General features: G+C 33.1%; 26 protein-coding genes, 1 tRNA gene and 2 pseudogenes. 13 read left to right on the top strand and 16 right to left on the bottom strand.

Going from position 1 to position 42,745, the window contains the following annotated elements; genetic code table 11:
- Positions 1 to 987: 987 nt before the first annotated feature.
- From RINTHH_RS04260 to hisS, 4 genes are all read left to right on the top strand, one after another.
- On the top strand, positions 988 to 1,479 hold the full coding sequence (locus tag RINTHH_RS04260) for a hypothetical protein (protein ID WP_196794879.1): 492 nt from the start codon (positions 988 to 990) through the stop codon (positions 1,477 to 1,479).
- A gap of 147 nt (positions 1,480 to 1,626) precedes the next feature.
- Positions 1,627 to 2,238 (top strand): cysteine dioxygenase family protein, encoded by a 612-nt coding sequence (locus RINTHH_RS04255; protein WP_008233283.1) that lies wholly within the window; start codon positions 1,627 to 1,629, stop codon positions 2,236 to 2,238.
- Between the two features lie 49 nt (positions 2,239 to 2,287).
- On the top strand, positions 2,288 to 2,752 hold the full coding sequence (locus RINTHH_RS04250) for an ArsC/Spx/MgsR family protein (RefSeq protein ID WP_008233281.1): 465 nt from the start codon (positions 2,288 to 2,290) through the stop codon (positions 2,750 to 2,752).
- Between the two features lie 1,051 nt (positions 2,753 to 3,803).
- Positions 3,804 to 5,192 carry a histidine--tRNA ligase gene (hisS, locus tag RINTHH_RS04245; RefSeq protein WP_008233279.1) on the top strand — a complete coding sequence of 463 codons (1,389 nt, stop codon included), beginning with the start codon at positions 3,804 to 3,806 and terminating at the stop codon, positions 5,190 to 5,192.
- 137 nt (positions 5,193 to 5,329) lie between these two features.
- Here hisS and uvrB read toward each other — a convergent pair whose 3' ends face one another.
- Positions 5,330 to 7,327, bottom strand: a complete 1,998-nt coding sequence (gene uvrB, locus RINTHH_RS04240; protein WP_044304605.1) for an excinuclease ABC subunit UvrB — start codon at positions 7,325 to 7,327, stop codon at positions 5,330 to 5,332.
- Positions 7,328 to 7,583: 256 nt separating this feature from the next.
- On the opposite strand from uvrB, the gene RINTHH_RS04235 reads away from it, so the two are divergent.
- Positions 7,584 to 8,027, top strand: a complete 444-nt coding sequence (locus RINTHH_RS04235; protein WP_008233276.1) for a hypothetical protein — start codon at positions 7,584 to 7,586, stop codon at positions 8,025 to 8,027.
- A gap of 2,178 nt (positions 8,028 to 10,205) precedes the next feature.
- Here RINTHH_RS04235 and gndA read toward each other — a convergent pair.
- Entirely contained in the window at positions 10,206 to 11,636 is a 1,431-nt protein-coding gene (gndA, locus tag RINTHH_RS04230; protein WP_008233275.1) for an NADP-dependent phosphogluconate dehydrogenase, read from the bottom strand.
- 226 nt (positions 11,637 to 11,862) lie between these two features.
- Between gndA and RINTHH_RS10110 the strand changes: the two genes are divergently transcribed.
- The 3 genes from RINTHH_RS10110 to RINTHH_RS04215 all read left to right on the top strand — a co-directional run bounded on the left by RINTHH_RS10110 (position 11,863) and on the right by RINTHH_RS04215 (position 18,606).
- Positions 11,863 to 12,546, top strand: a complete 684-nt coding sequence (locus RINTHH_RS10110) for a Ycf66 family protein (protein WP_008233273.1) — start codon at positions 11,863 to 11,865, stop codon at positions 12,544 to 12,546.
- Between the two features lie 710 nt (positions 12,547 to 13,256).
- Complete coding sequence (ileS, locus tag RINTHH_RS04220) at positions 13,257 to 16,142, top strand: isoleucine--tRNA ligase (protein ID WP_044304604.1); 2,886 nt, start codon at positions 13,257 to 13,259, stop codon at positions 16,140 to 16,142.
- Between the two features lie 1,678 nt (positions 16,143 to 17,820).
- The gene (locus RINTHH_RS04215) at positions 17,821 to 18,606 is read left to right on the top strand and encodes an SAM hydrolase/SAM-dependent halogenase family protein (RefSeq protein ID WP_008233269.1); all 786 of its coding nucleotides are present in this window, start codon (positions 17,821 to 17,823) and stop codon (positions 18,604 to 18,606) included.
- A gap of 1,399 nt (positions 18,607 to 20,005) precedes the next feature.
- Here the strand turns inward: RINTHH_RS04215 and RINTHH_RS04210 are convergent.
- A complete protein-coding gene (locus RINTHH_RS04210) occupies positions 20,006 to 21,205 on the bottom strand; it encodes a Coenzyme F420 hydrogenase/dehydrogenase, beta subunit C-terminal domain (protein WP_008233267.1) in 1,200 nt (399 codons plus the stop codon).
- A 1,552-nt stretch (positions 21,206 to 22,757) separates the two neighbouring features.
- Between RINTHH_RS04210 and RINTHH_RS04205 the strand changes: the two genes are divergently transcribed.
- Positions 22,758 to 24,449, top strand: a complete 1,692-nt coding sequence (locus RINTHH_RS04205) for an NAD(P)H-quinone oxidoreductase subunit 4 (protein WP_044304603.1) — start codon at positions 22,758 to 22,760, stop codon at positions 24,447 to 24,449.
- A gap of 549 nt (positions 24,450 to 24,998) precedes the next feature.
- Here RINTHH_RS04205 and RINTHH_RS11345 read toward each other — a convergent pair.
- Complete coding sequence (locus tag RINTHH_RS11345) at positions 24,999 to 25,133, bottom strand: hypothetical protein (RefSeq protein ID WP_269208828.1); 135 nt, start codon at positions 25,131 to 25,133, stop codon at positions 24,999 to 25,001.
- A gap of 25 nt (positions 25,134 to 25,158) precedes the next feature.
- Here RINTHH_RS11345 and rnhA point away from each other — a divergent pair, with 25 nt between their 5' ends.
- Entirely contained in the window at positions 25,159 to 26,058 is a 900-nt protein-coding gene (rnhA, locus tag RINTHH_RS04200) for a ribonuclease HI (RefSeq protein ID WP_008233264.1), read from the top strand.
- 461 nt (positions 26,059 to 26,519) lie between these two features.
- On the opposite strand, the gene RINTHH_RS04195 is transcribed toward rnhA, so the two are convergent.
- Positions 26,520 to 26,711, bottom strand: coding sequence for a hypothetical protein (locus RINTHH_RS04195; RefSeq protein ID WP_155943903.1), 192 nt, complete (start codon positions 26,709 to 26,711; stop codon positions 26,520 to 26,522).
- 666 nt (positions 26,712 to 27,377) lie between these two features.
- Here RINTHH_RS04195 and RINTHH_RS04190 point away from each other — a divergent pair.
- Positions 27,378 to 27,608: a hypothetical protein gene (locus tag RINTHH_RS04190; protein ID WP_008233262.1), complete on the top strand. Its 231-nt coding sequence runs from the start codon at positions 27,378 to 27,380 to the stop codon at positions 27,606 to 27,608.
- A 271-nt stretch (positions 27,609 to 27,879) separates the two neighbouring features.
- Here RINTHH_RS04190 and rpmA read toward each other — a convergent pair whose 3' ends face one another.
- From rpmA to RINTHH_RS04160, 6 genes and pseudogenes are all read right to left on the bottom strand, one after another.
- Positions 27,880 to 28,146, bottom strand: coding sequence for a 50S ribosomal protein L27 (gene rpmA, locus RINTHH_RS04185; protein WP_044304600.1), 267 nt, complete (start codon positions 28,144 to 28,146; stop codon positions 27,880 to 27,882).
- Positions 28,147 to 28,182: 36 nt separating this feature from the next.
- Complete coding sequence (rplU, locus tag RINTHH_RS04180; protein ID WP_044304599.1) at positions 28,183 to 28,572, bottom strand: 50S ribosomal protein L21; 390 nt, start codon at positions 28,570 to 28,572, stop codon at positions 28,183 to 28,185.
- Positions 28,573 to 30,071: 1,499 nt separating this feature from the next.
- The gene (gene bchI, locus RINTHH_RS04175) at positions 30,072 to 31,163 is read right to left on the bottom strand and encodes a magnesium chelatase ATPase subunit I (RefSeq protein WP_008233259.1); all 1,092 of its coding nucleotides are present in this window, start codon (positions 31,161 to 31,163) and stop codon (positions 30,072 to 30,074) included.
- Between the two features lie 362 nt (positions 31,164 to 31,525).
- Positions 31,526 to 32,190, bottom strand: a pseudogene (locus tag RINTHH_RS04170) (ABC-2 family transporter protein).
- Between the two features lie 83 nt (positions 32,191 to 32,273).
- Complete coding sequence (locus RINTHH_RS04165; RefSeq protein WP_008233256.1) at positions 32,274 to 32,927, bottom strand: HAD-IA family hydrolase; 654 nt, start codon at positions 32,925 to 32,927, stop codon at positions 32,274 to 32,276.
- Between the two features lie 545 nt (positions 32,928 to 33,472).
- Entirely contained in the window at positions 33,473 to 33,787 is a 315-nt protein-coding gene (locus RINTHH_RS04160; RefSeq protein WP_008233255.1) for a DUF2973 domain-containing protein, read from the bottom strand.
- Positions 33,788 to 34,720: 933 nt separating this feature from the next.
- Here RINTHH_RS04160 and thrS point away from each other — a divergent pair.
- Entirely contained in the window at positions 34,721 to 36,550 is a 1,830-nt protein-coding gene (gene thrS / locus RINTHH_RS04155; protein ID WP_008233254.1) for a threonine--tRNA ligase, read from the top strand.
- 845 nt (positions 36,551 to 37,395) lie between these two features.
- Positions 37,396 to 37,468, top strand: a tRNA-Phe gene (locus RINTHH_RS04150).
- A gap of 860 nt (positions 37,469 to 38,328) precedes the next feature.
- Here RINTHH_RS04150 and RINTHH_RS11675 read toward each other — a convergent pair.
- From RINTHH_RS11675 to RINTHH_RS04130, 5 genes and pseudogenes are all read right to left on the bottom strand, one after another.
- Positions 38,329 to 38,454, bottom strand: a pseudogene (locus RINTHH_RS11675) (pentapeptide repeat-containing protein); the annotation flags it as partial.
- A gap of 168 nt (positions 38,455 to 38,622) precedes the next feature.
- Positions 38,623 to 38,721 (bottom strand): pentapeptide repeat-containing protein, encoded by a 99-nt coding sequence (locus tag RINTHH_RS11670; RefSeq protein ID WP_408005754.1) that lies wholly within the window; start codon positions 38,719 to 38,721, stop codon positions 38,623 to 38,625.
- 845 nt (positions 38,722 to 39,566) lie between these two features.
- A complete protein-coding gene (locus RINTHH_RS04140) occupies positions 39,567 to 40,043 on the bottom strand; it encodes a hypothetical protein (RefSeq protein ID WP_044304596.1) in 477 nt (158 codons plus the stop codon).
- Between the two features lie 167 nt (positions 40,044 to 40,210).
- On the bottom strand, positions 40,211 to 40,435 hold the full coding sequence (locus RINTHH_RS04135) for a hypothetical protein (RefSeq protein WP_008233250.1): 225 nt from the start codon (positions 40,433 to 40,435) through the stop codon (positions 40,211 to 40,213).
- 683 nt (positions 40,436 to 41,118) lie between these two features.
- A complete protein-coding gene (locus RINTHH_RS04130) occupies positions 41,119 to 41,334 on the bottom strand; it encodes a hypothetical protein (RefSeq protein WP_008233249.1) in 216 nt (71 codons plus the stop codon).
- Positions 41,335 to 42,745 lie beyond the last annotated feature (1,411 nt).

The following is a 42,745-nucleotide window of genomic DNA, read 5'->3' as shown; positions in this document are numbered from 1 at the left end:
TTTATATATATACAACTATAGATCTTTTCTATTGTTCTTGCTGAGTTTTATAGTGGAAATTATAGTTACATGTAATCATAAGTATTAGTAGTAATAATCATGACTTTATTTATTGTATAATAAGCTATTTTTTTTTCAAAAAAAAATAGCTTATTATACTCTAATTGAATTAGAAATCTAATATGATTGAAATACAATTATAATTGTTACCTAACTGTAGAAATATTATATTAGTATGAATACTTCATATTTATTAATGTCTATGATGTCATAAGTATTAAATACTCATTTAAAAGAATAGTGTTATTTATCCTTGTTTAGTTAATAGCTATGACAGCACGAATTAATTTAACTACCACAGCTGTATATTTAGTATATTCAAATTTCTATAGTGCTCTTGTTATTTAATGATAGGAATACTTTTATTATAAAATAGATTATAATCAGGACTATTGGTAAAGTTATTAACTAACTATTACTATTAATACATTACATTTATTAATATGGCATTCTTGAACCAAATTTAATATTATCTCAGTCTTAAACTTCTGTAGTTTTGCTAATTACTATATATTCAGATAGAACTCAATTGAGAATAGAATCTTTGTAATTTTTTGACCCCAGTAACTGCTACTTTTATACAAACAATATAAATTCTATCTATTATTTTAGTAAACTCATATACATGTTGTAGTTTTTTCATTAGTATTAAGAAAAATACTGATATTGCTATAGTGGAAATTTATTGTTACTTTGTATTTATTACCTTGATTATTATTGCTAATTCAATCCACATTATTACATTAATATAAATCAAGGGTACAAGGGGTAGATAATTTGCCATTATTTTCTTTGTCAAACTATGATTAGCCTGCCTTTTCTAATTATTCCTCTTTTTAATTATAAGAAGAGGATAGCTGAACTTAAAAGTTATACTTTTGTAATTTTATCTCAACTTGAACTAATCCTTCTTCTTTTACCTCTATTATGATAAATACAGATAAGTTTTCCTGGTTTGATGTAAGTGATAACATCAAAAGTTTACTCATCTTAGCTACAGAAAATTATGGAAATACGATCCAAGCTGATAATTACATAAATCAGGCTCTAGCTAAATCTAAAACTAAGGAAGAATATCTAGATGTTTTAGTAGCAGCATATAGATATTTTTACTACAAGAATAATTATTCTATGGCATTACAATTAACGAATCAATTAATAGATAAAATTAAAGAGGTAGAAAAATTATCTGATAGCTGGGAGGAGCTTAAGCCAGTTTTATTAACCAGACAAGAATCTCCTATAATCAGATTATACTTGAATGCTTATTGGGCCTCTGGATTAGTTTTAGCAAAACTAGGTCAACTAGAACAAGCCCAAATCATATGTTCTCAAATTCGGGAGATAGACCATTACAATCAATTTACGGGAGCTAGGATATTACTAGATATTATCAAAAAGCCAAATGATACTGACTAATACCAAACTACCTAAGCTTCATAATCTGTACTTTTATTTACTTATAGTGAAAGATCATAGGTAATTAACTATTTAACTTTAAAATATCTCAGAGTATTTTTACTTTTAAGCTTATCTATCTTATTCCAACACTATAATTTAATACTCATGAAAACAAGGGATTGGCTAGTAAATGGCAACGGTAATTATGAATTATGTCCATCAGTAAGACCCTGGAGTTTACTGAAAGATAATTACCGCCTTTATCGCTTCTTGACAGAGGTGGAAGATACTATAAACGATGTTGAGGATGAGTATATTAAACTTCCAGAGATCAGAAGGCTGGTAAGAAAATTAATACTCAACTCCTACTGGGTAAATAGTCAAAGATTTAACCCTAAACCTAAGAACGGAATTGCAGTTTCACTACTTTACGAGGAATTAGGGTTTCCATTTACTGTGCAAACAGTAAAATTTTTTCCAGGTGCAATGTCCACAATTCATACTCACGGAACTTGGGGAGTAGTAGGAATTTTAAAAGGACAGGAGAAAAATACCTTTTGGCAGCGGAAAGACTCTGCTAATGGTCAAATCCGGTTGGAAAGAACGGGGGAATTAATCTTATTACCCGGAGATATTATTAGTTTTAACCCGGATGTAATTCATAGTGTTGAAGCATTAGGTGATGAACCTACAATTACCTTCAACATTTATGGTGAAACCAAGATGCAACAACGCTTTGAATTTGATAAAAATACCCATACTATAAAACGTTTCTAAAAAACTGTAGGCAGTAGATACTTGAATACGAAGAGGGCAAAATACTAACATGGCAAGGGTAATTTTTTACGGTAAACCAAATTGTCGGAATAATATCAAACAAAAAACCTTGTTGACAGCTGCTGGCCATGAGGTTATATCATTTAACATTCTAATCGAGCCATGGACAATTGAGCGTTTGTACTCGTTTTTTGACAATCTTCCTGTTACAGAATGGTTTAATAAGGCTGCACCCAGGGTTCAGTCTGGAGAGGTTATTCCTAGAATAATTGATCCTCAAACAGCTTTGTTACTTATGATTCAAGACCCACTACTAATTCGTCGTCCCTTAATAGAAATTGATGATCGCCGAGAAGCTGGGTTTGAAATCGAAAAAATTGATGCATGGATTGGGTTAACATCTACGGATGACTTATTGTGTGAAATTAGCAAAAACCTCAAAGATCATGATTTGCAAGGCTGTCCCCACAAACAGGTAGATATTCAGGAGAAAGTTGATTGCAAGGAAGAGTAGGAAAATATCAGTTGAATTAAGTTAAATATAATCTGCTACGTAAATCCTCTGAATTTTGGATTGTATATTTTTGTATCCTTGCAAATTAGTTCAAACAGTTATGAATGTTTTCATTTATTTTCAAGTTACAGTCTTTTACAGTCTATTGAAGATATCCACAAATTTTTACTACAAAGAAGAGTTACACTTACAGCTCAGAAATACTTGTCATTGACGTTAAAGTAATAGTTATAGAAATTAACATTTTAATATCAAAATTATAGTGAAAATCACATCCAAGTTGAAAAATAAATTCAGCTTAATATGATTAAGATCACCTGTTTACAGGTTAGTCTGATAAAAATTCTACTTAGAATAAAGCAGTATATCCCTGTATATTTACAAATTTAAGTTCGTATTTATGATAATTTACTTTTACTGATTCTCTAAACAGAAAATTTTTAAATCGAGTTTGATTTATTTTTTACATAAATCAAACTAATAAATGAAATAAGTTTAGTATTTATAATGAAATCAGAAAGTGCTAATATAGAATGTTACCAAGGTGATTGTTTTCGTTATTATTTATAATAACGAAAACGAAATCGTTAACAAATTACAAATCCTCTTTTCTCTCTAGGGTGTCAAGCTTTTTTACATGTACATGTGATAAGAGTAACCCTTAAAAGTAGGTCCCTGATAAAGCATAAAAATATGATTTTTCTCTAAATTAATAGGATTAAAACTTATGACTTTAATACTCAAAAGACTAATAGAGAAGCTCAGCAAATATATGAATTTAAGGTAATTTTGAAGTCCAATCACAAAAATAGTTTGATACTTGTAGATCTGAAATAATCAAAACTATCTCTAGTAGTAATAGATCCTTAACCCTTGGCTTATATACTTAGTAGTAATTTAACCAGGCTTAATAAAGATGGCTATCCTCATTGGGAAACTATAGATGTAATAAAGTTTTTCATAATAGTAAAAACTACAAATAGCACCCTCACAAAACCGTGGGTATGATAAGTTATCAGCATCATTTAAATAACCAATAACTATTTTCAATATGGTAAAAGGCGAAAAAATAAATTTTTCTATCCCTAGTGGTTTCCCAGAGTTTCTTCCTAGCGAAAAACGTCTAGAATGCTATTTACTCGAGACTATCCGTAAGGTATTTGAAAGCTATGGTTTTACGCCTATTGAAACTCCTGCTGTAGAAAGGTTAGAAGTTCTCCAAGCTAAAAATAACCAAGGGGATAACATCATTTATGGTATTGCTCCAATTCTTCCACCAAATCGCCAATTAGAGAAGGAAAAAGCTGGTGAAGGTATCTCCGAGCTACGGGCATTAAAGTTTGATCAAACTTTACCCTTAGCAGCTTATATTGCCCGTCATTTGAATGATTTAACTTTTCCCTTTGCCCGCTATCAAATGGATATGGTATTTCGGGGAGAAAGAGCAAAAGATGGACGTTTTCGCCAATTCCGTCAATGTGATATTGATGTGGTGGCACGGCGAGAGTTGAGCTTGCTTTATGATGCCCAAATGCCAGCAATTATTTCTGAGATATTTGAAGCGATTAATATTGGTGATTTTCTGGTTCGTATTAACAATCGCAAAATTTTAACGGGTTTTTTTCAGTCTGTTGGTGTCACTCAACACAAAATTAAAACCTGTATCACCATAGTTGATAATCTAGAGAAGGTAGGAGAAGCAAAAATAAAACAGAACTTGGAAAAAGAAGGACTATCCTTAAAACAGGCTCAAAAAATCATTGATTTTGTTCAGATTGATGGTGATGTTGATGATATTTTAGATAAACTTAAACACTTAAGTCAAAACTTTCTGGAATCAGAACAATTTAGTTTAGGGTTAATGGAATTAGAAACGGTAATTTCAGGTGTGCGAAATTTGGGGGTTTCCAAAAATCGCTTCGCAGTTGATTTATCAATTGCCCGGGGTTTAGACTACTATACAGGCACTGTTTACGAGACAACTCTCCTAGGACATGAAACTTTAGGTAGTATTTGTTCTGGTGGCAGATATGAGGAATTAGTGGGGACATTTTTAGGAGACAAAATGCCAGGGGTGGGTATTTCTATTGGCTTAACCAGGCTAATGAGTCGTTTGCTCAAAGCTGGAATTTTACAAGCGCTACCCCCTACACCAGCTCAGGTAATGGTAGTAAATGTACGAGAGGATTTGATGCCATTTTACCTTGAAATATCGCAAAAGTTACGTCAAGCAGGGTTAAATGTCTTAACCTGCTTTGATAATTGGAACCTCAAAAAACAATTCCAATTAGCAGATAAACAAGGAATTAGATTTTGTGTAATTATGGGCTACGAGGAAGTAAAAGCAAAGAAATGTTCTATGAAAGATCTACATAATAGGGAACAAATTGAATTAACTTGGGATAAGTTAATAAGGGAGATTATTAGACGATTGTCTTAGAAAATATCTGACAAGTTTTCAGAATTTGTAGATAACAGCATCTACTCAAGTAGTTATGCAGCTACAAGGCTAGTTAACATTCTTGAAATATTACAATCATGATACAAAAAATGATAATAAACTTACCCTCTAAATAATTATTTTCCTATTAGGATATCTCTCAATTTTTTTATGTGATCCCTTAATTTTAAGGCTTCTTCAAATTCCAAGTTTTTAGCTGCTGCTTTCATCTGTGTTTCTAACTGATTAATTAAGGCAGGAATTTCCTCTAAGGAAATTTTATCTAGATGTTCACCAACAACTTTTAAATCCTGAGAATTTAATTTGCGAGATATTTCTAGGAAAGATAGTATTGAATTACTAGATTTTTTTATAATTGGTCTGGGTGTAATTCCATGCATTTTGTTATATGCCATTTGAATTACTCTTCTTCTCTCAGTTTTGTCAATAGCTTTAGTCATACTATCTGTAAGATTATCTGCATACATGATTGCTTTCCCTCGTACATGTCGGGCAGCCCTGCCAATAGTTTGTATTAAGGAACGTTCTGCACGTAGGAATCCTTCCTTATCTGCATCCAAAATAGCTACAAGGGAGACTTCTGGTAAATCTAACCCTTCCCGTAATAAGTTGACACCTACCAAGACATCAAACCTGCCCTCCTGTAAATCTTGAATAATTTCAATCCTTTCAATGGAATTGATCTCAGAATGCAAGTATCGCACTCGAATACTATTTTCTTCCAAATATTCCGTTAGATCCTCAGCCATATGCTTGGTCAGAGTAGTAATTAAAACCCTTTCTTGGCAGTCGCATCGATTTTCAATTTCAAGCATTAAATCATCAATTTGCCCTTTTGTAGGACGGACAACAATCTCTGGATCTACAACTCCTGTGGGACGAATAACCTGTTCAGCAATATTACCTTCTGATATGTCTAATTCCCAATTACCAGGAGTAGCAGATACAAATATGCATTGATTTACCTTTTGCCAAAATTCATCAGCTTTTAAAGGACGATTATCCGCTGCGGAGGGGAGACGAAAACCATGATCAATCAATATCTTCTTCCTAGCTTGGTCTCCATTATACATCCCCCGTATTTGAGGGATAGTGACATGGGACTCATCAATTACCAATAGCCAGTCCTGAGGAAAATAGTCAATTAAACATTCTGGGGGTTCTCCCGCTTGTCTACCTGCTAAATGGCGAGAGTAATTTTCCACTCCGTTGCAATAACCTACTTCCTGCAGCATCTCTAAATCATAACGGGTCCGTTGATCTATACGCTGGGCCTCTACTAATTTTCCTGTAGATTCCAGTTTAGTTTTTTGTTGTTTTAATTCCAAAGCGATATTATCACAAGCTGACTTCAACTGTCTTTCTGGAGTAACAAAGTGACGCGCTGGATAAATATTAACCGCTTCTAGGCTGGCAATGATTTCCCCAGTTACTGGATTTATATAATAAATTGCATCAATCTCATCCCCAAAAAACTCCACCCGAATAACCCTATCTTCGTATGCAGGACCAATTTCCAAAACATCTCCCCGAACTCTAAATCTACCTCTACCCATTTCCACATCATTGCGAATATATTGTATCGAAGCTAAAGCCCGTAGAATTTGACGTTGATCCATTTCTAAGTTTACTCGAAGGGAGATAGCTGCCTTTAAGTATTCTGAAGGGATTCCCAAACCATAAATGCAACTAATGGAAGCTACTACTACTACATCCCGACGTTCAAAAAGTGATCGTGTGGCAGAATGACGCAGCATGTCAATTTCATCATTAATGGATGCAGTTTTTTCAATATATGTATCTGTGACCGGAATATAAGCTTCTGGTTGATAGTAATCATAATAACTAACAAAATACTCCACTGCATTACAGGGAAAAAATCCTCGTAACTCATTACATAACTGTGCTGCTAGAGTCTTATTATGGGCTAAGATAAGAGCTGGCTTACCAACCTTTTCAATTACCCTGGCAACCGTATAAGTTTTTCCTGTACCGGTTGCCCCCAGTAGAGTTTGATATCTATTGTTAGCCTCTATACTGGTTGTTAATTGTATTATTGCTTGAGGCTGATCACCAGCAGGCATAAAGGATGATTGCAAATTGAACTCTACCATAAAATTTGGATTTTATATTTTTAGATTAACCTTAAAAATCCCTATAGTAGGGTGGTAACTTCATGATTAGGGAAGAAGATAAATATTTATACGTATTGCTTGTGCAACAATACAAAGTCATATCGAGAAGAAAGAATATTTGATATTATTTTTTACAGTCAGAATCTCTTTCTCTTATTTTTCATTCTCTTAGATTTTCAAGAGTCTCAACAAAAACCATGATGTATCATAACAAATAAATTCACATAAATTCATAATGGTAGAACGTCCAATTAAAAAATCTGAGCGTCAATCCCAAACCAAAACTGATGGGACCCTAACTGATGGAATCAAGACTGATGGAATCAAGACTGATGGAATCAAGACTGATGGAATCAAGACTGATGGAATCAAGACTGATGGAATCAAGACTGATGGAACCAAGACTGATGGAACCAAGACTGATGGAACCAAGACTGATGGAACTACAAGTCATAATCGCCCACAGCCTGCGGAAAAATCCCAGCGGAAAGGAGCTAAAGGTAAAAGTAAAAAAGCATCATCAAAAGATGAATTAAAACCACCTGTTAACCCTGCTCTGGCACGTCCACCCAAACCACCCAGGCTTAATATGCAGAGAAAACCAGAACCAGAAGCAGAAATCGAGATCACAGGTACAAGTGAGTTGGAATTGGGAACAACTGTACCATCAGAAGAATAATAGTAAAAAAGTTCTTCTGCTGAATTTCTTGTTTAACGAAAAAATTAATGATAACGAGGGGTTAAACCCATGACTGGTATAACCCTGTAGTTTTTAACCAATTGTATTTAATGTATTGCTATATTATATAATATAAGTATAACTTGAATCCATTAGGCCCTTAATAAGGTATTCTTGATTATACTTGTGCTATATCTGAATCCTGTTAGAAAAGTGATAAGGATAAAAACTAGCACTTGAGATTTTTGAAAGTTGATATTTTGGCTGAGGTCGTTTTATTTTGATGCTACTGTGGTGGAGGTAAAATCATACATAAAATAATTAAATACTTGTACTGCTTTAATCTAAGCTAAATTTAAGTGTTTTAAGGAACTTGCTCGGAATTTTTTGCTTGCGTTAACTAAGACCTATATCATGAAATAGTAAGGTGACACCTTTGATAAATTTTTCCCCTAATTATTCATTCTATCGTAAAACCACATAGTATTTAAAACCCTAAGAGTGCAGCAATAAATTTTTAGATGAGTACAACTTTATTTTTAATATATAAATGTATATATAGACTTTTTTCTATAACAGATTTCTATAATAGAAAATTTATTAGTTAAACCATACTATTGCCAACATCATGTATGAATAAGCTAACTTAATAAAGGACTTATGGTTTCAACTGAAACCAGCTAATACTTGTGCCTGTATGTATTTATTAAAAACTTGAAATTTAATTGATTCCTGACTTACTTAATCAAAAAGATAATAGGAATAAGCATATACAACTCTTTCAACCCTTATTCCAGCATGTAGCGTTGGGGAGTTGAATAATATTTGCAGATATTATTAATTGTGGTAGTTAATATAATAGTCACCGTTAATTTTTGTAAAACCTTAATATTTCTATTATAGCAAAATTTTAAATTGAATTATTTATATACTATTTTTCTTTTGACTAAATATTCGAAATAGACTTAATTGAACGAATAAATTTTAGTCTCTTCGCTTAGTAATGCTCTAGTAATTACTGTTTCGTTTCTTCCTAATGATAATATATAGATTATCAATTATATAATTACTATAATAATTAAACTATATTCATTTCAAACACAAAAATATAATTATTTAAGAGCAATTGCAGATATTCTTATTATGATACGATAAAAGGCTTAATTTAGACACTTTATTTCCCTCAGAAGGAGAAAAATATATTTCAAAAACTAGACAGTAAAATTTTGGAAAAGCTATTATTAGCATAATATATATGTGTAATTATTTTTTGAATATTTATTACTTAATAGTAGGTAGATGATTTTATCTTTTAGAGTGGGAGAAACTTAATAGTGCAATTACAGCAGTTAAAGTTGTTACTAATAAGAGTAGTTAATACATGTAGATTCTTCCAGAAGATTACAAGAAAATATCAAAAATATGGTTAGTTTTTGGGATTCAATAATTAAAAAACCTCGCGACTTACAATACTGTTAAGCATTGTAAGTCGGTTATAAAACAACTATACTCCAATTATAATTAATTTAGCTGGAGAGGTATTGATATCTATATCCTCATATGCAATTTAATTTATTATCCTTATTCTTTGTATAAACTACTAACAAAGTTTTACATTGGAAGTCAAAAATTGAATTACCTTAATAAATTAATACGATAATTTATTTAACAATGTTAACTTTGAGTGAAGAAGAAGTTTCAGGATAACTTAACATTTAATAATTTGCTCATGGTATTATAGATTGTAAGGCTAAAAAACTAAAATAATTTAGCTAAGTCATACATTAATAAAGAAGGTATTAGAATACAATTGTTACCCTTGAGTGCCCTACAGGTTTCACCACTCTTTTATACAGAAATAAACAGGATATATCAAGCTATATAATATTAAGTATATGCAAAATGAGGCAAATTTATAGGAATTTATCTTATTGATATCCCTATATAATCAAGATTTATCAAGTCAAATAGGCTGGGTATAATCATGCAAAAAATAAAGAAGGATGTATAACAGAAAATAATATTGTATAGAAGCTTTCCCATTCTCCTTTTCATCATTGTAATATTTCCCAATAATAATCTGCTTTTCCGACTTTCCAGAAAAAGCGACTCTAAAAAAACCAGAGTCACTCTTCATAAATCAACTAAGAATTGTTGAAAATTGATTGTGATAAGAATCTACTTCTTAGCCTCCTCTACAGGAATCCACTCAGTATGAAATATTCCTTCCTTGTCGATGCGCTTATAAGTATGAGCACCGAAGTAGTCACGCTGCGCCTGAGTCAGATTTTGAGGTAAGCGGTCACGACGATAGCTGTCAAAATAATCTAATGAAGCACTAAATGCTGGTACAGGAATACCTGTTTGTGCAGCAGTGACAATTACTTCCCGCCAAGCAGCCTGTCTATCAAGAATTGTCTGCTTAAATTCAGAGGCCAATAAAAGATTTGCCAGAAAAGCATTTTCCGCATAGGCATTCTTAATTTTGTTCAAAAAGCTGGCCCTAATAATACAACCACCCTTCCAAATTCTTGCCATATCACCTAAGTGCAAGTTCCAATTGTAGATAGTAGAGGCTTTGGATAGTAGTGCCATGCCCTGAGCATAAGAACATATTTTGGAGCAGTACAGAGCATCGCGTACCATATTGATGAATTTTTTTGTATCTCCAGAAAACTTCCTAGAAGGACCAGTAAGTTCCCTGGAAGCAGCAATACGCTCATTTCTGTAGGAAGAAATAATACGGGAATTAACCGCTGCTACAATGGTAGGTACAGGAACACCTAAGTCCAATGCCGTTTGAACAGTCCATCTCCCCGTACCTTTTTGCCCTGCTGCATCCACAATCAACTCAACCAGTGGTTTTTTGGTATCCGGATCGATGCAAGGGAAAATATTTGCGGTAATTTCAACTAAAAAGGAATTTAATTCATCGGTAGTGTTCCATTCGGCAAATACTTCGTGGAGTTGTTGGTTATCCAACCCACCAACATTTTTTAATAAATCATAGGCTTCTGCAATTAACTGCATATCACCATACTCAATGCCGTTGTGCACCATTTTGACATAATGACCAGAACCACCAGGACCAATATAGGTAACACAAGGACTATCATCGACCTGAGCTGCAATTTTGTTGAAAATGGGTGAAAGGTACTGGTATGAGCTTTCTGTACCTCCTGGCATTAAAGAAGGACCGTTCAGAGCACCTTCTTCACCACCACTAACCCCCATACCAATGTAGCATAATCCAGAAGGTTCTAATTCTTGGGTGCGGCGTTCAGTATCTTCGAACCAAGAATTACCACCATCAATGATAATATCCCCTTTACTTAAAAGGGGTTTCAACTGTGCAATAACTGCATCAACAGGCTTACCAGCTTGCACCATCACCAAGATTTTTCGGGGACATTCCAGTACTGATACGAATTCTTCCAGGGTAAACGCAGCTCTTGCATTTCTTCCCTGAGCACGATTGACCATAAAGGCATCGGTCTTTTCACGGGAGCGGTTGTAAACTGCAATTGGGAAGCCATTACGTTCAACATTAAGGGCAATATTTTCCCCCATGACGGCTAATCCAATCACACCAAAACTTTGTAGTTTCATAAACTTTGTGGCCAACTTTTATTGTTCCCTTTCCTTTTTAGCGTAGTCCGATATTTCTGCTTTTCCCCTAAAAAAGATATTAAAAGTTTATAGGCACCAAAAAATAATAAGGGAAACAAATAGTTGATTTTAATTTGTATTGGAACTGACTATTCCCTTGCAAAATTACAACAATTAATCAAACAATTAATCATATATCATTTATAGCAAGAGATAACTATAAAACATGCTGGCAAGAATCTTAGCATTGGCAGTTGTAACAATCAGTATATTAATATACTTCGCTGCTTTCTTTTTTCCAGAGGTACATCGCAAAAATGATTTTATTTGGAGTGGGATGGGTTTATTCTATGGTATGGTTTTATGGATATTCGCAAGACAAATTAATGGGGGACTATTACTAGGGCATATAGCAAGTGTAATTCTCTTGAGTGGGTTGAGTTGCCAAATCATGTATTTGCGTTACCAAGTTGTTGTTTCTCAGAAACAACAGAACCTAGTTTCTAAATATATTTCTGCTTTTAAAAAAGAACTGAAAAACACATTTAAGCTGGCAAATAATGACTTGTACAGCAATTCTATAATTCGATTGTTTAAGAGTTTGGGGGGGATTTTTTCTGTCGATAAAAATAAGTCTCCCACTATAGCAGCTACAACAACTAATACTGATAACCTAGATGAAGTTGTAATAGACGCAAGAGCTAGTAATGTAACAATAAGAGAAAACCCGTCAGACAAGATGGAAGTCCAACTAGAAACAATTCCATCTACTCTCCCTTTTGAAGAGGTAAAAACTTCACAGAAAGAACCTAAACCATCAACCTCAGTTGCAACTGAGGTTGATGGTTTAGCAAACCCCCAAGAATTACCACATGAAGAAAACCTGAGTAGTCAGGAGGATGAAAAGTAATTGTTAAATTGCTACACTGCTTAAGCTCTTGACTTAAAGATAAAATTTTTGATGTGTAACTTCAGTGATTTTCAACCACATATTTTTGCCAGGATGGCAACTTGGTATGAATGTGTAGCTCTGGGAATTGACCATTCTTCGAAGTTTCGCTTCTGAATTTATATTTCCTGCCAAATTTGAATAACAAGTATTATTATGGATTATCTGTGAGATTTACCCTTAAGCAGATACTGCCGCTATAAAATAGCACTTTTGTTTATCATGTTTTTTACATGGTCATTAACTGTAATTACTATTTACTCCAGTCTTAAATCATTTAAGAAAACATAATTTCCTAATAATTTTAGGATTATGGTTAACATCCGGTAGAATCAAATGTGTTCATAGTTCCCATAATACTAGTACTATTTAATATATTGAATAGTGTATGTGCCTGCATGTAAACCATTACTTATTAAACTAAAACAAAATATAAGGCTAGACTGTAGTAATATTGTAATTTTTGCTATGCCTGTCTGGTTGTCATGAAAGACCTATAAACATTCTGCCTCAATCTATTGAGTATGAGAATGATAGTAATTGAATCTTTATGAAAGACAGTCAAAAACTTCTTAACTAGTAAAAATATAATGATTCGGCTTGAAGCGCTTGGCAGCAATCCCTCATAATCATATAACTGAGACCATTAATATTTCTAAAATTTTAGTATTGTGATAGAACCCGGAAACTACAAAAACACGGTAAACCTGCCCCAAACTGGTTTTAATATGCGGGCTAATGCTGCTAAGCGGGAAATTGAAATCCAGAATTTTTGGGAAGATAATCAAATCTATCATCACCTGTCAACCAAAAACCCAGGCAGGTTATTTACACTTCATGATGGCCCACCGTACGCAAATGGCACTCTTCATCTCGGTCATGCTTTAAATAAAATTCTTAAAGATATTATTAATCGTTACCAGTTACTGCAAGGATTTAAGGTTCGTTATATTCCAGGTTGGGACTGTCATGGTTTGCCCATTGAACTAAAAGTTCTACAGAAAATGAAGTCTACAGAAAGACAAAATCTCAGCCCTTTAATATTACGACAAAAGGCCAAGGAATTTGCTCTAAGTACTGTAGATGAACAGAGGAAAAGTTTTAAACGCTATGGCGTATGGGGTGATTGGGAAAATCCATATTTGACACTGAAACCGGAATATGAAGCTGCACAAATTGCTGTGTTTGGGCAAATGGTGTTACAAGGCTACATCTATAGAGGTTTAAAACCAGTTCACTGGAGCCCTAGTTCTCAAACTGCTTTAGCAGAAGCGGAGTTGGAATATCCGGAAGGGCATACCTCTCGCAGTATTTATGCTGCTTTCCAGGTTTTAGCTTTAGGCAATAGTCATTTACACAAGTTGGCAGGGTATTTGCCAAACTTGGCTGTGGCTATTTGGACAACAACACCTTGGACAATTCCTGCCAATTTGGCGGTGGCAGTAAATCCTAAGTTAGATTATGCAGTAGTGGAAGTTCAAGCAGAGATAATGAGGTTCAAATACCTAATTATTGCTGTTGATCTTGCAGAAAATCTATCAGAAACTCTGGGGGTAGGATTATCGGTAAAAACGATATTCAAAGGGAAAAATTTAGAACATTTAACTTATAAAAACCCACTATTTGAACGAAATAGTCCAGTAGTTTTAGGTGGTGATTATATCAGTACTGATTCGGGCACGGGTTTGGTACATATTGCCCCTGGTCATGGTCGAGAAGATTACATTATAGGGCAGCGTTATAAGTTGCCAATTCTCTCTCCCGTAGATCATATGGGTAAGTTTACAAAGGAAGCTGGAAAATTTGCGGGGTTAAATGTGCTAGTAGATGGTACTCAAGAAATAATTAGTACCTTGACTAGTAATGGTTCCTTATTGAAAGAAGAATTATATTTTCATAAGTACCCTTATGATTGGCGTACGAAAAAACCGACAATTTTCCGTGCTACGGAACAGTGGTTTGCTTCAGTCGAGGGTTTCCGGGATGCTGCATTGAAGGCAATATCTGAGGTTCAATGGATTCCTGCTCAGGGTGAGCACAGAATAATACCAATGGTAATGGAACGCTCGGATTGGTGTATTTCTCGTCAGCGCAGTTGGGGTGTCCCAATACCAGTATTTTATGATGAGGAAACTGGAGAGCCATTACTTAATAAGGAAACTATCAACCATATTCAGGGAATTATTGGGGAAAAAGGTTCTGATGCCTGGTGGGAATTATCTATAGATGAATTACTACCAGAGCAATACCGAAATAATGGTAAATCTTACCGTAAAGGGACAGATACCATGGATGTATGGTTTGACTCTGGTTCCTCATGGGCATCTGTGGTCTGTCAGCAATTGCAATCATCTTATCCTGCAGATATATATTTGGAGGGATCTGACCAGCATCGAGGTTGGTTCCAGTCAAGTTTGCTTACCAGTGTGGCTGTGAATGGAATTGCACCCTACAAAACGGTCTTGACTCATGGTTTCACCTTGGATGAACAAGGACGCAAGCAGAGCAAATCCTTAGGCAATATAATTGACCCAAGGATTGTAATCAATGGTGGAAAAAATCAGAAAAAAGAACCACCATATGGTGCTGACGTGCTTAGATTATGGGTATCTTCAGTTGATTACACCTCAGATGTACCCTTGGGTGAAAATATACTTAGGCAAATGGCAGATGTACGACAAAAAATACGTAATACAGCCAGGTTCTTGTTAGGTAATTTGTATGACTTTAACCCTGCTAGAGATGCAGTATTCTTTGAGGATTTGCCAGAGTTAGACAGGTATATGTTACATCGGATGACAGAAGTCTTCAACAATGTAACAAAAGCCTTTGATAATTACCAATTCTTCCGTTTTTTCCAAACTGTACAGAACTTTTGCGTAGTGGATTTATCTAACTTTTACCTGGATGTTGCTAAGGATAGATTATATATTAGTGTAGCAGATAGTTACCGTCGCCGCAGTTGTCAAACAGTATTGCAAATTGCTCTGGAAAATCTAGCAAGAGCAATCGGACCTGTATTATGTCATATGGCAGAAGATATCTGGCAGTTTTTACCCTATGAAACCCCTTATAAATCAGTATTTGAAGCTGGTTGGATACGAACAGAAGATAAATGGCAAAATCCTGAATTAGCCACTTTTTGGAAGAAGATACGGGATATCCGTATAGAGGTAAATAGATGTTTAGAAGAAGAACGAATGAAAAAAGAAATTGGTTCTTCTCTTCAAGCTAAATTACTCCTGTATACTCCAGATAAAGAGTTTCGTAAATGTTTACAAAAACTTAATCCTAATCACGATATACCAATAGAGAATAGTAATGGGGTGGATGAGCTACGTTACATCTTATTAGTTTCTCAAGTGATTTTATTAGAGCCTCATGACCCCATCATTCAATCACAGAATTTGCCTCAAGACCAACAGCATATTCTGATTAGAAAAGCAGAAGGAAAGAAATGTGATCGCTGTTGGAACTATTCTAAACGCGTGGGAGATTCTGAAGAACATCCTCTTTTATGTGAAAGGTGCATCCACGCTTTGGCAAAAAGATTTTAGTATTGATAGTATTTTATTGCTAGTCTAATTAGCTTAGGTAGTTTACCATTGTATGGGTGTCTTGGTCAGCTTGTGACAATAGATAGTAAGACAACCCTACTCTGGTATCCAAAAATATTATAAACTGCTGCTAATTATATTCTAAATCATTTGGAGAATTAGGGTAGTGCGAAGATAAGTCTAAGCATTTCAGATATAATTGGAAAGTGCAGTAATAAGAATTATTTAAACATAACCACAAAGTATTAAGTAGCCAAGAGATATTATAATAAGTCAGTTGCTCTTATTAGCAACTCATATAAATGGATTTATAAAGCATGTCACCACGATTCCTCTAATAACTTTTATAGTTATAAGCAGATATGAAAAGTCTGGGTATATAATTTTTGGAGGATATATCCCAAATACTCTTTATACCCGACTCCAAATTCCAATAAATATTATACTCAGCATGGTCTTTATTTGATAAAGGCCATACTCGAACTAATTTATGGATAACTATAGTCCGAAAAGTTATCTATAATTGACTCAAGATAACAAGATACTACTACAAGAGCAGAAATTCAAAAGTATAGAAGAATTTTTTTGAATATTATAATGTAGTTAAAATAACTATAAAAAGTCAAATATACAAAGTCATCAGAAGTAGGAAAAATAAAAGTTGATTTCTTATAGTAAAAAGAAAGGATAAAATACAAGAAGACTTGCTATTTGCTAGAAAAATATCTATATAAGTGAGTATTGCTTTTAAGCAGGGTAAACTAGAATTCAAAGGTCAGAAATAGTGAGGTATTATATTAGTTTCTATGATGACAAAAAAACAACCCCAAGGGAAGTAAATGATTTATGACAGTTTATACTTTGGGATTAGTGCTCAAACTCTAAATCACAGAAGATAAATTGGAAAAGCATCTTCTGTGACTTACAAACTTATCAGATTAGTCTAGAAGTCTTAACAACAAACTTTTTGATAGTAAGTTATACTCTTTACTTCATCTATGACATACAAATAATTAGTTCATAATTATAAGTAATTTTCCAAAATACGAGAGTTATTTTGTGCTCTGTTATTATCTTCAAAATAGCAATAATGTTAGGATAATTTATTGCTTTTAAATTTTATTAAAATTATTTATAATATAATGATTAGCAATTATTCTATTATAGATAAAGCGATTGCAAATCACAGAGAAAATAAACACAACAATAGAAAAAATATGATACAGTTATTTACCATTCCCCAAAGTGACCTGCAAGTCATTTATTTGAGTTTATTGAAATAATTGATATGGTCTATAATTGTATCCAATCTCCGTGATGATTAAACTTTTGTAACAGGTGTCTTTAGGAGAGCTATAGTTGCTATAAATTTCATATTTATAGCAACTATTATAGGGCAGCTTTCTCCTTTTATCAGTTGATCAATATCAAAGTAATTTCTGATATCTATATTATTTTAAGTAACCCTGATAATATGGATTGTGGATACTAAGTTTTTAATAGTTAACGATAGAGAGGAAAAATAGAAGTATTTCAAGGTAAAAAGTTGATATTTTAATCATGGAAGCACATATTATATTTTTGATTTGTATTTTATATAGCTAATATGTATACCTTATGAAAATACATCTAGTTAATTATTTTTTTACAATCTATTTATGATTTGTCAGGTTAATCAATGAACAAGCAACCACTACTAACTCTGTTGAGTGATTTTGGTAATTGCGATGAATATGTAAGTGTGATGAAGGGTGTAATTAACAAAATTAATCCCAGTGCCAGGATTATAGATATTAGCCATAAGATACCACCCCATAACATTGTTGCTGCTAGATTTTGCTTGATGAGTGCCTATGATTATTTTCCCCAAGGGACAATTCATATAGCAGTCGTAGACCCAGAAGTCGGAGGGGAGCGACGAGGAATAGCCTTGGAATTAGCAAATGGCTTCTTAGTTGGGCCAGATAATGGGTTGTTCAGTGGAATCCTCTCTCAGCATTATGTAATTACAGCAGTGGAACTTACTAATAATAATTATTGGTATTGTTATACACCTAGTAAGACTTTCCATGGCCGAGATATATTTGCGCCAGTAGGAGCTCATATTGCCAGTGGCATTATGCTTCAAGAATTAGGGACATTAATTGATCCAACAACACTAGTTAACTTGAATTTAAACCAATGCATTTATTTTACAGATAGAATTGTGGGATGCATTCAGTATATTGACCAATTTGGTAATTTAGTTACCAATATACCGAGTACTTTTTTAAAAAATAAAAGTTGGTATGTACAAATTGGTAGTCTTAGAATTAATAGTTATAGTACCTATACAGAAGTGTACCTAGGAGAAATATTGGCTTTAATTAGCAGTCATGGTTGGGTAGAAATTGCTGTCAATCAGGGTAATGCACAGTTGCGATTACAAGTTGAATTAGGAAAGAAAATCTCTGTTGAATGGTAAATGCCCAAATTATTCAGGAATTACACAAAATTAACATAACCAATTTATTGCAGAATATTTTAAATATATATACTTTAGGAGTCTTTGAAAGACATGTACATTGTAGCAAAGCTCTCTTAACAGTGGCCTAGATACTATAAACTGTCTGAGTTTACCTCTGAAGTCTAGTATACAGAAAATCAAAACCTACTAGTAATCTAATTACCAAAGCTAAACACAAAATGAATATGGGTGTTGGGTTAACACATTGTCAATCCTAAACCTAACTTTATGTATTCCACCAGGAGAAATGAGTTAATAGAGTTTACTTAGAAACTTTCCTCTATGAGATATGGTATATACGTATTTCCATAATATTTGCATAAATGCCACCTGACACAGAATCTATGATACCTTCAATAAATTGGCTCTAGATGGAATTGAATATTATTAATACTAGGCTTGAGATATTTACTGATAGTCAACAAATCTTAAGTCATTGTAGAAACATCAGTATGGCATTCTCGAAACAAAAAGTTTCTTAACAAATACCTCACTTCAAGCCCATTTGATAGGAATTAAATTTTTGTCTTTATATTATACAAGTTACTTTTAAGGTTAGAATAAACCGAAAGCTTTATATTTCTCAAAAACTTTATTAAGCAGGATACACTTTTTACTATCTTGTTGGTGAATTGACTTTAGATAACTAAATAGTATTAGTAAATAAGTTTAGCTACTAACATTTATAAATCCAAATTTAAAAATAAAATATAGTTACTTAGGAAAGTCAAATTAATACAATATTACATTTTATATAAATACCATCTAATCATTATTAGCATATCAGATAAAGATTTTTTTATAATACACAATATTAATTAATAGGTTACTAACTATTAAAATGAGATAGGAATATCAGTACCAATTTCTTAGGGATAATATGGCTAGGAAAGTGAGAGTAATGCAGATAGTATGAATAAATATTTACAGTATGTGTTAGACCCAAAATATATTTTCATCCCTTTAATAGTGATTTAGTTTCTTGACCCTGGCATGAGATAACCAATGATTTTTACTAGAAAAGTAATACCTAATAATAATGATTTAAAAGTAGTAGAATTAATAACATCACCATACACCTGAGCGTAAAAAAAAACGAATAATATGTATGTCTTATGATGAAATTGTAGAAAACTCTGACTTTGGTTTTGCTATTATGTGATTTCATTAATTTCTACGAATATTATAAATCACCCGAGCACTTGGAGCTGTTAAAGAAATTTAGGAATATAATTATACGTTCCTAAACATTTTTGTTGAAACTTATACTAAAGCCTCATAAAACTCAACGACTGGTCAAAAAAAACAGGGAACAAGAAAAGATTCTGAACCCTGAAGACTATGTGTAAAGTTATTTCTAATCTGGTAACTTGTACTGTGCCACAATCCGCTTTGCAAATTCTGGCACATGTGCCTTCAATTTCTTGATATAATTTCGCCTTACATACAAATAATTTCGTGTAAAGTGAGAGTCTATGGAGAAACGTGCATACTCTAGGCCCTTAGGACCAATTTTATCAATTACCACCCCCATAAGTTTTGCTGCCCACATAGGTAATGTTATGCCCTGGTCATAAGCTGGTATACTTTGCTGTACTGCCTGTTTACGATCACCTTTAGAAAACACTGGCTGAGTTTGTATTTGGTCCTTAGCCAATTCCAGCATTTCCTTCCCAATATCATTGCGAACTACAATCCACTGCCAGCCATAGGGTGCACCCATATAACCCACAACCAGATCAGCCAGCGAATTTACATAGTCAAAACAACTCATACAGGAAGGAGCAAATACATCTTTGAGTTGGTTAGTTTTCAAACCAAAAAAGGGGACAGTTTCTGTGGAACCATCCTCATGCTTGAAGTGGACACGGAAGTCTTGCATGAACTCATAATGTACCACGGTTTCTGGAGAAGTATTAGTGGTGTCAAGGAATTTTTGTAGTCCGGCACGAGTAACATTATCAACGCATGGTGTACCTAATACGTAGAGTTTCTCTAAACCTAATTTTTTTTCTATAGCCCGTAATGCTTGGATCTGACAACCAACACCAATTACCAAAACTCTTTTCAGACCCAAACGGTCTATTTCTTCTAATACGGAAAGGTTGGGAGATAATGTTGGTTTATTTACTCTTGCCGCTAATATTTCTTCTGGGGTTCGGGCAATAATGGGCATGGGCTGGAAGCGATCCTCTTTCGTATTTTGTACACAGATGACTCCCTCTACTAATCCATGATTTAGCATATTAATTGCAATAGTACTTATAATACCAGTCCATTGAGCTCCAGGAATTGGTTCTATTTTCCGTGCAGCCATCATATTCTGGTAGACACCAAAATATAGCTCATCAGGATTGTCAAGGTTACGATCACGCCCGTGGCTTTGGGTTTCTAGTTGTTCGAACTTTTGATTGATGAAAGCACAGGCTTCTCTTACATACTGAATATAGTAAGTGTCACATAACCCACACTCACTGCATAGTTCTTTAGCAGGGCGACGACTACCAGGTTTAAGAGCTTTAGCTTTTTTATGCTTAGAAAAACTTACTGATGCCATTTAAATTTCGTGTTTAAAAATTTTATATGCTGTACTAACAATATCTCAGAGATAGTATCTATAAAACATAGAATATATCAGAATTAATAATTGATACCGCTTGTAAACTAATAAACTATAAAACAATCTAATGAGAATAAAATATGATGAAGGCATTATTATCCCTGAGAATCATCTTACGGATTCAGTTTAGGATAATCAGTCTTGAATAATTTTTAATTAATTATGCAAAATTCCAGATTTAAAGCACCATCAAAACTTCTAATAATCAATGAGACTTACTAGTAGTAAAAACTTATGAATCTACTCATGCAAAACATTTATTACACCTGGAAACTAGACCAAATTTCGAGTTTTAGAAAAGCTTCACTAGAGATTTTTTAGTCTAGAAAACTAGATATATCAATTTATATAAATTTTGGGGTGTTTAAAAATACCTAATTTTTAATATGTTTGATCGAATTTGAGCAAATTATTGCCAAATTTAACTATTTACAAAGTCTTGTAAATGAATAACCATCTCATAGTGCAGATCTGAGATATCTCTTTCAGGCTTTTCTAAAGCTTGGATATAAATGATTTTGGTTGTAGTATTTATTACTTAATAATTTTGATGCTATATCAAATTAATTTTGTTGAATATTCTAAATGAATAGTATATAAACACTCAATTGATTTTACCTAATATCTTTTATCTACCTGAATAAATTTGGTTTATGGAGAAATACGAATTCTCTTTAATTACTTGTTAAAAGCTATATATGGATATTTGAAAATAGGTTTTCTTATATATTCAATAAATTTCGTATCTACATTACTATTACTTACTTTTTTTTGAAGATAAACTAACTAATATACTGGCAGACTTTCTTTCATCTGCTTTTTATATTTATTTTTCTTTGTAATACTAGTGTTGCCTATATAAGTTTTATTATTTAGATGCTTGAAGGATGATATTAAGGGAGTAGTAAAACTAATGTGGCTATTTTTTATCAGAAAACCTATCTTACTTCTTAAGATGACTCACATGATTATATTTGCAGACTTATCATCAACCATTAACATGGCATTTACCTAAATAACAGATATATTAGACATAATCTATACTCATATTTAGAATATTCTGACGAATAAAGATTAACATTAATAAAATTAAAAGTCACTTCAAATTGAATTTAATTAAGGGATTACACAACTCATGGGCACAATTATAGAAGTAATTTATATGCCTACAATATTCCTAGCACTATCCAAGAAATCCTCACAACTGCAAACTAATACTAATAATGACATTGCTGAATTAATACAGTTTCCAGTTTGTGTCTCAGAAAATACTACTGTCTTAGCAAGAATATCATTTCACTGATAGGGTCCCAAGTTTCCGTGAAAATATTAATTGTATTCCAAGCGCTATTAAACGTTTGTCTTTAAATAGACTACTGTATCATAAGTCCCTCTTATGCTATTCCTAGATAAGATTTTTATGAATCTGTTGTTACAAAGTTTAGTATGATAATAACACTAACAAAGTCAAGTATTTTTGCTTGTTGCAATGATAACTGGTCGATTCCCCTGGCTCACTGTAATTATATTACTGCCACTCATAGCCTCTCTGCTTATTCCCGTATTACCTAATAAGAATGGTAAAAATGTACGGTGGTATGCTCTAAGTGTGGCAATTTTAGATTTTGTCTTGATGTGTCACGTCTTTTCGAAGAACTACGATGTTAGCAGTTCTACTTTTCAACTTGTGGAAAAGTATACCTGGGTACCTCAACTTGGTTTTAACTGGACCATTGCAGTCGATGGTATCTCAGTACCCTTGGTATTACTGACAGGACTTGTGACTACTTTATCAATATTTTCTGCTTGGCAGGTTAACCTCAAGCCCCGTCTATTTTATTTCCTGATGTTGCTGTTATATTCGGCACAAATAGGGGTATTTGTGGCTCGGGATTTGCTGCTTTTTTTCATGATGTGGGAACTAGAATTAGTTCCTGTTTATTTGTTGATTTCTATTTGGGGTGGTAAAAAGCGGCGTTACGCAGCAACAAAATTCCTACTCTACACTGCTGGTGCTTCCATATTTATATTATTAGCAGCTCTAGGTATGGCTTTTTATGGTGATAATGTCACCTTTGATATCGCTGACCTGGCTTTGAAAAATTATCCCCTAAATTTTGAATTACTCCTGTATGTGGGGTTAATGATTGCCTTTGGTGTTAAGTTAGCTATTTTCCCCTTACATACATGGTTACCAGATGCTCATGGTGAGGCGTCTGCACCCGTATCGATGATTTTAGCAGGTATTTTATTAAAAATGGGCGCTTATGGACTAATTCGCCTTAATTTAATGACTTTGGGAAATGCCCACGTATATTTTGCCCCAGTTTTAGCAGTCTTGGGAGTTGTGAATATTATCTATGGGGCATTAAACTCCTTTGCCCAACCCAATATGAAACGCTGCTTAGCATATTCCTCCGTTTCCCATATGGGATTTGTTCTATTGGGTATTGCTTCCTATAGTGAATTGGGTATAAGTGGGGCCATGTTACAGATGATTTCTCATGGCTTGATTGCAGCAGTACTATTCTTTCTAGCAGGGGTTACTTATGATCGTACTCACACTCTACTGATGGATAAAATGGGTGGTATTGGTCAAGTGATGCCCAAAGTATTTGCCCTTTTTACAGTAAGTGCAATGGCCTCTTTAGCAATTCCTGGAATGAGTGGTTTTGCAAGCGAGCTGACAGTATTTCTTGGTTTGACTAGTAGTGATATCTACAGTTCTGTGTTTTGTATTATGATGGTTTTTCTGGCTGCAGTTGGAGTTATCCTTACCCCTATTTATCTACTCAATCTACTGCGACAAGTATTTTACGGAACTGGAGCCGATAATAACTGCGAAATTGATAACATCTACTGGGAAAACCTAGATGATGAGGGAGCCGTATGTTTTGGCACAGACTGCTTATTACCAAATGAATCAAAATATAGAGATGCAAGCAATCGTGAGGTGTTTATTGCTGCTTGTCTTCTTGTTCCGATTATTGCTATTGGCGTATATCCCAAAATAGTCACACAAATTTACGATGTGAAGACAGTGGCAGTTAATAATCAAATCCATCAGTCCTACATCCAAATAGCCGAAACTAGCCCTAACATTGATGCTGAAGTATTATATGCCCAACAAATGTTAGATTCTGAAGTTAATTCTGTACTGGGAGAGATTAAGCAAAATTAAGTAAGTTTGTCTTTATCAAAGGCTTAGAAGTTAACCACTTTAGAGTAGCCACTGAGCCTTTGTTCTTTTTGGGTAAAACATACATAGAATTTTTTGTTGAGGGTTTGTCCCAAAGCCTCAGTTAAATTTACAAGTGTGCTATTCCCTCCTTTTTTAACTTATATAGAATATCCTTATAGATACTATTACCAAATTTTTTGCTAAATTTTGGCATTTCGACTAGTACCTATGTAATGAATATTGAATCATGTATTTATTGTGAGTCGCAACAAATACATGATCCAATATTCTCTACCTGGAACTTTCTAGGATTTATGCAGCTTTATTTCTCTTATTTATAGTTAAGGGTGCCAATTTATTATCTACCAACAATTTGATTACTAAAAGCCCAGAAATCAATAATTTATCTATAAAAGCCAAATATACTTAATACGTTTAGAGAAAGTTTACCAACTTTTAAGTGTAAATAAGGCAAAGTTTAATTAATGTGAGCTAATATCCTTACCAGGAAGTAGTCTGTATATATCACATCATTAAAGGTTTTTAATCTTAGGAAATTATTTGGGGTTTTCTTGTAAATCTTAACTGGTCTATACTTATGACTGTTTTACGTTTTTGTATGGCAATAATCATGATAACCTTAATATTCTTGTGTGTTTTCCGTGATTCAATTTCAGAATTCACTCTGCTGCGGTTTTAAATTGTTATTATGTCTCCAGTTCATAAAATCCAAAGTATATACACCGATGGTGCCTGCACTGGGAACCCTGGTCCTGGTGGTTGGGGTGTGGTTATCTATTTTAATGATGGTTCGATTCATGAAATAGGCGAGCCATGTGATTGCACTACTAATAACCGGATGGAGATAGAAGCTGCAATTGCAGCTTTGCGATATCTGCAAACTAGTGAAAAAAATGAACAAATTACCCTTTACACAGATAGTGAATACTTAATTAACTGTGTAACAAAATGGGTAACAGGCTGGAAAGCAAAGGGGTGGAAGAAAGCCGATGGCAAACCAGTTGTTAATCAAGACTTGCTAGTAACTTTAGATGAACTTAACAGTCATCACATAAAATGGCAACATGTCAGGGGTCATTCAGGAAATGTGGGAAATGAACGTTGTGATATGATCGCTCGTGCATTTGCCAATGGTACCGAACCATTCCTAACACAAATTTCTAGCTGCAATTCACAACCACAAAATGAATATGATTTGGCTGCAGCATCTAGTGGAAATTCAAATAACAAACCAGGTAACGAAAATACACAAAATTTTGAACCTTTTGTATTACAAAAAAATATGATTGACTCATCCAATGCCACTGCTTCACTAAATAGTGAGACGATTTCTAGTGAATTAAGGATGGTGCACATCCGTAACCTATTGGAAACCCTTCATGTCGCTGACGAAATTGCAGCTAAAGGTTATTTGATAACCAGTTCCGAACTGGCAGACTTAATGGGTGTTCATGCCAGTGCTGTTACTAGTAGGGGAGATGAATGGCGCTGGCGTAACTGGGTAGTTTCACGTGTTAGAAGAGAAGGTAATCAAATTCTTTGGGAACTAGAGCGGGGTGATCTATTTGATGAGGAAGATGAAAATTAATACACAACGAAAATATGTCATTCTAATGGAAACATAGCTGAACTTTCATTCTAATTTGCCTTTCCCTTAGCATTATTAATGCTTGTTACTTGGACGAATTTTCCTCTCTACATCGCTGCTGAGGGAACATGCAATTGGTAATATGGATTCCAAAAAATTATGGTAGTCAACTAATAACATGAGGTAAGAGATATAAAATAGTTCTTCCCCTTATCCCTTTTTATTAATTTTCATTAAACTGAATTCGCATGTATCAGGATAATTAAATACTCTTCAAAGAAATCCAATCTAAAGCTTGATATTTAGGGTAAAACAGTGGTTGTTACCAATAGTGTATTAATTCCTCAACTGAGTAAATCATCCTTAATGATAAATATTATCAGGAAAATACCGTGGGACTCTCTATTTTTACTACTGTTAACTTACATCAATATTGGATGGGCCACCTGTCAATTAAGAAGTTATTCACTTAATTGGCTATTAGTGGTTATAGCTATATTAATCCTTACGAGTTGCTTTAATGCTCCTTGGCGCAGAATTTCTGGCTTTTTACATTTCCTCTTACGATCAAACCTAAGATATTTTGGGGTTACTCTATTAGGTGCATTTTTATTATTTTTCGTTTTGGCAAGATTCAGAATGTTCCTTGACATACTAGTTATCGTTGCTACCATAATATTAGTTAGACTAGACCTTCAAACCTTAGGATATAGAGAAAAGCTTGCTTTTCGATTTATATTATTCATTTCATTACTTGGCTTGGTGTCTGGGTTCATGTTGCATTTTTTATTTGTTAAATATTGGTAATAGAAAAATAAATACTGTTACAACTAGACCAGGCTCTCCTCAAGAAAAGTGAAAGTCCGCAGCATTATCCTCCTCTATGGTAGGATAATGCTGTAGTTGCAAACATATTAGTTACTTTAGTCTTTACCACTAGCAGACTTGTTTTTAGTAAATATAAATTCAGTCCGAAGGTGTGATTTTCAGTGTTTCTTGATTGTTACTAGCCTATAGCAGAGATTTATCCAGGCCAAGTAAATATAAAATTTAAATATGTAATAACGGGCCAAATATATTTTTTAATGTTTACTTTCAGTAAAGTTAGGAAATTTATGAATCACCCTTATGTTGATAAACACTAACCCATGTAGATTAAGTTAAACTCATAATAAATTATTTAGAGTGTTTTAATAAAAACTCATTTTTCTGTGGAGCCTAAGTAAATTACTACTCAACAGAAGATTCAATTAGGGTACACTTGGAAAATTAATCTTACTTAGCTCTACTCTCTTCCGTAATTGTAATGGATATATATAATGGTAAGATTCCCCAACCTAGATTTTATTTTAGCTCTGCCTGTACATGAGAACACTAGCTTAGAGGTATTAATACTAGATGAGGTGCTAATTGAGCTAATTTGTACAGTTCGGTTGTTATGCACTAGTCAACCGGAACATTACAGTAATGTTATTTCTAATTCTTTGCAGCAATTCTTGGCATTTGGGCAATCACTGCAAAATATACTATTTCTCAGGTATATAGCCTGACCTTGAAATTAATCCTTTCGGAAACTCAGAAAAGTAAGGTAAATTTCAAGGCTAAGGATTTTATAATATGTTATTCCTTGCTATCCTTTGTTTGAATTATGACTGATTTCCTTCAGTAAGAAGAACAAATTAACAACTGTTATTAGTCTGCTTGTTTGAATGGGCAGGGAATAAAATATTAATAGTTATGTCAAAGCCAAGAAATATAAAAATACCAGAGCCAGGTATTTAAAAATTCTCACAGCAAAATTTTTGACTAAGAGGTTTAACCTTAAATTATCGTGCTAGCCGCATATATACTTACTTTCTTTCTATTTTTACCCTTACGTTCAAAAGTGATAATGCCATCAATTAAGGCAAATAGAGTATCATCACTACCGATACCTACATTATTACCAGGATGAAACTTTGTTCCGCGCTGACGCACTATTATATTGCCTGCACGAACAGTTTGGCCACCATAACGTTTCACGCCAAGCCTTTGGGCATTCGAGTCACGACCATTACGAGTACTACCTGTTCCCTTCTTATGAGCCATAATTTCTCCTTATTCTGTAATAATACTTCTTTATTATTATTTTGCTGCAACAACTGAGACAGTATCCGTATCTTCCTGGATTGGCTCCTGAGAGGCTGTTAGTATGGAACCATTAAGGCTTATGGAGTCAATCATTAGTCTGGTTATTTCCTGACGGTGACCGCGCTTTTTACGAGTCTTCTTTTTTGGTTTCATTTTGTATACAAGCACTTTACGGCCTCTCAAGTGACGGACAATGGTTCCTTCGACCTTTGCGCCTGTAACTAAAGGACGTCCTACAGTGACTTCACCATTATGCTCAACCAATAATATGGATTCTATCGAAATTTTTTCATTTGGCTCACAAGACAGCAATTCAACATCATAGAAACGCCCCGATTCCACTCGAAGTTGTTTGCCACCAGTCTCAATAATTGCGTAGGTCATAAAATTATCCTTAAATTCACCGTACGGGCAGCCTATCATTTACAAACAAACCTTATGAGGCATGACTACCAATTCCCGGCTTCCCCATATAATCGTTGATGTTATTTTTTCAACCCAATAATGGAGAAGACAAATTTACAGCCTACCAACCTCTGGCCTATTACCACATAAATGTACTGCATCCATTTACTTAAGTCAACTCTGCAATACAACACTTTAATCGCGCACAGTAAAGAAATTATCTTAATTGAATATACTCAAATAAATAATTATCTTTAAAATTATGGGCAATTGAGTGTATGTATGGGCAATTGAGTGTATGGGTAATTAGAGTAAATATTAATATACTTTCCACACAGCCCAACTTGACTATGAGCTGTAAATTATATCATAGTCAAGTTAGGTAACCCATATTAAAAGGGAAGAGAAATTTTTCCAAGATACTTACACTGCTATACTAAAACGTCCACATACACCAATATATAATTTACTTGTCTTTATTAGGTGGTGTGTAAATCCCCATAATAATGGTAGCTGAGGATAAGGTCTTGTATAGTTTATATGTGAACAATTAATTAAATATAACAGGATATTAGGACTAGGACATTTTTTCCCTGTCCTAAATATAGTTCGAAGGAAATACCAGAGAGTTAAACATTTGCTTACAAAAATAAATCGGTTTTGACATGAACCTCCAGATAGTTTTATCAGACTATGCCTAAAACTGTACTTTAATTATCTAAGATAACAGAAAAGATTAAAGTCTAAAATTTGAGTAGTTTAAAAAATAAGCCTACACAGCAGGGTTATTTATCTTATTTAATAGCTTTGTCAATAAAATATGAGTAAAAAAATTAGTAGTGATTAGTCTGTCTGGCCGTAAATTAATTTGGAGTATTTTGAATACACCCTATTACAATAGTATCTATAATTAGCCATTCTTTGTATTAATTGTTAAATGTTCAGTTTGTTCACTTTTCATATCTGGATGATATTGCAATTAACTCTATATAGATATGAATATAATATTATAATTTGAATTAAAACTAGAAATAATTGTCCGTAAAGTTGTCCATTATTTTGGGATTTTTGGAAAATGGTTTATTTCTGAAAAACCATTTATCAGTTTCATAGATGGTTTCACAAATTTGTTAAGTGAGTTAGCCAAAATGATAATGTTCAACCATAAATGTCAACTTCTCAAATTGACCTTAAAATAAACAAGGGGTTAGAATTATTAGGTTTGTGATTATACTAATAAAAACAATTAAATCCACCTGTTAATTGAATGATTTTTGCTACCTCAATTTGTAGTTAATCCAGCTAGATAACGTTTTATTATGATTTTTGCCTCTAGCCTGATTTTGAGAAATGCATTTTCCAGAAAGCTTATAGTAATCCAGAGTAGGATTACTATAAGTCCTGCTCTGGATTTTTTGGAGTGTCCCCTGAATGAGTGACTAAATTTAATTCTAGAATTATATTCAGAATTAAATGCCTTACTTTTTACTATTAGCTTGTGCTGTATCTTCTGATGTCGCCACGCCAAAAACTCGAGAAAAAGCTTTTTCCACTTTATAACCAGAGTCAATAGCTTCTAAAGGATCTTTCCTGAGTCGATGACGCAAGCATAAAGTAATTACTCGTTGAATATCCTCTACTGTAACTTCAGTACGTCCCTCAAAAGCTGTTAAGGCTTTAGCAGCATGGTTAGTAACAATATCACCACGTAAACCATCTACGTTCAGCTCAGAACAAACCTCGGAAATATTGACTCGCAGATTATAATCAATATTTAATTGAGTTAGAAGTTTTTGGGCATTAACAATACGTTGCTGTAATTCTTCTTGCTCTATTTTATACCGAGCTAAAAACTCTGATGGATTTTTGTCAAATTCGGACCTTTGCTCTACAATTTGCACCCGCAAAGCTGGTTCTCTAACTGTGCGAATTTCTGAATGCATCCCAAACCTGTCTAACAATTGGGGGCGTAATTCTCCCTCTTCGGGGTTCCCAGAACCAACTAATACAAATCGTGCAGGATGACGTATGGAAATACCTTCTCTTTCCACAGTATTCCAACCGCTGGCGGCAGAGTCAAGCAATACATCTACCAAGTGGTCATCAAGGAGGTTAACTTCATCTACGTAGAGGATACCCCGATTAGCTTTAGCTAGCAAACCGGGTTCAAATGCTTTTACTCCTTCAGATAAGGCTTTCTCAATATCAATAGTCCCACAAACTCTATCTTCTGTAGCACCCAGGGGTAAATCAATCATCTCTACTTTTTTCTGAGCTACTGGAATATTCTCACCTTGAAGTAACCTTTGTCTAATATCATCACTCATTAAATCGGGTTCGCTGGGATGGCTGTTGAAAGGATCGTTAGCAACTATAGGTATTTCTGGAAGTAAATCAGCCAGGGCCCTAATAGTTGTGGACTTACCTGTACCACGATCACCCATAATCATTACACCGCCGATTTTTGGGTCAATTACATTTAAAATTAGAGCTAATTTCATTTCTTGTTGACCCACAATGGCCGTAAAGGGAAACACTGCACGGCGTTTAGTACCAGAAGTATAACTCACTAAATTACCTTGATATATAAATGTCTCTTCTTACCGTTTTATTTTGCCACAGCCCGAGGATTCAAAGTTATATCCACTTACAGTAAATAATTACTTAAAGTCAACATTATTTTTGACATTAACGTTATTTTTGATATTTTGGAGTATTAGTATAATTTATTGATTCAATAGAGTTTTTAGATTTTAAGCTATAAAAAAGTATCTGCTTTGTTTTATATTAGCTGGGGGTGTATTTTTCACTATTACATGTACTTGCTCTAATCAATACATATAATTTGATTTGGGTGTTAATTTTCAACCATCTGTTGGACCTCTTTAATTCTTGAGTTCATCTTGTTCTTATTCGCAAATATACTATTTTTTTAACTAGATACACTTGTATAAAAACGCAATGCAAATCGCCAAAAAACTGTGGAAACAAAAAACAGTATGAATGCCAGTAAAGATGCAATGTGAAACTGTGAATTTGCCCCCTGCCTAGTATGGCTTGTACCGGAAATGTTGTTAGAAAAGCTACTGGGATAACGAAGGTGAAAAAGAAGCGATAGGCTGTAGGGTATACTATCATAGGATCATATCTTCCTGCCTCTAACAAACCCTGAAGTAATTGAGTAATACTATAAATTTTGATAAACCAAATGCTAGTACTTCCCATATTATGGGATAGTTGATACGCAAAATAATTGTATTAAGCCCAGTAAATAATTATCTAGCCCTAAACCAATTTTTCCTCCTGCATAAGCAATAACAACACTACCAAAAATCATATATGGTAATCCCCAAGGATAAAAAGTCCAGTGTTCCCTCTTGCACATGACAGACAATGCGATTGAGGTTAGGAATGAGAAAAACTGTGGGGAAACCTTGTAATACTTTAAAAATCCCAACTACAATCAAAGCTTCTAACCATAATCATTCAGAAAATGTATAATCTTTAACCGTAAAAGAAAAATAAACTTCAAATACTGTCAGTAAGATTGCTCAGACTGCTTAAGGTTGCTAAAATAAAATAAAGTTGAAATAGTATTCATCTCTGACACATACTACTCCAGAATAACCATAGCATTTTAATATATTGTGGCATTGCCATATCATTCAATTTTGATTCTATTATTGCTGACGATTAATCCAAATTCCTCTTAACCCGGCTTTTTTAGAAGCTTGATAGTCTTTGCTGATACTGTCTCCAATGTGCCATGCTTCACTGGCACAGCAATTATGTTTTTCTAAGGCAATTGCAAAAATTTTCGGGTCGGGCTTAGCTACTCCAACCTGTGTGGAAATAGTAACTGAGCTAAAAAAATCTCTAAGTTCTAAACCTTCTAACACTGAATATATACGCGAGTCAAAATTAGAAATAATACCCAAATCAATACCCATTTTCTGCCACCTTTTTAAGGATGTAAATACATCGGCATAAACGAACCAAGGTTCTGCCATACCAAAATGAATATAAAGTTCGCTAAAAAAAGCAGAGAAGTCCGAAAAATGTTCAAGTACCCCTGATTTACCAAAAGTTTTATAAGATATATTTTGCCACCAGTTAAATTCTTCTCCAGGGATGTCTTTCTCTTCAACATTAGGAAATATTGGTGGTGGCGATACCTTTAAGCAAGAGAAAAAGTGACTATTAATAGTTTCTGCAGGAACCCTTACACCAAAGTCATTGGCTATCTGACTATACACCCCTCCAATACTACCCTTAACACTAAAGAGAGTACCAACTGCATCTAAAAAAATTACTTTTGGCTGTCCTTGTGTCATTGATTACTATTACATTAATAAAACCTGTTATTATTAAACATAGGGATAAATTGTCTTATTTCTTCAGCACTTGATATATTAGACTAAGTTGAGAAAAATCCAGATTAAATATCCAAGTGTATTTGTTTAAATTATCTTACTCCCACTATCAGAGATAGTGTAACAAGATAACTAATGCCACAATTAAGTAGCAGTATTAGGCACTAAATGAAATAATAACCATCTTAAAGTTTTACCTGAATGAGTTTTTATTACAAAATAACTTTCATCAGTAGGTTAAGACTTGAATAAAACTTTTAAGTATTGATCATAAAAAAAGAAATTTTTAATGATTTATGACAATAACTAATAACAATAATCAGTCGGCTGTAGTAGTTTTTTATTCTCATTGAGAACAGACTTATCCTCATCAATTCAGATAAGTTTCAGGCCTAACAAAACCAAAAAGCCCAATCTCAGTACAAGAATTTTTCGTGTTACTACAACAATAAAAAAGGTAAAACTTAAACTAGACTTAAGCTTTTACCTTGCTTGGGCTATACCTGTTATATCTCCTCTTGGTTTTCAATTGTACTTGCGGAAGAATCATTGTACATAGCATCTAATTTTTGGCGTGCATCCTCAACATCAATAGAGCGCATAACTAACAGTGGTTCTTTTATTAAGTTACCAGAATCATCTAAAAGTTCTGGATGGGGTGCAGGGCTTTTACCCTCTGAGTAGTAAGTATAGTTCCCTTGATTATATTGTTTATGGGTTTCTTCTCTGTCGAAATTAAAAGATACTAAGTTCCGAATTAGGGTTTTAATTGCAATAAAGGCAAGGATTGTAAAAGACAGTATGTAAAGTAGGTGCAACATTTATTTTTTCCTCCAGAACAACAAATTTTAAAATCTCTCATCTTAAATAAGTATGAAACTCACTGTGGCAAAATTTATATTAATTGAAATCTCCTGACGTAGTTATATATCTACCATCATATATGTTTTTCATAGTTACAGTGTTAGTTAGGTTTGCAAAGAACATTATTATTCTTTCATCTAATGTCTGCTATTTTTCCTTTTAGATTGAACACTTTTATGACTATAGCGATAAATTAAAGTAATCCTCTGGTACTCAACAAGTAATTTATGCCAAGATATGATAATTTCCATCTCCAAACTGCCTTTTCTTGAGTGTTAGAGAACAATATTTTTGCCGGAATAACTTCATTTTATGCCTGCTCAATCCTTTCTAACAAAGACATTTTTTGCTGTTTGGTCACAAATGGAATTGACTCTGATTCTAAATACTAGGTTGATACAATTGTACAAACTAGTATTGAAAATTATCAAGTAATGATTGTAAGACATTTTCGATTAATTCAGACACCCTAGTATCTGAGTCTTTCATAAAAGATATACTTAACCTCGCTTTTCCCAATTATCTTAACCTTATTTACTTTATTTTACATTTTTATACAAAAAATTTGAATTAATATGTATGTTTGAGTTATATAGTGATCTCACTATAAATATTCATACTACATTTATATGGGAGCAAGGGCCTTTCCCCATATTTAAGGTAATCAAATTACCCCATACAAGGGGCTACCAACGTATTATAGAGAACAGCTAAGCTATATGGGAAAACTAAGTTTCTAGAATCATACAAATAAAAACTGGAAGTAATTATATAAATGAATTCATGTAAGTCAAAGTCAGGAAAATCATTTTAATTCACCTGTATCATATCTCTTATCATCCTTTCCCTTTTTCTCAAAAGTAGTCAATTTGCTAACATTTCAACAACCAATGCCCCCAAATACAAATTCCAATCAGCCGGAACAACAGGAAAAAGTTTTTTTACCTCGTACTAGTGAGTCGGAACAATTAAAAAAAATTCGTCATACTACATCCCATGTGATGGCAATGGCTGTGCAGAAGTTGTTTCCCGAAACACAAGTAACTATTGGCCCCTGGGTAGAACAAGGCTTCTACTATGACTTTGATAATCCTAAGCCATTTACGGATAAAGACCTCAAAGTTATTCAGAAGGAGATGGCTAAGATTATTAATTGCAAATTGCCCGTAGTGAGGGAGGAAGTCAGCAGAGAAGAGGCTGAAAAGAGGATTCGGGAAATTAACGAGCCTTATAAGCTGGAGATACTAACAAATATAAAGCAGGAACCCATCACCATTTACCATTTAGGGAATCAATGGTGGGATTTATGTGCTGGTCCCCATTTAGAGAATACTAGTGAAATAGACCCGAAGGCGATCGCACTAGAAAGTGTAGCTGGTGTATATTGGCATGGAGATGAAACAAAAGCCCAATTACAACGTATATATGGTACAGCCTGGGAAAATCCTGAACAATTAGCTGAATATAAACACCGTAAAGAGGAAGCGATCAAAAGAGATCACCGCAAACTAGGTAAACAATTAGGATTATTTCTTTTCGCAGATATTGTTGGCCCGGGTTTGCCATTATGGACACCGAAGGGTACTTTACTACTTAGCCTTTTAGAGGAATTTCTTAACAAAGAACAATTAAAACGAGGCTACTTACAAGTAAAAACTCCCCACATTGGCAGGATAGATTTATTTAAGACTTCCGGACATTGGCAGCAGTATAAAGAAGATATGTTTCCCTTAATGTCAGAAAATACAAATGCAAATTTGGATGAAGAGGGTTTTGTTCTTAAGCCAATGAATTGTCCTTTCCACATTCAGATATATAAAAACGAACTACGTTCCTACCGAGAATTGCCAATGCGACTGACGGAGTTTGGTACAGTTTACCGGTACGAGCAATCTGGAGAATTGGGAGGTTTAACAAGAGTAAGAGGGTTTACTGTAGATGATTCCCACTTGTTTGTTACTCCAGAACAGCTAGATGCAGAATTCATAAATGTTGTAGATTTAATTCTTTTTGTTTTTAAACGCTTGCAACTGAATAATTTTAAAGCCAGACTTAGTTTTCGTGATCCTAATAGTAATACATACATTGGTTCAGATGAGTCTTGGGAAAAATCTCAAAGTGCAATTCGTCGAGCTGTAGAACATTTAGGAATAAACTATTTTGAAGGTATCGGGGAAGCTGCATTTTACGGACCTAAACTTGATTTTATATTTCAAGATGCTCTAGAACGGGAATGGCAGTTGGGTACAGTGCAGGTAGATTACAACCTCCCAGAACGATTTAATTTGGAATATGTTGCTGAAGATGGTACTCGTAAACGTCCTGTAATGATACATCGTGCACCTTTTGGCTCTCTGGAAAGGCTGATTGGGATTTTAATTGAGGAGTATGCAGGTGATTTCCCCTTATGGTTAGCACCAGTACAAATAAGATTGTTGCCAGTAACAGAACAGCAGTTGGATTTTGCCATAATGGTAGTAGAAAAAATGATTAAAACAGGTATACGTGCAGAGGTAGATAAGAGTGGTGGCCGTTTAGGTAAGTTGATTCGTAATGCGGAGAAAGAAAAGATACCAATTATGGCTATTATTGGAGCAAAGGAGGTAGAAAAAAACAATTTGAGTATTCGCACCCGTGCTTCTGGAGACCTGGGGACTATAGCTGTCCCTGAGGTCTTGGAAAAAATTAAATCAGCAATCAATCAATTTGATAGTTATTGAAGATAGAACTTTGGCTTATTTTTTATAGAAGCCAAGGTTTAATTCTACAAATAAATTGAATTTTTATTTTTGAATTTTTGATTTGATGTGGAGATATATTCTAATTAAGTCACTTGTCCTCATAGGATGTATGCTCAATTAGAACTGTTACAGATATTTTGGACTTAAAATACCCGCAAAATTATTTGTTATCCACATTGCTAATCTACCTGATCCTAGCTTTTGATCTGTGAGTAATATTTGAGGCTTAACATAATTACAAAGTTATTTCTCCTTAAGATGGATTATCTCAAATTTGAATACTACCCTACAAAGATTTCAGTTTAGGTTAGAACATATTTATTGTTAAATAGCAGATATACTTTCCCTGTTGGCACTTATAAGATAACACCACCCTAACGATTTGTAACTCTATTCATGGTAATTAGTATATAGAGACAATTGGCTATGATTGTTGTATGCTCTTGGGATATTTGGATGATATCCTCTCCAAATCATTGTCACTGTGGGTAGTTATTAATAGCAAAGGAAATAATTTAACACTCAGCAACTCCATGCAAGTTATAGTGTTGTCATTTCTCAAGAATGAGATTAAATCATAAGGTCTATAGCTGATAGTACTGATGTATTGTAGTGTTTGATACAGAATAATAAGTGTTTTTGTGCTCTGCTTCCTGATAATAATGCAATCAAGCTAATAATAGTTAATAAAATTCACTACATTTCCCAGTAAATGAAGCAGAGAAGCTTATAATTAATGGGTATTAGAAATACTAGTACAATAAAATGGTTGCTTAATAATCAAAGGTTTGTAATAATAGTTATTTATAGTTGGAAAACAATCTGCCGGGATAGCTCAGTTGGTAGAGCAGAGGACTGAAAATCCTCGTGTCACGAGTTCAAGTCTCGTTCCTGGCATAAATTTTGCAAAACAATGTTTGCCTGTTTTTTTATTACTAGGTAATTACCATTCTGATAATTATTTATTTTGAGAATGAAATACAATATTTTGGTATTTCAACTAGGGTATACTTATTTCTATAATCCTAGTACTTACCCATGAGTTGGGCTCGAAAATTATTAGATTGTATTTGTTCCTTACTGGGTGACTCAAGCCCGGTTATAGAACAAGTGCAACAAAGGTTTTGCCAAAAGATAATTAGAATAAGGTATTTAATTATCTTTTGAGTTTATTAAGTTATTATCTCTAGTAATTGCCGAAATTACTTATATTTTGGGGAAATACATAATTGCAATATACAAATCTTAAAAAGAAAAGCTTATTCTATATTACGTATAGCAGCATCAAAAATAAAATTCCATACCATAGCCATTATAGTTTTGCTCTTTATAAACTTGTGGTGAATAACACATAATTATAGAGCTGAGGACTAATTTAATTTGAGGACTGATATAAGCGTTAGCCTACCTAATTGCCTTTGATTTAATAACCAAACCCCTTCTGTTTCTAGATTTGAAGCCATAGTAGTCATCCATGATTAATAGTGAAGGATTATATCCTAGATCCTCTTGGGTTAATTGAGCTTAAACTTATAGATTTTATCCTAGTGAAGTGTGTCTATTTTCGTAGTACATATTTTCATCAACTTATTTCGTTATGACTATATATATTATTGGTGATTCATAGACAATTAAATGTGCCTTGAATAATGATTATAAGGCAAATATGCAACATTATTTTTTCTATGAGCAGTATCAATGATTTTATGTATCAGTAAATCTCAATAGTGCTTATTCTAACTTGGATGTATTCAAATTTACTTGCCTTGCTTCAGATTAGCTCCAATCAAACCTGTGGTTTTTAAAGTAGCTTTATTTAAATTAGCTGATTGCAAATTAACAAGGGATAATTTGCAATCAGACAAGTTGGCAAGTTTGAATTTAGTTTGCTTAAACTTGCTCTAGAAAGATATGCTAACCGCAAATTTGAGTCTTTTACGGAGGCTAGATTTAGATTTGCTGCACTTAGATTTAACTCTGTATCAATTAACAGATTGTAAATTGGCTTATTCTAAATTTGCTGTAAAAAATATACTACCTTCTATGTTTACTTATTCCAGTACAGAATCAGGCATATTCAACACAGTAAAATTAGATGAGTGAAAATCCGCCTCTTTGAAGTTACTTTGTGTCAAAGTAGCTTTACTGATATTCCCATAAATTTAGTTTCACTTTAGAGGAATCTCTATCTATATTTTACCTACCAATCACTCGTAGAGCTGCCTAAACATCATGAGGAAACTTAATAAATTAGTATTACTTCCCGAAATTTTGATAATAAATACTACCTACTCTTCCTTGGATAAAGTTCAGAGCAGGTAGTATTTCCATAACTTTCCAGAATTTAGATACAGAATCTTGTGCTGTCATAATGTAATATATAAACTGCCCCTATTATGCTTACTATTACTTCTTGGTACAGAAGGAATAGTAAGCATAATAGGGGCAGTTTATATAGTTAATTCTTAAGCTTATATCCTGTTCAATTTTTGTCTTCTCTTGATTTACCTGCATAACTCCAGCCATATGGTACGCATGGATTATAAATACTAACCCCAGATGTGATGTTAGCGTTGTACTTAATAATTGATTTGTCTATCCTATATTTTCCTATGCTGATAGTATTTCTACTCTGGAAGAGAGAAATAAGTATAAAGTGGATGAAACATTAAGTAAAATATCTGTCAAAATGAACTAGTTTAAGCAAGTATATGTTAGGTTAGCAGAAATAATATTTATCTTACCCTAGATACTTAAATTAACGTTCACAAAATAGGGTCATAATTAAGTATGCTTCACTACTATTTAATAGTCTGCAATAGTCTATACAACAATTGATTAATAGAAATTAGTTTATGTTTAAGTAGATTGAATATAATAGATAAATCATGCTATCAATAATGGTAAATATCAAATTTATTCTATTTAATTACAGATACAAGAATTTGCAAAAATACTGTGATATGGATTTTACAATGTTTGAAAAAACTAAGCATTATTGAACAATAATTATTTTAGTTATTTCCGGACAGTAATATTGAATAGACTGCTCTATTTTTGATATAAAATTTGCATTACGATGTGATTTTCTATTGGCTTTATTTACTAATCCGATTTCTAAAGTATCTGGTGGCTTAAATGATAATAGCTCAATACTATCATGATATTCCTCTACATATGGTCTAATTTTATATATAACTTCCTGTAGCCTCTGTAAAAGGGGAGATCTCTGAACTTCTCTAAACTTATTATCAAGCAAAAAACTTTGTGTTACATATTCAACATCTATGCTTGTTGGTGATACTAATAATTTAGAAATAATATCTTGTTCATCGTTAATCAAGGCATATTTACATAATAGCAATAATGTCTTTTTAAGATCTGATACGATATCTTGCTTACTTTGATCCCATTCAGAAGTAATTTTTTCAAAATACTCAATTTTTTGGAATAGTATTTCTTTCTCTGTCATTACTTATCATTTTTTTAAAGCATTATGGCTATTTCTTCTTATCACCCACAAATAACTCTAAATTATATATAGTATAAGGTTGAACAATATATCTTATTTTCCCAATTTAAATCACTTATTTCTAGTTAGTGGGCATATATAATATGCCGCAATTAACTACTCAAATATTACTTAATCTTGAAGTCTTTCAGGAGAAATGGCATAATTAAGCCAGCAATAAAACTGGAGACAGTAATAGGAATACATAGTGGTAGTTTTATTAATGCTAATGGTATAAGTATCAACAAAGCTATACTACTGGTAACAATAGTCTTCGATGCAAAATCTATGGGATCTCGCAATAGTTTTCCCTTCAAGAGTAGTTGGGTAGAATACCAACCAATATCAAACATCTTTACTCCTTAGAAAATGGGTACTGCAGAAAGTTAGGCGTGTTTTTAAATAAAGCTATAGTTATAGATATAGTCTATATAGATAAAAACAAACATTTACCACAGAGAGAAAATTCTATAATCTAGTATTTTGCTAATAACTATGTTTAGTATAGCCTTAAAATTGATTATAGAATTTCAATAAACTTACACGTTAAGCTATTAATATCTGAAGCTAAGATAGCATAAATGATGAATAATTTATGTCGTTTAAAAAAACACTAGATTTTTAGTAATTTTTGCTGATTTTGAGTAGTTCATTACTGAACATAATTATTTAACAAGTATTGCAAATTTACAATTATTTTAAAATAATAACTCAACACAATATTTTCAATTAATTAAATTAACTCTAATTAATCTTGTACAGGAAATGAATTTTAATAGTATTGAATTTATTCATATTTCTCCAGTATTAAGACAAAAATCATAATGCTAATACTACACCCTGGATTGTGTATAAATACTCGTTAGGAAGCTGAATTATAAATAGTTAAAAGATCAGAAAATGAGAATAATTAGCCCACCTTAATTTAATAGAGAGAATGTTAGCATAGCTGCTTCATCATATCCCTAGCCTGAATTTATATAAAGCATAACTCATACAAATAAAAAGACTGTATTCTGGTTTACGTTAATGAATACTATCTTCCAAGAAAGCTGAGAATAAATAGTCCTAATATTATGGCGGGAATAACACCTGCTGGTGCAAATAGGCCACCTAACATAGCAGAGAATAAATAACCAATCTCTTTGCCAGCAATAATCATACCACTAATAGCACCACCAACCATAGATATAAAAATGGCAATTAGTAGCCATGCTAAACCCGTAATCAAGGAAATTTTTCCAAAGACCATATCAGTCAATATATCCGCCATAATTAAGTAGTAAATGATAGTTGACAACTTATATTGATTGCTTAATTTGCTATAATATTTAAGCAATAATTTTTGCTTGTTTGACCAGTTTATACCTGGTAAGTACTTTGCATATTTGTTAATAATAAGTTATTGGCATAATTATATTTGTGTATTCTGGAGACATTTTCTGGAGATTATAAACGTTTAAGGCTTGAGGATAAACTGAGACAGTTTATACTAAGTGATACTTACCCAATATACTTACAAAGTATATATAGTTCATGTTAAATATGTTCTTTTTCTTACAATGTGTCACTTTCACTGAAATGATACATATTGTTAATACAATATAGTGCTATTTTGGAAGTTTTTATAGCTAAAATCTGTTGTGCATATTACTAATCCTTATTTGTGATTTATGAGAAATATATATAGCCATAATATTTCGCTGTGATGTGATGAAATATTAGGAATCATGTCTATGGAAAGCATCTGTGCAGACTATTCACAGGCTTTAATTAGTTGTGTCATCGCAAGCCACTGTCTCTATCAGTAGTTTTTCTTTACAGTAGCTACCATCCCTATCCAAGAAGGACTTTTAAGTGATGGGAAATCATAATCCACCTTAATTATCTCAATAATATGAAGATAATCTACAGTACAAGTCTTTTCTACTGACTATGGTTTTTTGAAACTTATTGTTCTATCTTGAATCAGTATATGAATTTTATCCTATTTTTGAAAATTCCTCCCTATATGTATAGATATAGAGGTTTTCTGATTTATCATCTGCATCTGTAATTCTATAGTTAATCACTATTATCCTCAGAGGTTTCAAGTAAATCATAAAAATTACCACCAAATTAAAAAATACTTGACTCAATAATCTTGTCAGGAATACCTAAACTAGGTAGATGTTGTATCATGAAATATAGAGGATTCATATCCTATTTTGAATAAATAAGTATCAATACTATCTTATAAAATCATTTTTTAATTTCTTCCTAATTTTACCTCTGGTGATATTTACATATCAATAACCGTTATTTAAGCCATAACAAGATTATACAGTTAAGTAACTAATGTTTTTGTTTAGTAGGGCAACTAATACTGTTAGCTACTAATTTAAAAGTCATGTATAAATATATGGCAATTCACTAATAAAATTTTATATCAAAAAGATAAGCATTTACAATATCTTTAGGATCACTACATATTCTCACTTTTATTATATAGGGTAATAAATAAACCTTTATAAGGCGCATATTTTTTTCACCAACAAATCTTATTTTTTATCCAAAAAGAAAAAAGAAGGTAATAGGATAAATAAAGATAAATGAAGTATAAATTTTATCCTATTTATTTGTAATGGTAAAAAAGTTATTCATTAGCATAATATGATTTAGAA

This window comes from Richelia intracellularis HH01 (genome assembly GCF_000350105.1).
Taxonomy (GTDB): domain Bacteria; phylum Cyanobacteriota; class Cyanobacteriia; order Cyanobacteriales; family Nostocaceae; genus Richelia; species Richelia intracellularis.
Note: the sequence above shows the minus strand (reverse complement) of the source record. Positions and strands in the feature narration are given on the sequence as shown.

Bases quoted from the DNA above. Each gene is read 5' to 3' on its own strand.
- RINTHH_RS04260 (WP_196794879.1), top strand. From the start codon at position 988: ATGATAAATACAGATAAGTTTTCCTGGTTTGATGTAAGTGATAACATC.
- RINTHH_RS04255 (WP_008233283.1), top strand. From the start codon at position 1,627: ATGAAAACAAGGGATTGGCTAGTAAATGGCAACGGTAATTATGAATTA.
- RINTHH_RS04250 (WP_008233281.1), top strand. From the start codon at position 2,288: ATGGCAAGGGTAATTTTTTACGGTAAACCAAATTGTCGGAATAATATC.
- hisS (WP_008233279.1), top strand. From the start codon at position 3,804: ATGGTAAAAGGCGAAAAAATAAATTTTTCTATCCCTAGTGGTTTCCCA.
- uvrB (WP_044304605.1), bottom strand. From the start codon at position 7,327: ATGGTAGAGTTCAATTTGCAATCATCCTTTATGCCTGCTGGTGATCAG.
- RINTHH_RS04235 (WP_008233276.1), top strand. From the start codon at position 7,584: ATGGTAGAACGTCCAATTAAAAAATCTGAGCGTCAATCCCAAACCAAA.
- gndA (WP_008233275.1), bottom strand. From the start codon at position 11,636: ATGAAACTACAAAGTTTTGGTGTGATTGGATTAGCCGTCATGGGGGAA.
- RINTHH_RS10110 (WP_008233273.1), top strand. From the start codon at position 11,863: ATGCTGGCAAGAATCTTAGCATTGGCAGTTGTAACAATCAGTATATTA.
- RINTHH_RS04215 (WP_008233269.1), top strand. From the start codon at position 17,821: ATGAACAAGCAACCACTACTAACTCTGTTGAGTGATTTTGGTAATTGC.
- RINTHH_RS04210 (WP_008233267.1), bottom strand. From the start codon at position 21,205: ATGGCATCAGTAAGTTTTTCTAAGCATAAAAAAGCTAAAGCTCTTAAA.
- RINTHH_RS04205 (WP_044304603.1), top strand. From the start codon at position 22,758: ATGATAACTGGTCGATTCCCCTGGCTCACTGTAATTATATTACTGCCA.
- rnhA (WP_008233264.1), top strand. From the start codon at position 25,159: ATGTCTCCAGTTCATAAAATCCAAAGTATATACACCGATGGTGCCTGC.
- RINTHH_RS04195 (WP_155943903.1), bottom strand. From the start codon at position 26,711: ATGTCAAGGAACATTCTGAATCTTGCCAAAACGAAAAATAATAAAAAT.
- RINTHH_RS04190 (WP_008233262.1), top strand. From the start codon at position 27,378: ATGGTAAGATTCCCCAACCTAGATTTTATTTTAGCTCTGCCTGTACAT.
- rpmA (WP_044304600.1), bottom strand. From the start codon at position 28,146: ATGGCTCATAAGAAGGGAACAGGTAGTACTCGTAATGGTCGTGACTCG.
- rplU (WP_044304599.1), bottom strand. From the start codon at position 28,572: ATGACCTACGCAATTATTGAGACTGGTGGCAAACAACTTCGAGTGGAA.
- RINTHH_RS04165 (WP_008233256.1), bottom strand. From the start codon at position 32,927: ATGACACAAGGACAGCCAAAAGTAATTTTTTTAGATGCAGTTGGTACT.
- RINTHH_RS04160 (WP_008233255.1), bottom strand. From the start codon at position 33,787: ATGTTGCACCTACTTTACATACTGTCTTTTACAATCCTTGCCTTTATT.
- thrS (WP_008233254.1), top strand. From the start codon at position 34,721: ATGCCCCCAAATACAAATTCCAATCAGCCGGAACAACAGGAAAAAGTT.
- RINTHH_RS04140 (WP_044304596.1), bottom strand. From the start codon at position 40,043: ATGACAGAGAAAGAAATACTATTCCAAAAAATTGAGTATTTTGAAAAA.
- RINTHH_RS04135 (WP_008233250.1), bottom strand. From the start codon at position 40,435: ATGTTTGATATTGGTTGGTATTCTACCCAACTACTCTTGAAGGGAAAA.
- RINTHH_RS04130 (WP_008233249.1), bottom strand. From the start codon at position 41,334: ATGGTCTTTGGAAAAATTTCCTTGATTACGGGTTTAGCATGGCTACTA.